The 57,671-nt window shown below is 43.2% G+C and carries 48 protein-coding genes, 3 pseudogenes and 1 other annotated feature (2 of these 52 only partly in view); of the genes and pseudogenes, 5 read left to right on the top strand and 46 right to left on the bottom strand.

Annotated features, from left to right (window positions below):
• From HMPREF9421_RS05390 to HMPREF9421_RS05360, 7 genes are all read right to left on the bottom strand, one after another.
• Positions 1–405 carry the 5' portion of a phosphoribosylanthranilate isomerase gene (locus HMPREF9421_RS05390; protein WP_006595991.1) on the bottom strand. Its footprint begins 177 nt before the window's first position, so 405 of the gene's 582 nt are visible here — the first part of the coding sequence; it begins with the start codon at positions 403–405; its stop codon lies off the left edge, out of view.
• Entirely contained in the window at positions 392–1,159 is a 768-nt protein-coding gene (gene trpC, locus HMPREF9421_RS05385; RefSeq protein ID WP_006595990.1) for an indole-3-glycerol phosphate synthase TrpC, read from the bottom strand. The genes HMPREF9421_RS05390 and trpC overlap by 14 nt, the downstream gene beginning before the upstream one ends.
• Positions 1,156–2,160: an anthranilate phosphoribosyltransferase gene (gene trpD, locus HMPREF9421_RS05380; RefSeq protein ID WP_006595989.1), complete on the bottom strand. Its 1,005-nt coding sequence runs from the start codon at positions 2,158–2,160 to the stop codon at positions 1,156–1,158. The genes trpC and trpD overlap by 4 nt, the downstream gene beginning before the upstream one ends.
• 64 nt (positions 2,161–2,224) lie before the next feature.
• Positions 2,225–2,791, bottom strand: coding sequence for an aminodeoxychorismate/anthranilate synthase component II (locus HMPREF9421_RS05375; RefSeq protein ID WP_006595988.1), 567 nt, complete (start codon positions 2,789–2,791; stop codon positions 2,225–2,227).
• The gene (gene trpE / locus HMPREF9421_RS05370) at positions 2,788–4,143 is read right to left on the bottom strand and encodes an anthranilate synthase component I (protein WP_006595987.1); all 1,356 of its coding nucleotides are present in this window, start codon (positions 4,141–4,143) and stop codon (positions 2,788–2,790) included. Before trpE ends, HMPREF9421_RS05375 begins: the two co-directional genes overlap by 4 nt.
• A 491-nt stretch (positions 4,144–4,634) precedes the next feature.
• Positions 4,635–5,672: a M42 family metallopeptidase gene (locus HMPREF9421_RS05365; RefSeq protein ID WP_006595986.1), complete on the bottom strand. Its 1,038-nt coding sequence runs from the start codon at positions 5,670–5,672 to the stop codon at positions 4,635–4,637.
• Between the two features lie 325 nt (positions 5,673–5,997).
• The gene (locus HMPREF9421_RS05360; RefSeq protein WP_006595985.1) at positions 5,998–6,603 is read right to left on the bottom strand and encodes a hypothetical protein; all 606 of its coding nucleotides are present in this window, start codon (positions 6,601–6,603) and stop codon (positions 5,998–6,000) included.
• A 235-nt stretch (positions 6,604–6,838) separates the two neighbouring features.
• On the opposite strand from HMPREF9421_RS05360, the gene HMPREF9421_RS05355 reads away from it, so the two are divergent.
• Positions 6,839–7,534, top strand: a complete 696-nt coding sequence (locus HMPREF9421_RS05355) for a VIT1/CCC1 transporter family protein (protein ID WP_006595984.1) — start codon at positions 6,839–6,841, stop codon at positions 7,532–7,534.
• A 29-nt stretch (positions 7,535–7,563) separates the two neighbouring features.
• Here the strand turns inward: HMPREF9421_RS05355 and HMPREF9421_RS05350 are convergent, their stop codons facing one another.
• The 27 genes and pseudogenes from HMPREF9421_RS05350 to trpX form a co-directional block, all read right to left on the bottom strand.
• Positions 7,564–8,103: an NADPH-dependent FMN reductase gene (locus HMPREF9421_RS05350; protein WP_006595983.1), complete on the bottom strand. Its 540-nt coding sequence runs from the start codon at positions 8,101–8,103 to the stop codon at positions 7,564–7,566.
• 147 nt (positions 8,104–8,250) lie between these two features.
• Positions 8,251–9,102 (bottom strand): VOC family protein, encoded by an 852-nt coding sequence (locus HMPREF9421_RS05345; RefSeq protein ID WP_006595982.1) that lies wholly within the window; start codon positions 9,100–9,102, stop codon positions 8,251–8,253.
• Between the two features lie 180 nt (positions 9,103–9,282).
• Positions 9,283–9,948: pseudogene (locus HMPREF9421_RS05340) on the bottom strand (ImmA/IrrE family metallo-endopeptidase); the annotation flags it as partial.
• A pseudogene (locus tag HMPREF9421_RS10965) lies at positions 9,948–10,026 on the bottom strand (YbgA family protein); the annotation flags it as partial. The pseudogenes HMPREF9421_RS10965 and HMPREF9421_RS05340, both read right to left, overlap by 1 nt.
• 138 nt (positions 10,027–10,164) lie before the next feature.
• Positions 10,165–11,070 (bottom strand): DUF4238 domain-containing protein, encoded by a 906-nt coding sequence (locus HMPREF9421_RS05335; protein WP_081453578.1) that lies wholly within the window; start codon positions 11,068–11,070, stop codon positions 10,165–10,167.
• Positions 11,071–11,092: 22 nt separating this feature from the next.
• Positions 11,093–12,349 carry a hypothetical protein gene (locus HMPREF9421_RS05330; protein ID WP_006595979.1) on the bottom strand — a complete coding sequence of 419 codons (1,257 nt, stop codon included), beginning with the start codon at positions 12,347–12,349 and terminating at the stop codon, positions 11,093–11,095.
• A 187-nt stretch (positions 12,350–12,536) separates the two neighbouring features.
• Positions 12,537–13,697 carry a restriction endonuclease subunit S gene (locus tag HMPREF9421_RS05325; protein ID WP_006595978.1) on the bottom strand — a complete coding sequence of 387 codons (1,161 nt, stop codon included), beginning with the start codon at positions 13,695–13,697 and terminating at the stop codon, positions 12,537–12,539.
• Positions 13,684–15,294: pseudogene (locus HMPREF9421_RS05320) on the bottom strand (HsdM family class I SAM-dependent methyltransferase). The gene HMPREF9421_RS05325 and the pseudogene HMPREF9421_RS05320 overlap by 14 nt, the downstream one beginning before the upstream one ends.
• The gene (locus HMPREF9421_RS05315; protein ID WP_006595976.1) at positions 15,294–18,356 is read right to left on the bottom strand and encodes a type I restriction endonuclease; all 3,063 of its coding nucleotides are present in this window, start codon (positions 18,354–18,356) and stop codon (positions 15,294–15,296) included. Before HMPREF9421_RS05315 ends, HMPREF9421_RS05320 begins: the two are co-directional and overlap by 1 nt.
• 197 nt (positions 18,357–18,553) lie before the next feature.
• A complete protein-coding gene (locus tag HMPREF9421_RS05310) occupies positions 18,554–18,919 on the bottom strand; it encodes a TIGR02328 family protein (protein WP_006595974.1) in 366 nt (121 codons plus the stop codon).
• Positions 18,920–19,297 (bottom strand): YbgA family protein, encoded by a 378-nt coding sequence (locus HMPREF9421_RS05305; protein ID WP_006595973.1) that lies wholly within the window; start codon positions 19,295–19,297, stop codon positions 18,920–18,922.
• Between the two features lie 505 nt (positions 19,298–19,802).
• On the bottom strand, positions 19,803–21,671 hold the full coding sequence (locus tag HMPREF9421_RS05300) for an ABC transporter ATP-binding protein (protein WP_006597364.1): 1,869 nt from the start codon (positions 21,669–21,671) through the stop codon (positions 19,803–19,805).
• The gene (locus tag HMPREF9421_RS05295) at positions 21,661–23,409 is read right to left on the bottom strand and encodes an ABC transporter ATP-binding protein (protein ID WP_006595971.1); all 1,749 of its coding nucleotides are present in this window, start codon (positions 23,407–23,409) and stop codon (positions 21,661–21,663) included. The genes HMPREF9421_RS05300 and HMPREF9421_RS05295 overlap by 11 nt, the downstream gene beginning before the upstream one ends.
• A gap of 283 nt (positions 23,410–23,692) precedes the next feature.
• Entirely contained in the window at positions 23,693–25,456 is a 1,764-nt protein-coding gene (locus HMPREF9421_RS05290) for a glycerophosphoryl diester phosphodiesterase membrane domain-containing protein (RefSeq protein ID WP_006595970.1), read from the bottom strand.
• A 106-nt stretch (positions 25,457–25,562) separates the two neighbouring features.
• Complete coding sequence (locus tag HMPREF9421_RS05285) at positions 25,563–26,708, bottom strand: FtsX-like permease family protein (RefSeq protein WP_006595969.1); 1,146 nt, start codon at positions 26,706–26,708, stop codon at positions 25,563–25,565.
• A gap of 3 nt (positions 26,709–26,711) precedes the next feature.
• A complete protein-coding gene (locus HMPREF9421_RS05280) occupies positions 26,712–27,392 on the bottom strand; it encodes an ABC transporter ATP-binding protein (RefSeq protein ID WP_006595968.1) in 681 nt (226 codons plus the stop codon).
• Complete coding sequence (locus HMPREF9421_RS05275) at positions 27,389–27,964, bottom strand: TetR/AcrR family transcriptional regulator (RefSeq protein WP_006597407.1); 576 nt, start codon at positions 27,962–27,964, stop codon at positions 27,389–27,391. The genes HMPREF9421_RS05280 and HMPREF9421_RS05275 overlap by 4 nt, the downstream gene beginning before the upstream one ends.
• 149 nt (positions 27,965–28,113) lie before the next feature.
• On the bottom strand, positions 28,114–29,037 hold the full coding sequence (locus tag HMPREF9421_RS05270) for an aldo/keto reductase (RefSeq protein WP_006595966.1): 924 nt from the start codon (positions 29,035–29,037) through the stop codon (positions 28,114–28,116).
• Positions 29,038–29,140: 103 nt separating this feature from the next.
• Positions 29,141–30,355, bottom strand: a complete 1,215-nt coding sequence (locus tag HMPREF9421_RS05265) for an ABC transporter permease (RefSeq protein WP_006595965.1) — start codon at positions 30,353–30,355, stop codon at positions 29,141–29,143.
• On the bottom strand, positions 30,352–31,245 hold the full coding sequence (locus HMPREF9421_RS05260; protein WP_006595964.1) for an ABC transporter ATP-binding protein: 894 nt from the start codon (positions 31,243–31,245) through the stop codon (positions 30,352–30,354). Before HMPREF9421_RS05260 ends, HMPREF9421_RS05265 begins: the two co-directional genes overlap by 4 nt.
• Positions 31,246–31,256: 11 nt before the next feature.
• On the bottom strand, positions 31,257–31,979 hold the full coding sequence (locus tag HMPREF9421_RS05255; RefSeq protein ID WP_006597367.1) for a DUF3169 family protein: 723 nt from the start codon (positions 31,977–31,979) through the stop codon (positions 31,257–31,259).
• A 53-nt stretch (positions 31,980–32,032) separates the two neighbouring features.
• The gene (locus HMPREF9421_RS05250; RefSeq protein WP_003002675.1) at positions 32,033–32,242 is read right to left on the bottom strand and encodes a helix-turn-helix transcriptional regulator; all 210 of its coding nucleotides are present in this window, start codon (positions 32,240–32,242) and stop codon (positions 32,033–32,035) included.
• A 13-nt stretch (positions 32,243–32,255) separates the two neighbouring features.
• Positions 32,256–32,564: a hypothetical protein gene (locus HMPREF9421_RS11130; RefSeq protein WP_006595962.1), complete on the bottom strand. Its 309-nt coding sequence runs from the start codon at positions 32,562–32,564 to the stop codon at positions 32,256–32,258.
• Between the two features lie 234 nt (positions 32,565–32,798).
• On the bottom strand, positions 32,799–35,204 hold the full coding sequence (gene pheT, locus HMPREF9421_RS05240; protein ID WP_006595960.1) for a phenylalanine--tRNA ligase subunit beta: 2,406 nt from the start codon (positions 35,202–35,204) through the stop codon (positions 32,799–32,801).
• Between the two features lie 157 nt (positions 35,205–35,361).
• Entirely contained in the window at positions 35,362–35,877 is a 516-nt protein-coding gene (locus HMPREF9421_RS05235) for a GNAT family N-acetyltransferase (RefSeq protein ID WP_006595959.1), read from the bottom strand.
• 2 nt (positions 35,878–35,879) lie between these two features.
• Positions 35,880–36,926 (bottom strand): phenylalanine--tRNA ligase subunit alpha, encoded by a 1,047-nt coding sequence (pheS, locus tag HMPREF9421_RS05230; RefSeq protein ID WP_006595958.1) that lies wholly within the window; start codon positions 36,924–36,926, stop codon positions 35,880–35,882.
• A 314-nt stretch (positions 36,927–37,240) separates the two neighbouring features.
• The gene (trpX, locus tag HMPREF9421_RS05225; protein ID WP_398578235.1) at positions 37,241–38,221 is read right to left on the bottom strand and encodes a tryptophan ABC transporter substrate-binding protein; all 981 of its coding nucleotides are present in this window, start codon (positions 38,219–38,221) and stop codon (positions 37,241–37,243) included.
• A 155-nt stretch (positions 38,222–38,376) separates the two neighbouring features.
• Positions 38,377–38,611, bottom strand: a binding site (T-box leader).
• 180 nt (positions 38,612–38,791) lie between these two features.
• On the opposite strand from trpX, the gene HMPREF9421_RS05220 reads away from it, so the two are divergent.
• A complete protein-coding gene (locus HMPREF9421_RS05220; RefSeq protein WP_006595956.1) occupies positions 38,792–40,453 on the top strand; it encodes an Rqc2 family fibronectin-binding protein in 1,662 nt (553 codons plus the stop codon).
• 40 nt (positions 40,454–40,493) lie between these two features.
• On the opposite strand, the gene budA is transcribed toward HMPREF9421_RS05220, so the two are convergent.
• The 3 genes from budA to HMPREF9421_RS05205 form a co-directional block, all read right to left on the bottom strand.
• Positions 40,494–41,210, bottom strand: coding sequence for an acetolactate decarboxylase (gene budA / locus HMPREF9421_RS05215; RefSeq protein ID WP_040803238.1), 717 nt, complete (start codon positions 41,208–41,210; stop codon positions 40,494–40,496).
• A 147-nt stretch (positions 41,211–41,357) separates the two neighbouring features.
• Positions 41,358–42,596 (bottom strand): tetratricopeptide repeat protein, encoded by a 1,239-nt coding sequence (locus tag HMPREF9421_RS05210; RefSeq protein WP_006595954.1) that lies wholly within the window; start codon positions 42,594–42,596, stop codon positions 41,358–41,360.
• Complete coding sequence (locus HMPREF9421_RS05205) at positions 42,586–43,755, bottom strand: AI-2E family transporter (RefSeq protein WP_006597368.1); 1,170 nt, start codon at positions 43,753–43,755, stop codon at positions 42,586–42,588. The genes HMPREF9421_RS05210 and HMPREF9421_RS05205 overlap by 11 nt, the downstream gene beginning before the upstream one ends.
• A 174-nt stretch (positions 43,756–43,929) precedes the next feature.
• On the opposite strand from HMPREF9421_RS05205, the gene HMPREF9421_RS05200 reads away from it, so the two are divergent.
• A complete protein-coding gene (locus HMPREF9421_RS05200) occupies positions 43,930–44,940 on the top strand; it encodes a lactonase family protein (RefSeq protein WP_040803235.1) in 1,011 nt (336 codons plus the stop codon).
• Between the two features lie 76 nt (positions 44,941–45,016).
• The gene (locus HMPREF9421_RS05195; protein ID WP_006595951.1) at positions 45,017–45,202 is read left to right on the top strand and encodes a hypothetical protein; all 186 of its coding nucleotides are present in this window, start codon (positions 45,017–45,019) and stop codon (positions 45,200–45,202) included.
• A gap of 102 nt (positions 45,203–45,304) precedes the next feature.
• Here HMPREF9421_RS05195 and eno read toward each other — a convergent pair whose 3' ends face one another.
• The gene (gene eno / locus HMPREF9421_RS05190) at positions 45,305–46,609 is read right to left on the bottom strand and encodes a surface-displayed alpha-enolase (RefSeq protein ID WP_006595950.1); all 1,305 of its coding nucleotides are present in this window, start codon (positions 46,607–46,609) and stop codon (positions 45,305–45,307) included.
• A gap of 186 nt (positions 46,610–46,795) precedes the next feature.
• Between eno and HMPREF9421_RS05185 the strand changes: the two genes are divergently transcribed.
• On the top strand, positions 46,796–47,239 hold the full coding sequence (locus tag HMPREF9421_RS05185; RefSeq protein WP_006595949.1) for a DUF1694 domain-containing protein: 444 nt from the start codon (positions 46,796–46,798) through the stop codon (positions 47,237–47,239).
• Between the two features lie 323 nt (positions 47,240–47,562).
• Here HMPREF9421_RS05185 and HMPREF9421_RS05180 read toward each other — a convergent pair whose 3' ends face one another.
• From HMPREF9421_RS05180 to HMPREF9421_RS05145, 8 genes are all read right to left on the bottom strand, one after another.
• Positions 47,563–48,681 carry a glycerate kinase gene (locus HMPREF9421_RS05180; RefSeq protein WP_006595948.1) on the bottom strand — a complete coding sequence of 373 codons (1,119 nt, stop codon included), beginning with the start codon at positions 48,679–48,681 and terminating at the stop codon, positions 47,563–47,565.
• Positions 48,682–48,773: 92 nt separating this feature from the next.
• Positions 48,774–50,498: a septation ring formation regulator EzrA gene (gene ezrA / locus HMPREF9421_RS05175; RefSeq protein ID WP_006595947.1), complete on the bottom strand. Its 1,725-nt coding sequence runs from the start codon at positions 50,496–50,498 to the stop codon at positions 48,774–48,776.
• An 86-nt stretch (positions 50,499–50,584) separates the two neighbouring features.
• The gene (gyrB, locus tag HMPREF9421_RS05170) at positions 50,585–52,534 is read right to left on the bottom strand and encodes a DNA topoisomerase (ATP-hydrolyzing) subunit B (protein WP_006595946.1); all 1,950 of its coding nucleotides are present in this window, start codon (positions 52,532–52,534) and stop codon (positions 50,585–50,587) included.
• A gap of 12 nt (positions 52,535–52,546) precedes the next feature.
• Positions 52,547–53,110 carry an HAD-IA family hydrolase gene (locus HMPREF9421_RS05165; RefSeq protein ID WP_006595945.1) on the bottom strand — a complete coding sequence of 188 codons (564 nt, stop codon included), beginning with the start codon at positions 53,108–53,110 and terminating at the stop codon, positions 52,547–52,549.
• A 179-nt stretch (positions 53,111–53,289) separates the two neighbouring features.
• Complete coding sequence (locus tag HMPREF9421_RS05160; protein WP_006595944.1) at positions 53,290–53,847, bottom strand: DJ-1 family glyoxalase III; 558 nt, start codon at positions 53,845–53,847, stop codon at positions 53,290–53,292.
• 1 nt (position 53,848) lies between these two features.
• Positions 53,849–55,093: an FtsW/RodA/SpoVE family cell cycle protein gene (locus HMPREF9421_RS05155; protein ID WP_006595943.1), complete on the bottom strand. Its 1,245-nt coding sequence runs from the start codon at positions 55,091–55,093 to the stop codon at positions 53,849–53,851.
• 16 nt (positions 55,094–55,109) lie between these two features.
• The gene (locus HMPREF9421_RS05150; protein WP_006595942.1) at positions 55,110–56,117 is read right to left on the bottom strand and encodes a YeiH family protein; all 1,008 of its coding nucleotides are present in this window, start codon (positions 56,115–56,117) and stop codon (positions 55,110–55,112) included.
• A 1-nt stretch (position 56,118) separates the two neighbouring features.
• A protein-coding gene (locus HMPREF9421_RS05145) for a bifunctional DnaQ family exonuclease/ATP-dependent helicase (protein WP_006595941.1) crosses the window boundary here: on the bottom strand, positions 56,119–57,671 show its 3' portion. It continues 907 nt past the right edge of the window; 1,553 of the gene's 2,460 nt are visible here — the last part of the coding sequence; its start codon lies off the right edge, out of view — the gene reads right to left on this strand; the stop codon is at positions 56,119–56,121.

Here is a 57,671-nt window from a genome sequence, read left to right as displayed (position 1 = left end):
CAGCAAGTCCCAATCAAAGGTTTGGCCACTCCCAGCTACTGGAGCATCAAAGAGCAGATAATCTGCCTGGCTTGACACTTGGGCTTCCTGATCTCTGAGCTGGATCGCACGAATGACGGGAACTGAAATCTTTGGTATCAGAGCTTCATCAAACATTCCATGAATCTGAACGATGTCTAAGGGAACCTGAGCAATGGCTTGCTCCAACTCCTCTAGACTGGGTGAGACAAAGACTCCGACAATTTTGGTCGGACCAGTCACCAGTCTCGCCAATTCATGGGCTTGCTCCAGACTGACTTGCCGCTTGCTCTTAGCGAATACAAAGCCGATATAGTCCGCTCCTGCTAGGACAGCCGTCTCCACGGCTTCCGCTGTAGACAGGCCGCATATTTTAACCTTTGTCAATTTGTAACTCCTTGACCTTTTCTGCTACATCACCTGCTGTCATGAGAGCAGTCCCTACCAAGATCCCATTAAAGTAGGGAGCGACTAAAGCCGCATCTGCCCCATCAAAAATAGCGGACTCCGATATATAAACCGGCTGGTCTTTGAAATATGTGGACAATTCAAGACTAGTATTCAGATCCGTTTCAAAGGTGACCAGGTTCCGGTTATTGACCCCGATAATCTCTGCCCCGATTCGATGGGCGATTTCGAGCTCAGCTAAGTTATGGGTCTCTACAAGCACTTCCAAACCAAGCCCTGTCGCAAAGTCATAGAGTTCTTTGAGTCGGGCTTCGGGTAGTGCTGCGACAATCAAGAGAATAACCGTCGCTCCGGCATTGCGAGAGCGGACAATTTGCTTCTCATCAATGATAAAATCCTTGGCAAAGGTTGGAATCGTTACCTGGGAAGAAATCTCACGAAGGTAGTCTAGATCCCCCTTGAAGAAGACTTGGTCCGTCAGGACTGAGATCATGGCTGCCCCATTTTCTTCATAGGTCTTGGCTTGGGTGACAATATCCACATCCAAGTTAATATCCCCCATACTAGGGCTGGCTTTCTTCACCTCAGCGATGATCTGCAAGTGCTCTTGATGGCTCTTGAGAAAATCATAGAGACGGTAGGTCTGACGAAGAGGCTGGAGGTCTTCCATGACCATTTGCGCCACTTCTTTTTCTTTTTGTTCTAGGATTGTCGGTAGAAAGGCTTTACTCATACTTGAACCTCTTGTAAGTGTTGCAATTTAGCAAGGGCAGAACCATCCGCAATCAAGTGACGCGCAAGCTCCACACCTTCTTTGATACTTGCCACTTTTCCATTGGCATAGAAACCTAGACCTGCGTTGAGAACTGTTGTTTCCAGATATGGGCTGGCTTCATTCTTCAAGACACTGAGGAGAATTTCTGCATTTTCCTTGGCATCGCCACCAGTTATTTCAGACAGCTCTACCTTATCCATCCCTAGATCTTCATAGGTAAAGGTATGCTGGCTGATCTTGCCGTCTTCTAGGAGAGTATAGGTATTGGTTCCATAAAGAGCTGCTTCGTCCATATTGTCAGGACCAGTGATGACGACGGCACGTTTGCGTCCCAGTTGCTGGATGGCACGCGCGACAAGCTCTTGCAACTCGACACGATAAAGCCCCATGAGTTGGGTTTCTAGATCTAATGGATTGGCAAGAGGACCGACCAGGTTCATAATGGTTGGAATCCCCATAGCTTGACGAGCAGGGCCAATGAAGCGCATAGCCGGATGCATGGTTTGCGCAAAGATAAAGGCCAAGCCAACCTCGTCCAAGGCTTTAGAGAGGGTCTCTGGTGAGGCAGCCACGTTGATACCCAGCGCTTCTAGGACATCTGCAGAGCCTGACTTAGAAGAAACAGAGCGATTGCCGGCCTTAGCCATGCGGATCCCTCCAGCAGCCAAAACGAAGCAAACGGTCGTCGAAATGTTAAAGCTATAGGATTGGTCACCACCAGTCCCACAGTTACACATGGCATCTGAGAAGGTCTCTGGCAATACCGTCGCATGGGCCTTTAAGGCGCGTACAATTCCAGTAATTTCGTCTGCTGTTTCTCCCTTGGTTTTGAGTCCCATCAAAAAGGCAGCGATTTGACTTTCTGATAGTTGGTTTTGCAAGATTTGATCAAAGACTTCTTGGACCTGCTCTTGCGTCAAGTCTTGGCGATTAGAGATTTGTAAGAATAGTTCTTTCATAAGGGTTTCCTCTTGTCTTTTCTACAAGTTTCAATAGAAATTTTAGCTGCTTGGAACTGCTGGTCTAGTCTAGGACCAGCTTCACAAAATTTTCAATCATTTTTAGACCATCTGGACTGCCGATACTCTCAGGATGATATTGAAGCCCGTAGATTGGCAGGCTCTTGTGTTGGATGGCCATGATTTCTTGGTCGTCCGTGGTAATGGCTGTTACCTCAAATTCTTCTGGCATTTGGTCAACGACGATAGAATGGTAACGCATGATGGGCACATCATTCTCAATATCCTTGAAAATGGGAGATGGTGTTTCAAAGGTAATCTGGCTTTGTTTGCCATGCATGACATTCTTAGCCAGTCGCAACTTGCCGCCAAAGGTCTCAGCTAGGGCTTGATGCCCCAGGCAAATCCCCAACATTGGTTTCTTACCTGCAAAGTCCTTGATCATGGCTTCCATTTTCCCAGCATCTGCTGGCCAGCCTGGACCTGGGGAGAAGACGAGAGCATCTGCCTCTTCCGCCTGCTCATACAAGCGCTCATCATCATTTCGCAAAACCTCAACCTCTGTAAAAGTTCCCAAGTATTGGGCCAAATTATAGGTGAAGGAATCGTAATTATCCACTAATAAAATCATTGAACATCTCCTATTCTTGTCATTGATTTTGCTTTGTTAATCGTCTCGTAAAATTCATTCTCTGGAACACTGTCGTAGACAATCCCTGCCCCTGCTTGGACGTAGGCCTTTTGATTCTTGAGGATCATGGTCCGAATGGCAATGGCGAAGTCCGTATCCCCTGTCGCTGATAGGTAGCCGATAGCCCCTGCATAGACGCCACGTTTTTCCTGTTCCAATTCATAGATCCGACGCATGGCCCGAATCTTAGGAGCTCCAGAGACTGTCCCAGCTGGTAGTGTCGCTTTCAGGGCATCGAGAGCTGTTAGGTGTGGCAGGAGTTGCCCCTTGACCACACTGGTCAGGTGCATGACATAGCGGAAATACTCCACTTCCATATACTTGGTCACTTCGACCGTCCCGTTTTGAGCGATTTTCCCGATATCATTGCGGCCCAGATCCACTAGCATGCGGTGCTCGGCTGTTTCCTTGATATCGTGAAGGAGTTCATGAGCCAGAGCTTGGTCCTCTTCTTCCGTCGCTCCACGAGGTCGGGTTCCAGCGATTGGATTGGTGGTCACCTCTCCCTTCTTCACCGATACCAGGCTTTCCGGACTGGCCCCAATGATCTGGTAGTCTCCAAAGTCATAGAAATAGAGATAGTTGGATGGGTTGGTCACGCGCAAATTCCGGTAATAATCCAAGGGATCACCTTCAAAATCTGCTGAGAAGCGTTGACTGAGGACACATTGGAACATATCACCTTCACGGATCAGTTTCTTGGCCTTCTCCACCATTTCCATAAAGACTTCCTTCTCGATATGGTTGGTGAAGTGCAGGGCCTGCAAGGCCTGAGGAGTGAACTCGTTGGGCGCTTGGGTTTGCAGATCGGTCACTACTTGCCCCAGTGATTGGCGGACCGCGTCATTGCTCCGCCCAGAGTAGATATTGTCCTCCACCACATAGACTTTTTCCTTCTTGTGGTCAAAAATCAAATAAGACTCGTAGATGAAGAAATGCATATCTGGTGTCCCGATGGTATCCTGAGGAATGAATCCAATCTCCTCATAGACTCCAATCATATCATAACCCGCAAAACCGATGGCCCCACCAGCGAAAGGAAGATCAGACGTCAGCCCCTTTACCGTTACCTGGTGGAGGTAGTCAAAAGGATCTTTCTCCAGCACCTTGCCATTCTCATACAGGATGCCATCCTGATAGGTCACCTCAAATACTGGATTGTAGGCCACGATTGAAAAGCGGGCATTCTCCTTCTCACGCGGGATCGACTCAAGGATGACCTTATGGTCACCTTGGACACGCATGTAGGCTAGAATGGGGGTTAAGGTATCAGCTGGTAAAATTTTTTTCATAGGAATTCCTTTCTTTTCCTAGGGACGAAGCGATGCAAGTCCTGATCCAAGCACATCCAATACTCTTCGAAGTTAGCAAGCAGACCAACTTCAACAGAATACAAAAAAACCTCACAGAGTAACACTCTGTGAGGGCATTAAATCGGGTTTAACACGGTACCACCTCAGTTAATGGTCAAAAGGGTAGAAAGCAACCATTATCTCTATCTCCTCTAACAAGGAGCTGCACGATAAGGGGTGCCTACCGAGAAGAATATGTGTTATCTTCTCCTACTCTAAACAATCAGCCCAATGTTCACTAACTCCGACTACCTGCTCACAATACCCGCAGGCTCCCTGAAAATCTTAGACTAGCTACTTTCTGATTTACTACATATTCTACTACATTTTTTGGGGTTGTCAAGAATTTTTTGACAGTTTATCCTAAAAAATCTACCCAGTCAACTCGACCAGGCAGATTCAATCCTATGTTTTAACCTTGAAAACGAAGCTTATTTGACCAAGTCGCTCTTGAGGTAGGCGTCGACCATGCGCTCTGTCGCCACCACAGAATCCACGTGGGTCCGCTCATAAGAGTGGCTAGACTCGATCCCTGCTCCGAGAAGACCATGCTTGACTTCTGCTCCTGCACTCATGGCTGCAGAGGCATCCGAGCCATAGAAAGGATAGATGTCCAGTTTGTAAGGGATGTTTTGCTCCTTGGCCAAGGCCACCAAGTGCTGGCGGAAACCATAGTGATAAGGTCCAGAAGCATCTTTGACACAGATAGAAACCGTGTACTCGTCTGTCTGCTGGTCATCTCCCATAGCCCCCATGTCTACTGCCAAATATTCAACCGCTTGAGCTGGGATGCTAGAGTTAGCCCCATGTCCCACTTCTTCAAAGACAGAAAAGGCAAAGTGAGTCGTCACTGGTAGGGTCACGCCTTCTTCCTTGTAGACGCGAAGGAGATTAAGCAAGATGGCAGCACTGACCTTGTCATCCAGGTGACGAGACTTGATAAAGCCCGTATCTGTGACGATTGTCCGAGCATCAAAGCTGATAAAGTCTCCCACTTCAATCCCTAAGTCACGGGTTTCTTTTTCAGAGGTCACTTTTTCATCCAAGCGCACTTCCATATTATCCTGGGTCCGCTCCACTGTTCCTGCATCCTTGTAGACGTGGCAAGAAGTTTGGTGGACAAGGATAGTACCGGAGTGGGTCTTACCGGTATTGGCTACATGGACGGTACAGTTCTCCCCTTCGATCATGTTCCAAGGGAAGCCTCCGATACGATCCAGTTTGAGACGGCCATCTGGTTTCACAGCACGGACAATTGCTCCCAAAGTATCCACATGGGCCGTGATGTAGCGGTGTTGCACGTCATTCTCACCCTTGAGGACAACGGTTACGCCTCCCTTAGCTGTCCGAACAGGGCTGTAGCCCATGTCTGTCAAGGTCTTGACCAAGTAAGCTGCTACTTCTTCCGTAAAGCCTGTCGGTGATGCGATGGCTGTTAGTTCTTTTAGATATTCAACTGTTTGATTCATGAATTTCTCCTTCAATAATCTGCTAGTACGATTATAGCACGACTGCCCCTAAAAGACTAGCTCCGACAGAAAGCAAAAAGAGGCTGGGACAAAAGTCCTAGCCTCTCAATTGTCTTTGGATTGTCGAGCAAGACGCAGTGGTTGAGTGGGCTCTACTACGCTGATTTCATCAGCTTTTACAGCCCTACTCAACTGTGCGGAGGTGGGACGACGAAATCGAATTCTAACGAATTACCGATTTCTGTCCCACTCTCTCTTTCTTTATTTCTTTTCAGATCCAATCTGTAGCTGTAGAAACTGAGTCCCCACAGAGAAGACAGAGACCTTAGCTACTCAAACCTCCAACAAACTTATAAGCAGTTACCAAAGCATTTGTCATGGTATCACGGGTTGCTTTGAAGGCCTCGATAAAGGCAGCACGGTGCTCTTCTGGGAATAGCGTTGTATCATCTCCAAATTGAGCAAGTGTTTCATTCACAGAAGCCAACTCTTCATCCATCTTCTTGATACCAGGTTCTATGGTCTTGAAGTAAGATTCTTGTTCAGATTTTGGCAACTTTTCACCCAATTCATTGGCATGCTTCTTATAATTTTCAGCTAGTTTTGCATAAAGTCCCTTGATATCCCCGATTGTTTTCGCATTTTCAATTTCCTGATCTGTTACCAAAACAACTTCTGGAGTTGTTGCTTGAGCGCCAGAGCCTGAAGTAGACTGACTAGAAGAGCTACTTGTATCATCTGTCAATTCAAATTTCTTTGAAGAAAATGATTTCTTCTTAGATGAGGATGTTTTCTTAGAGGAAGAAGATTTCTCCACCTTGCTTGAAGACTTCTCTGAAGAAGCCTTTGGTTTTGCAGTTTGATTTCCCGAACATGCGACCAAGGTCAAAACCGAGAGAAGGGTAATACCGCTTGCGACTAATTTTTTCATGATTGACTCCTATTCATAATTCATTTATAGAATTATATCTAAAATTATTTCGAATGTCAAAGCATTATAATATCTTAGCTCCTTCTGCTGACGCTATATTTTCAAGATGAGATAGGCCTTCTACCTTCTATAGTCCTTTCTTAAATTGTCGGACTTTTATCATTTAGGACAAAGGACTTGCAATATTACTTAACTTTAATTATAATCATTCTAAATAAGAAATCAGGAGACAAGTATGACTGAAACTAAACATGGCGTTGATGCTTCATTTAACGACCGCTTAAATATCTTACGAGCTGGAGTGCTCGGTGCCAATGATGGCATTATCTCAATCGCTGGAGTCGTTATCGGGGTTGCCAGCGCGACCAGCAATCTTTGGATTATCTTCCTATCTGGCCTTTCTGCCATTCTGGCCGGTGCCTTCTCTATGGCGGGTGGTGAATACGTCTCTGTATCCACCCAAAAGGATACAGAAGAAGCCGCTGTCAGCCGAGAGCAAGCCCTTCTGGACCGGGATCCAATAGCTGCACGCGACTCCCTTTATGCAGCCTATCTCCAAAATGGGGAATGCGAAACGGCTGCTCAAATCATGACCGAGCGGGCCTTTCTCAAACACCCTCTCAAGGCCTTAGTGGAAGAAAAGTATGGCCTGGAGTTTGAAGAGTTTACCAATCCTTGGCATGCGGCCATCTCTAGTTTTGTAGCTTTTGTCCTCGGCTCTCTTCCACCAATGCTGTCGATCATCCTCTTGCCAAAAGAAATCCGGATCCCAGCAACGGTGATCATCGTGGCCCTTTCCCTTCTCTTTACCGGCTACACCAGTGCCAAGCTAGGAAAAGCACCTACCAAGCAAGCCATGATCCGTAACTTGGTTATCGGACTACTGACTATGGGTGTTACCTATCTCTTTGGACAATTGTTTAGTATCTAAAAAAGCTGAGACAGAAGTCTCAGCTTTTTTTACGCTTCCAATAGGGCTTGGGCTTGTTTTTCCAATCCTGCGATGGCTTCGTCAGTCAAGATCAATTCACCTGTTGCCCAGGCTTCTGGGTTAACGGTTATTCCTGTGAAGTCTCCTACTACTTGGGTACGAACGAATGGTAAGAGCGCTTGGTAGGCCGCAAACATTGGCTCGTGTCCTGCATTAGCCACTGAAGAAACTGTTACGATCTTGTCTTGGAGGGCAGATGGACCACGAGTTTCTGATAGGTCAAGGGCACGGCTGAGCCAGTCGATCAAGTTTTTCACCACACCTGGAATGGCAAAGTTATAAACTGGTGAGAAGATCCAGATGGCATCCGCCGCAAGGACTGCATCACGCACTGCTTGCACTGCTGGTAAGGTTGGCGTTTCCAAATCTTGGTTCATCATCGGGATGTCCTTGTAGTCCAAGTAAGTCACTGTTGCTTTTCCTTCAAGAAGGCTTTCTGCTTTCTTGGCCATTTGGTGGTTGAAAGATCCTTGACGAAGAGATCCGACGATAAATAAAATGTTTTTCATAGATGTTTCCTCTTTCTGTTGTAAGTTTATTTATTACAAGTACTATTGTACACGACTCAGATGTAATGTCAAGAATTACATCTCGAAATATCACTAATTTTTACTATTTTTGCTTTTCCTCTCAAAAATCCAATTTTATAAAGCTATCTAACCCTTTCTGACACGGGTCACAATCCCATCTGGGTCTGTGAACTCGAGCTCACTAGAGGTCAACCAGGTGACAGGTGCCTCCTGCTCTTTTGCTCGCTCTGCGATGGCAACCAAGTCTTCTTTCTTTTCTACTTGGATGACGTAATAGGCAAGACCAGGAAGCTGGGCTTCCCGTTTGGCCAAGTGCTTGCCGGCCCATTCATTGACTGCTAAGTGATGGTGGTAGTCCCCAGAAGCAATCCAGCTGGCTGATGGAAGAGTGAACTTATCGGAGAATCCCAGCACCTTTTGGTAGAAGGCGGACGCTGCTTGGCTATCCGTTACAGAGAGGTGGATATGTCCCATGCGGGTATCGGACGCTATCTGGAAAGGCTCCACCTTGCGCCCCATTTCATAGATTTCTTGGGCAGAAAGTTCCTCTGTCACCCCGATGATGCGACCATCCTCACGGATATCCCACTCCGCCACTGGCTTATCCCGGTAGAGCTCAATGCCATTGCCCTCTGGATCCTCAAGATAGAGGGCTTCACTATAGCCATGGTCTGCGCCCCCGACAAAGGGAACGTTCAGCTCAGCCATATGCTTGAAGACATCCGCCAAGTCCTCCCGACTAGGTAGGAGAATGGCCATGTGATAAAGACCATAGCTAGCTTTAACGGCTTCGGTCCGGTCCGTTTGGATGAGATGGACCAAGGCCTTGCCTCCGACCCCAAGAAGGACTTCCTCCTCCGACTGAGACAAAATCTCCAACCCCAAAATTTGGGTGTAAAAAGCGGTCTGGCGCGCCAAATCCTTCACATTGAGTACCGCTTCTGCCAGGTAAATCTTACTATTGTAAGCGTAGGTCACAGGTGTCTCCTTTTCGGTTTTTTTGTTGTAACGTTTTATATTACATCATTATACACTCTTTTTTCAAAGAAGCAAGGAAAACAACTCGACAGAAAACCCTCCTTAGAAAACTAAGGAGGGTGAGGGTTTGATAATCTTTGACTAAATAGTTTACAGTCACATCAAGACACAATCCCCTATTCAGTCACCATGTACTTGAACAAAGTAATAGTTCACTTTCAACTCTCTAAACTGTTCATATCCAAGGTACTGATCCTTCTGCAAGCGACCTAAAACAATACTAGGATGAATATCAATCTCCTCAGCAAAGCGTAGAATATCCGATTTATCAAAGTTTCCTTTTTTTACAAAAGCTTCATAGTCTTTGGGGTTAATCAAAAGATCTTTTGCAAACCGATCTGCCTCTTCCTCAGAACGTCGGTAAGACTCACTATTTCCATCATCAGATGAAAAATCATTCTCTAGAATATGTCCTATTTCATGAAAAAGTGAGAACCAGAAAATATCGGATGCTTTGTTTCGATCCGTCAGTAAAAGCAAGGCACTACCATTTCCAATTTTTTTTGTAGCACCATTTAGATTGGCATTTGGTAAAGCAGGGAGACCGACTAGGACAACACCACAGTCTAACAAGATATCAGACAAGCGCTGAGGGAAGACTTCAGGGTCTTGTCTTGTCAACTTTCTCAAATCAGGCAAGCTTCTTTCTAGCTTTCTACGATTAAGCTTGGTAGTTGTTGTATCACGTGCTTTTTTAGACGCCAACTCCAGCATGATATTGGAGTTAACTATACTTTTAGTCGTGAACTCACGCGTATTCCGATAGCTGACTAGATGGTTAAAAGATATAGAATGGCTCAAAACAAGGTATTTGTTTTCCGCCCAGAGTTGCTGACAAAGGGCACGTTGGTTGTTATTTCCCATATTTCTCCTTAACTTCTACTAGTTCCCAGAAAATACGGAAACAAAATTTTATCTTAATTTTTTAAGGAAATGAATTTTCTTTCTATTTTATCAATTTTTTGTAAAAAACGAAAAAATGAAAATATCAAGTTGCTTTGGTTATGTATTAGTAATAGTCTTTAAGGAATCCATTAAATCCGGATGAACAAATATCTGTCTTTCAGAGTGCCTAACTTGAAGATTATTAACTGAATTTATAAAAGAAGTATCATGATTCGAAAGAACTGCTAGTGTATTATTCGAACTTTCCACTTTTACTCCCAAAAAATTCCTTGGTACTATTTTAATAAGAATTTTACTGGACAATGGATAGTAGATAAATGTATCATCTCTTCCTACACCGTTGTCAGCGTAAGAAACTGAATTTCTAATAAAATTATACATCACAACTGGAGAGTCACTTGTAATAAAAGGAACACTAGAATTATTGAAATAAATTAACCAAATTTTATCAACTAATACCTTTGAAAATTTTTCCAGTCTATCCACCTCTGCAATTAATGGAATAGTCTTATCTCTTATAAAGTCATCTTTATTATTTACAGAATCATCTAATATGAGTTTTATTGTTTCAGGATGTAATTCAAACTGTTCAGATGTTTCGTTAATTGTCTCATCAAACATAATTTTCCCATTCTCAAACCTACGTTCTAAAAATCCTGGTACTCTTAACACTTGAAAAGTGATCATTTTAGATAACGAGTGAATTTGAGAAACTGTTAAAACATCATTCTTTTTTTGAGATAACGTTATTGAAGCAATTATGTTTGTCATCTCTGGTCCATATAAAGGTTCAATTTCGCTGGAGAAAAATTTCTCCCAATGTTTAGAATCTTTTTTATCACTAACGTCATAAAAGTTTTTCCTAAACGCCACATTATCAACTGAATCTATAAAAATTTTATTAGATTTTAATTGTTTAACTGCTATATTATAGCCTTTATTATTCAGATTTTTCTTACCGAATCGTTTTAAATAACTTTTAGGAACAACGTGCTGTTTAATATTTGATTTAATCGTATTCCTCCTATCTATCTAATTCACACAAGCCGACTTCTTGGAAACGAGATAGTATATCTTCTGAACTTAATTTTCCTGTTTTAAACTGTTCAAACATTTTTAAGAAAATAAGACTATCTATTATCAACACATTATTAGCCGCATTCCTGGCTACTTCAATAACATTACTGCTAACAGGTAGCCGTTCCTCAGGTTTTATATCCTTAAATCGATTTACTATGATTATCTTTTTAATTACGTCTGGAACAACTTCTTTTGTTTCTTCATAAATATGTCCGTGAGTCACTAATTGTGAAACATTTGATTTTTTTACATCTTTTGTTAGACCTTTAAATTCAAAAATGTAATGAATCCCATCTTTCTCGAAAGAATAATCTTCATTTTTTCTATCTTCAAATTCACTTTGAACATCACACATTATTTCTAACATTTCACTCAAAATTGCTTCTAATTCTGATCCTGATTTAAATAAAATTGATTCAAAACGTTTATTTTCACGAATTATTTCTTTTGAAATTTTTATTTTATCTTTAGACTCTTCAATCTTTTTATTTTCTATTTGTATAGCTTCATCTTGCTTAATATCATCAAAAAAATGTAGTTCTTGAAACCAGTCAGGCCCCTCTTCTTCGGTTTCATCCATCAAAACATTTTGTACTAAGACTGAAAATTCATCATTATTTTTAGCTTGTAGGGTCGTTAATGAATACTTACCATGTGATACAAATACTAATTTTTCGCTTCCGTTTGAATAGACCATATCCTCTGGTGGATTATAACCGTCATAAAAATCCTCCCCCATTTCTGAGTTCAAATAGAAATCAGCTGATAGTCTGATACCTGACAAATTTGTATGAGTTTTTTCGTAATACAAATCAATATCTAATGGTATAACTTTTTTTAAATTATAAACCAAAGACCTAATAATATCTTTAAGTTGTTCCCTAGCTAAAAAATCTTTACCTCTTCCTCTAATTGGTGTAGTATATTTCGTTTTAAAGATAATATTTGGAGGTAAAATATATAAGAATTTTGTCTTAGATGAGTGAAGAACACTAGTTAATAGCGTTTGAAAGTCATTATCGCAGTTTAGCGTTTCAAAATCCGTAATAGAAGAATGGTTTAACCAAATTGACGAACTAGTCAAATCAATAATGTTTAAATCATAAGAATCTAATGAATGGGCCTGCCCGAATGAATTACACTCCTTTACACTATAATCATTTTCATTACGTCCATTATAATTTATTAACTGTATCTGCATTCTTTTCCTTTCTATCTTACATCGAATCTATTTTCTCTTGTTTATTTTTCTACCAAAATTATACCACGAATCTACCAAAAAACGCCTTTAGATAATAATATATCTAAAGACGTTTAGTTTTATCCAGCTACTTGTGTAGTGGCTTCTGTTTTCACTTTCTTATCCTTATAATGTAACGAAACTCTCCCTACTCCACCTTCACCTGTCCATTCATCAGCATGGGCAAGATCCAGTCGCGAAGCTGGGTGAGTTGTTCATTTTCTTGTTGTTTTTTAGTTATTTCTTTAATGATATTATTAGAAAAATCATAAAATCTATCTAAAATATCATTTGAAGGGATAACTACTTTTATATTTTTAATCATATCCTGTGAGAGATTATCTCTTGCAGAACCTGTACTCAACTTAACAAGATACTGATATAAGTCCTCAATTACATTTTTGAGATAATAACGCATCCTAATATCTTTTAACATAATCGCACATATTGCCTGGTTTGTTGATGCTTCAAAAGTTAAGAAGCTAACTTTTCCTGCTGTTGCTCCATACATTGCAACTAGAATTGTCCCACTAGGGAATAACTTCGCACTAGAATTATTTAACCCTTCTTCTGTAATAAAATTAGAAGTACTTGTAATAACTGTTTGCTCTAACTCTCCACTATTTATCCATGGTATTTCACCATTTGAATAGTATGAAACATTTGTGGATTTTGGTGTCCCACCAGAACCAGTTTTAGCTATATCTTCTATTTTATCCACTCCCCACCCTTCTGGGATTTCGAGTTTGAGTTCTGGGTGATAGACCATCTTGCCGCCTGATGATTTGTAGGGTTTGCCATTCTGGTCTGGGAAATCAAACTGCACAAACCAGTAGTCATAGAGGGTCTTGGCCATGGCTTCCAACTCTTGGTTGATTTGGTTGTTGATTTGGATTTTTTGGTCAATTATTGAAATTGAATTTGCAATTCTTTTTTGTTTTTCAATATTGATTTCAATATCAACAACCATGTCTCTTAACATACTTTGAGTAATAAGTGGTTGACTAGAACCAATTTGTTTACTATTTAGATTTAAAGACTTCAATACATAATACAAATACGTTAAATCTTGTCCTTCTTTCGGAACACCTGCGATTGCATTATCTGAAACCCAACATGAATTTTCTTCGACATATATACTTCCACAATATGCACCCACTCTTCCGACAACTATAGTATGACTAAAATTAGATTTATCGGTATAACCTAATATTCCATTTCCACCGTATATAGGTATAACTCCATCACTTTTTTTTACAGATTTTCCATTTTTAAAATCAATTATATCACCTAATTTAATCTTTACCATACTTCAACCCCTTCATCTGCTTCTCGATCTCCTGCTCCAAGGCATGCGATTGCTGGAAGAGATCTGAGAGTTTGTCTTGAAAGGCGGTCATCTTAGCATCAAACTCTTCTGCTGTGATATCTACATAGTCGATCTTGATGTCAAAGTACTGACCTGCGCTGAGAGAGTAGTTTTTCTCCTTGATTTCCTCATAAGAGACTGTGACAGAAAAGTCCTCGACGGCTTACTTCTTGATAAAGGTCTCAACGATTTTTTGCTCTTCCTCAGGAGAGAGGACAGTCTTTTGGTTCTTGCCTTCCTTGACCTTGGTTCCGAGGTTTGAGGCATCGATGAGGACGACATCACCCTTATTTTTCTTATCGATAAAGAGGATGGAGACATTGGTTCCTGTCGTCGCAAAGATATTGGACGGCATGGAAACGACACCTGCCAGCATTTGATTGTCCACCAAGTGTTGGCGGATAGTCTTATCAATCCCTGACTGGGCCGTGATAAAGCCAGTCGGCAAGACAACGGCTGCTTGACCGTCTGGTTTCAAGGAATAGATGATATGTTGGACAAAGAGCTCATAAATCGCCATCTTGTCCTTGGACTTGGCTGGAACCTTTGGCACTCCTGCAAAGAAACGCTCACTGGCTTCTGGCAAGGTCTCCACTTGGTCACGCCACTCTGAAAAGTCCAGCTTGAAAGGAGGGTTAGACACGATATAGTCCATCTTTTCAGGATGACGGTTGGCGGTGATGGTATTTCCTTGTACGATATTATGGATAGAGTGTTGCAGTCCATTCAAAATCAGATTGAGACGGAGAAGATTCGATGACTTTTGCGAGATATCTTGACTATAGACAGTGGTCTTGTCTACACCGATACGACTAGCCAAGTTCATAAGCAAGGTTCCAGAACCAGCTGATGGGTCATAGATCCGAACGTTTTGAGGTTTATCATCTCCCACCAAGATATCTGCGATAATCTTAGCCACAGAGTGAGGCGTATAGTACTCAGCATATTTACCCCCACCGTCTTTGTTGTAGTCCTTGATCATATACTCAAAGAGGGTAGAGAAAAAGTCAAAACCTTGTGAAAAGATGGTCTCATCAAACTTGATGCGTGTAAGGAGATTGATGATGGATTTCGCTACTTCGTTACGCTTACTGCTATCTGATATGGTATCCGTAATCAGACGCTCGTCAAAGAGACGAATAGCTGTGTCGCCGTCTGTATGCACAGAAAAGATATCGTTATTGTCAATGGCGATCTGATTGAGAGTATTTTCAAAAGTTTCGTAAAAAGTCGTCTCATTTTGCTGACGGTGGAGAGTTTCGATCAACTGGTCTGGCTTGAGCCAGGCTGTGCTAGTACCGATATCCTCCAAAAGCCAGTCATAGTCTTCCTCGCTCATAGCCAGCAGATTTTCATAGGTATTAGATTCATCTAGGACCTTGGCTTGATACAAAAACTTGTCATTTAAAAATTTGTAGAGGAAGGACTGGGTGAGGAGTTTGTATTCACCTGCTTCTCCTCCTAGTCCCGCGTGAGTAAAGACAGCCTTCAAAGCATCTACCAAGCCTTGGACTTGGACTTTGTATGTTTCATTCATTAGTGTTGGTATTCCTCTTCATATCCTTCAAATAGTGACTCGACGATATAATTAAAATCCTCTCTTGTCAAACTACTTGCAGATTGGTTGGTTTTCATTTCAATCCGAGCTTCTTCTCGAATCATTTTCTTAAGAAAGTCCTCGTTATCAAGTACTCCTTGATTTTGACCGATTTTACGGTCCAGTCTAACTTTAGAACCCTTGATGACATGGTAAATAGCAGGATAATCACTAACCATAGTCGAGTTAGTCACGTGTTTGTAGGAACGAGCTGCCATCTCATCTCCATTAAAGTTCATGGTTAGGCGTCTCATACGAGTATGATAATCCTCCACGGACTTAAATAGCTCTTCATAGTCTTTTTGGGTTTCTTTGATATTCTCCATGGTGAAGCCTTCTTGCCCATGGATCAGGTGTTTTTTCATGATGCGCTGAAATTCTTCGTAGAGAGAGACCCACTCAGGATCCTTTTCATCACGTTGTTTTTTAATGCCGCTTGCCACTCTTCGTTTCAAATCTTCCAGGTCATTGGCTGCTAGACGAAGTTCTTCTTCTGCAATCTTAATAAAACTAAAGCTAGTCTCAGACATGGCAAGATTTAAGAGCGTCCGACTGGAGAAGTCATCTGGTTTATCTATCAGAGACAGTGTCAGCATCCGTCTAGAGAGGACATTGAGCAGGGTTGCAATCTGGGCGATGTCAATCTGCTGGAGCAGGTAGTCGTAGCCGAGGAGACGGGCGATATTGTAGTACTGCTTGATAGACTCCAAGGCCTTGCGAAGTTCGATTAACTGCTTCTTATCCTTGATATCATTGATGGCTTGGGAGAAGTACTCTAGATTGTCCGTTGGATAGTCGATGAGGATATGCTCAGTCTTGCTCAACTCTTGAGAAATCTCATCTGCTGACACAAAGAGTGAGCCAAAAACATCCTCGCCATTTTCCCCAGTCAGAGTCGTATCATACTCTTGGTTGAGTTCTTCCAGATAGGCACGATTGGTCTTGTCAAACTCCTTGGAAATATCCGCAAAGTCAATGACATAGCCAAAGAGGTAGTCCTTGTAAGGACGATTGACACGGGTTAGTGTTTGCAAAAGATTGTGAGCCTTGATCTTACGCCCTAGGTAGAGGCGTTTGAGACGAGGTGCATCAAAACCTGTCAGGAGCATAGAGTATACGATGATAAGGTCAATCTTGCCTTCCTTGTAGGCATCTACCTTGTCCTTCTTCTCTTCCTTGTCTCCCTCATCATGGAGGATGAGAACGGAAGTCAAGGTGGTTGAGCCTGCTTGACGTCGTTCTTCTAATTGCTTTTCAAGCTCACGCGCTTGCTTGGACGAGTCACAGACAATCATGCCACCGATGGTCTGGTCATCAAAGACCAAATTACGAGCACGATTGAAGTCCTCGATGATAAAGTCTAGCATAGGCTCCACATAGCGGGGATGGGCAAAGATATCTTCCTTGGAAAGGTCACCTCGTTGGATTTCTTCGTTGATGGATCTGAGATTGTCCTTATAGGAAGTCTCGATATCCTCTCGCATCAGGCGTAGGGTAAAGCCGTCATCGATAGACTGGTTGTAATAATATTTGTGGATGTAATCCCCAAAGATATCACGCGTGGTCGCATGACTTTCCTTAGTCTTGTCATCTTTCTTGTAGGTAATGAGGGGCGTTCCTGTCAAGGCAATCTTGATAGCCTTGGTATCTGCCTGATAGAGATTTGGCAGGTAGGAACCTCGTTCATTGTAAGAACGGTGGGCTTCATCGATAAAGTAGACATTTTGACGATTGAGGTCATAGCCAGAGCGGTCTGTCAGATCCGAATCATCCTTGAACTTCTGGATATTGACCACAGCGACATCATACCCGTCTTGTTTTTGATTGAGTTCTTGTGGATTGTTGATGCGTTTAACCTTGAGACCTCGTTTGGTGAATTCCTTAAAGGCTTGGTCTGCCAAGTCCAGACGATCGACGACAAAGTAAAATTGAGGAACGATTCCCTCTTTTGAGAAATAGTTAGTCAGATAGCGGATATTAAAGAAGGCCAAGGCAGTCTTACCTGACCCTTGTGTATGCCAGATGACGCCCTTCTTGACACCTTTTGCGATCGTTTCTTCGATAGCACGTGTCGCAAAATACTGAGGATAGCGCATGACGTGCTTTTGCAGTTGCATCTGCCCATCCTTGCTTTGTTCTTCGACATAGACCAGACCAAAGCGAAGCATAAAGAGCAAGCGTTCCTTCTGGTACAAAGAAGACAGGAAGGCATTGCAAGGTGTATCAGGGTTTAGGTTTGTTGTGAACTCTGGCTGGGACTTGAGGGCAAAGCGCTTCATGTCTTCTAGGATAAAGTCGATTTGGTTATCGGTTAGAGGGGTAAGAGAATGAAGGAAATCTTCTTCTCTTTCTTCCTTGAAAGCATTAAATTTGGTTTTTGAATAGGCGTTTGAACCGTAATAAGAACCCTGTTTTTGCTTACCTTGTCCACTGATGTATGGCAAGTTATCAGAGAGGGCTATCAACTGGGTGATATTGTTAAAACGACGGAACTTACGGTTTTCAAAACGGTATCTGGTTCTGTCCTGCTCTGACTGAATTCCAGTCTTACCATCACGAATTGCATTGGGCTGTTTCACTTCGATATAAGAAAGAGGCAGTCCATTGACAAAAATAACGATATCCGGACGAAATTCATCCTGACCATTTTGGCAAGTAACTTCAAGTGCCAGATGGAAGGTATTGGCTTCAGGATGCTCCCAGTCAATATAAAGGGCATCTTCTTGACCTTGCAGACGTTTAAAGAAAGAACGCCCCAAGTCGTTTTGATCTAGTTCCAACTTGATATTGGCCAGTTCTCTTTCAAAGTCATCCTCTGTCAAGTAGTTGTTAAATTTTAAAAATTGCTCCTTAAAAACTGATACGAGGATATTGGTATCTGGATCTCTTTCTGCAATCTCCTTCCTATTGCGAGGAAGATAAGTGTAGCCCATACGCATGAGATGAAGAGCTGCTGGGATTTGTACCCTGGTTAGTTCAGAAAAATCTTTTTGTCTTTTCATATCATCATCCTATTTAAGCAGTGCTACTCCGATCTTTCAATCTCAAGTTCTGGAGTTGCTACTGCCTTCATCTCTCTATCCTTTTCCTGTGCATAATCTCCTATTATTATAGCATGTTTGGAAAAGAAATTAACGCTTTCAAAGCATTTTGTTGGTTTTTCGCGCAAAAAAACGAACCTGGTCTGGTTCGTTCTTTCTTAGTCTAGTTGGATCCCTTTTTCTGCTAGATTCTCCAGGCATTCTTGTGCGTAAGTAGCCTGGTGCTCGGGATAGATAGGGGTGCTCAAAACTTCCTCTTCCAGCTCTGAATAAGCTGGACAGGTCTTGCCTCGGTAGGTCGACTCCCACCACTCTGGGCTGACCTTATAGCCACGAGCCGTCATCTCCTCCATGATCAGGCGGTGATAGGCATAGAGGCGATAGGGCGAGTAGTCAAAGACATAGTTGACCGTCGCGTGCTTCTTGCCCCAGCCATTGCCTCGAAGGGCGCAGCATTCCCGGTGTTGGCCTAGGAGCTGGGGACGAGGGAGTTTGGGAATCAAGTCTTGGTGCCAGAGTCTCATCTATTGGCCTCCTAGTAGCGTCGAGTCTTGTAAGTAGCGATTCGGGTAGCGCTTAAGGAGCGCTTGAACCCACTTGATGAGATACTCTTGGCTAGCTTGACCATGCTGGTATTTCTCAAGTAGCAACATAAAGTCCGCCTTTTCCTCTGCTGTTGCCTGCTTTTTGAAATAGCCCCAGATATGCTGGAAGGCATTAGAGACCTGGCCACGATTTTCCGGCAGGGCTATCGCTTGCTGGATCAAGCCTTCGACGTGGCTGACCTCGACCTGGTCTTGTTTGAGGTATTCCCGGATTTCCTTGTAGATATTACTCGAACGACTCAGCACCAAGTATTTATTTTTCGCCCATAGGACTTGACAGTGATGTTTTTGATCCACTCTTGTCTCCTTTTGATCTTCTCGGTTAATAGTCCTCCCATTATACCATGGAAATGAGTTATGTCATAAAAAAAGCGGACCTACAAGGCCCGTTTTTCTCTCCGCTTTATTTATCAAAGGGAGGCTTTTAACTGTTCCAGCCTGAGATTAGAAAATAAAGAGAAAGGGGCTCAAAACGAATTGAACACGGGCTGCGGATTGTGTAAAAAGCGCAAAATACATTATTACTATATCCAAGACAGAGTAGCTGATTGAATCCTTCTCTCGCCTTTTAGCTCGGAAGAATCCTAATCAGCCTTGTGGGGGCAGGACAACGAAGCAATCCCATACAACAGTGCTTCTGTCCTGCTCCCTATTTTGACTTTATCCGCAGGCGCCCTTTGTATCTTGATTTAGTCACGGAACTTCTTCGAAGTTCGCTGACGTCCGATCTCACCTAAGGAAAGTTTCAAAGATAAGATTACCATACTCAAAAAGCCTGAGACAACGCTCAGACTTTTTTGTATTAATCAATTTCAAGGCCACCGGTGTAGAGGCGGTAATAAGTCCCGCGTTCTGCCATCAAGGAAGCGTGGTTGCCTCGCTCGATGATGCGTCCCTTGTCCATGACCATGATCACATCCGAGTTGACGATGGTTGAGAGACGGTGGGCGATGACAAATACGGTCCGTCCAGCCATCAGGCGATCCATCCCTTCTTGGACCATCTTCTCTGTCCGTGAATCGATTGAGGAGGTCGCTTCATCAAGGATCAAGACCGGTGCATTGGCCAAGGCAGCACGCGCAATGGCAATCAGCTGACGTTGACCGTTTGAGAGACCGGCTCCATCATCGTTCAAGACGGTATCGTAGCCTTGGTCCAAATGTTTGACGAAGGAATCCACATTGGCAATGCGGGCTGCTTCCAGGATTTCCTCCCGGGTCGCATCTGATCGACCATAGGCGATATTTTCTGCGATGGTTCCAGTGAAGAGGTGGGTATCCTGCAAGACGATCCCTAGCGAGCGACGGAGCGAAGCCTTCTCGATCAGCTTCACATCGATCCCATCATAGGTGATAGATCCTGATTGGATATCGTAGAAACGGTTGATCAAGTTGGTAATGGTGGTCTTTCCTGCTCCTGTCGCACCGACAAAGGCCACTTTTTGCCCCTTATCTGCGTAAAGGTTGATATCGTAGAGGATTTGGTTCTTCTCATTGTAAGAGAAGTCTACATTGGTAAAGACGACATTTCCGACCAGTTTGACCAGTTCGTAGTCGCCATTTTCCCGAGGGTGTTTCCAAGCCCAGAGGTTGGTCTTCTTATCAGTGATGACCATGCGGCCATCGACTTCTTCATAGTTGACCAAGGTGACTTTCCCTTCATCCACTTCAACTTCTTCATCCAAGAGATCAAAGATCCGATCTCCCCCAGCCAGAGCCATGAGTACAAAGTTCAACTGTTGCGATACTTGAGTGATAGGCCCGTTAAAGGAACGGTTGAGCTGGAGGAAGGCCATGAGGCCACCAATGGTGAGGCCACTAATGCCATTCAAGGCGAAGATCCCTCCGACCAATGAAGTCAAGACGAAGGAGACATTTCCCAGGTTCCCCAAGACAGGCATCAAGACATTGGCATAGCGGTTGGCTTGATAAGATGATTCAAAGAGTTGGTCATTAATTCGCTCAAAGGCTTCGATGCTTTCCTCTTCGTGGACAAAGGCTTTGACTACCTTTTGACCTGACATCATCTCTTCGATAAAGCCATTTTCAATCCCTAAGTTCTTTTGCTGATCAGCGAAATAACGACCAGACTTGCCAGAGATATCCTTGATGACGTAGGCCATGACACCAACAATGGCGAGAACCAGAAGAAAGAGAAGAGGGCTGATCATGATCATGCTGATGGCTACACCGATGATGGTGATGGCTGACTGCAAGAGTTGTGGGATAGACTGCTCGATTGCTTGGCGAAGAGCGTCAATATCATTGGTATAGATAGACATGATATCCCCGTGCTGGTGGGTATCAAAGTACTTGACAGGAAGCTTCTGCATACGGGCAAAGAGCTGGTTCCGTAGAGAGCGCAGGACATCCTGAGACACTGTCGCCATAATGAGGGAGAAGCCATAGTTGGCCAAAACACCCAAGATACCTACTACTGCCAGCGTCATCAAGAAGCTGAGGAGTGGACCAAAGTCCCTGCTTCCACTATCCAACATGGGTTGGATGTATTGGTCCACCAAGGCCCGGATAGAGGAGGTAATATAGACCGTAGAGAGAGAGGCTGTCACGATGAGGGCAGCTGCTAAGAGAAGGACGAACTTATACTGTTTCCACATATAGTCTAGCAAGCGTACGAGAGAGCCCCAGCTAGCTTTTTTCTTATTCTTCATCTGCTTGTCCTCCTTTCCCTTGGTTTTGCATGTCATAGACTTCACGGTAGATGGCATTGCTCTCGATCAAGTCTTGGTGACTACCGATCGCATCGATCTTCCCATCATTCATGACCACGATCCGATCTGCATCTTGGATAGAAGAGATCCGTTGGCCAATGATGATCTTGGTCGTGTCCTTGAGACTAGTCGCTAGACCTTGACGGATCAGACTATCACTTTTGGTATCGACAGCTGAGGTCGAATCATCCAAGATCAAGATCTTCGGATTCATCAAGAGAGCGCGGGCGATACAGAGACGTTGGCGCTGACCACCTGAAACATTGGCACCACCACGTTCGATCATGGTATCATAGCCATCCTTAAAGTTCTGGATAAATTCATCCGCTTGAGCGATCTTACAAGCTTCTATGATATCTTCATCCGTCGCGTCCTTATTTCCCCAGCGCATATTTTCCTTGATGGTACCAGAGAAGAGGACATTGGTCTGAAGTACCATGGCAACTTGCTTGCGCAAATGGTCTAGATCATAGTTTCGCACATCCTGACCAGCTACCTTGACACTACCAGACTCTACATCATAGAGACGAGGGATGAGCTGGACTAGACTAGATTTACCAGAACCAGTCCCTCCAAGGATGCCGATCACTTCACCCGAGCGAATGCTGAGGTTGATATCGGACAAGACGTGGGCCTTGTCGCCATTTTCGTCCGTGTAGGCGAAGTCCACATGGTCGAAGGTAATCGATCCATCTGCTACTTCTGTCAGACCATTCTCCGGGGAGACGATGGTTGACTCTGTCCCAAGGACTTCATTGATCCGCTCTACAGATGCCATAGAGATCGAGAGCATGACGAAGATCATCATAAACATCATGAGGGACATAAGGATGGTCATGACATAGGCAAACATAGACGTCAGCTCACCAGTCGTGAAGCTTCCACCCACGATGAGTTGTGCCCCGATCCAAGAGATCAAGATAAAGGAAGTATACAAGGAGAGCATCATGGCTGGACTACTCAAAATCACGATACGAATAGCCTTCATGAACATGTTGTAGATCAAGCGAGAAGCCTTCTTAAACTTAACCGTCTCTTCTTCTTCCTTGACATAGGACTTGACCACGCGCATGTTGGTGATGTTTTCCTGGATGCTATTGTTCAAGTTATCATAGGCATCAAAGACCTTGGTAAAGAGTGGATAGACGATCTTCGTGATCACACCCAAGACCAACCCCAAGAAGAGGGTAATCCCTACAAAGATCATGGCCATCTGCGGATTGATCAAGTAGCTAGCAACAATGGCAAAGATCAGATTGAGCGGAGCACGGACACAGATCCGGATGACCATCTGATAGGAGTTCTGCACATTGGTCACATCCGTCATCATCCGGGTTACCAGACCACCGGAGGAGAAGCTATCGATGTTCTCAAAGGAGAAGGTTTGGATCTTTTTGAAGATCGCCTTCCGTAGATTCTTAGCAAAACCGGCTGATGCAAAAGCCCCGTAGCGAGCCGACTGCATCCCGCAGAAAAGAGAGAGAAAGGCGAAAACCAACATGAGGAGACCATAGGTCAGAACCGTGGTCATATCCCCCTTCTGAACCCCCTTGTCCAGAAGCGTCGCCATGATAAAGGGAATAGAAATCTCAAACATGACCTCAAACACCATATAGAGTGAGGCTAGAACTGAGGGTTTCTTGTATTCCTTGATTTCAGCAATCAATGACTGAAGCATAAATACCTCCTAAAATACTAGTTAGTAAAGTTTTCTTTAGCAAGATGTCCATTCCCAAAATAAAAGAAAATCATTTGATGAAATCGGCCATCTCTGCATTCGAAAGCTATAGAAACAGAAAGCGCCCTGACAGCGTTACTGTAGGGACGACTTTAGTTATTCATACTATTTAGTATAGAGCAATATGGGAGAAAAATCAAACATTTAGTCATCCTCTCCACTGAATATTCTGATTTAGCAACCTTGAAGGCCAGTTAACTAAAGTTCTATTTAAACCGTATTTCTATTCACTGGTACTGAGAGATACCAAGCTTAAGAAGCGGTCAAAGTAGGTCTTGTTCTTCTTCAAGTTTTTCTTCAGGCTTTGCGCCTCTGCTACTTCATCCGTGATGATCCCATCGACCGGCCGTTGAAGATAGGCCGTTAACTTTTCTTCATCATTGATGGTCCAAACATAGAGCTCTTTTTTCATCTCATGGGCCTGGGTTACCAAATCCTCCTGATAAGAAAAGTCTTCGATCGCAAAGAAGTCGACTGAGGTGTTTTCAAATTGTCCAAACTGAATCGGAATGACATAGCCAGTCTTAATCTCCGGAGCTTTCTTCTCCACCTTTTCCATCACCGACAGATCCAAGGACATGGTTGGATAGTCCTTTTCAACTCCCAACTCCTTCATTTTTTGGACGAAGAGATCCACGTAATTTTCTGGTTCTGCACCATGAGGCTTGAGCTCGACCAAGAGGGGCATCTTCAGCTCCTTGGCCCGGGTGACAAACTCCTCAAAGGAGGGGATGTGACTGGTATGACCATCCTGTTGGATCTTCAATCCCTGCACCTCAGCCAGGGTCATATCTTTGACATCCTTGTCCACTCCAGCCAAGCGTTTGAGATTGTAGTCATGCTTGACGACGAATTGATGGTCCTTGGTCAAGAGAATATCCATCTCGACATAGGAAGCCTTCTCCTTGGCAGCTGCCTCGAGTGCTTCGAGGGAATTTTCTACACCCTTAGCCACATAGCCACGATGGGCTACGATTTTTACCTGGTCATTGACCTCTAAGGTCGCTAAGTCATATGAGGCCATCCCTGACTGAGCCAAGAGGAAAAGAAAGGTCAGGACAAAGAGCCCCTTCATCTTGCGAGAGCCTCGAGTCTTGATGACCGAGCGACTTGGAGTCTCCCAGCCATTGTCCAGGATGATTCCCAAGGTTCCCAGTTTTGACATGACAGAAAAGAGGAAAATGTAGAGGCGAATTAAGACCAGAAAGATGGTCTGCACCCAGATATGCTGGCCTGTTTTGTCCAGCTGACTAGATGCAAAGACCAGGCCAAGGATCAAGAGAATAGCTGTAAGAGAGAGGATAAACTCAAAGGAGAAGATCCGCAGGACAAGGCGAATCCCACCTTTTCTAGTCATCTCCCAACTCTTGCGCATGGCAGTGCCAAAAGGCAACTCTTCAATCACGATATTGGGCACCGTATAGATGAGACGCAGATTGAGATAGATCAGCAGTACTTGGACTAGGAAGAGGCCGATAGACCCAGCTATCGTCTTGGAAAACTCCCCTGTGATAAAATTCGGAATATAAAGACCATCCGTCAGAGTAGAGCCAATCAAGAGACCTGCTACAGGTAAGGTCAGTAGCATATAAAAGAGAAAATGAAGCAGGTTCCAACCACTAAAATCCTTTAAGCGACCAAAAGACTGGCGAAAGACCTTTTTAAAGGAAAGGTGTTGATCCGTACGAGACAGATAAATCAGGGCAATCATGGTCCGCATCTCCAGCATAAAGAGAAAGGCAAAGACAATAGCAAAGAGGACCAAAGCTACCAGACTCAAAGGGTTGGTCAAGGTAGATAGGATATTGTTCTTGTCAATGTTGGACTCACCCGATAAGAGGAGGGCGAGTTGAAAGACCCAGCTCAAGGCCGCGGCCCCAATGCCAACCACAAACTGCAAGAGGATCCCTACAGAGATAAAGGACCATTTATTGCGCCAGATTAAGTAAAAGGCCCCTTTCAGGTCCTGCCAGTAACTCCGTTTCATCTCAATCCCTTTCCTTTTCTTTCATTCCCCTAGAATAGCGGAAAAGCCTCTCTCTGTCAATCATTTATCACAAGCAAAAAAGGCTGGGAGAGCCAACCTTTTCTGATCATTCTGCTAAAAGCACTTCTTTGATGGTTTGTTTTTGGAGTTTTCTGTTGGATAGATAAAAGAGGCTTTCATAAACCACCGCAAAACTAAGCAAGGTCCAAAAGCACACATTCCAGTCAAAGTTGTGCTCAATCTTTTCAGGTACCGTATCTTTGATCACACCAATCAAGATTTCCATGATGCCATATTGATAAGCCGTCCCAAGGGCAAATCCTAGATAAGCCCAGAAACGATAGGGAGCGAGAATATGACTTTGGCATTCACGATCGGTGTAGCCAAATGCCTTCATCAAGGCCAAGGTTTCGCGATTTTCTGAGACCACAATTCCCAATGACAAAAAGAGGATCGAGAAAGAAAGGATCAAACCAATCATAATCATCATCGTTTGAATGATGTCATCTGTGTAGTCCCTTAGGCCAAAAGACAATTGAACCATGGCCGCGAAACACATGGAGCCAAAGACCACAAAAAACAGGATCGATTTTCTCCCCCAAATCAGCGACGAAGACAGCTCTTTTAGGAAGGATTTCTCTTTTTTAGGAGCCCTTTTTCTCCTTTTGACCTTAATCGGTGTTGGAGATTTTTTCAATAAGCGAAGGGCCGGCGTTTGTAGTTGTCTTCTAGCATAACCAATCGCAAGAACCATAAAGAAGGTCGTTGGCAACACCACCAAAGCAAGCAAGAGCTGCCAATGAAAATGAATGGTAATTTCTGGCAGAATCCCCTTCTCATTGCGAAAGTCATAAAAATGACCCATCATAAGAAAAGAAGCGAAATAGCCAAGAAGTGCTCCAACTCCAAAACTGAGTCCAAAAGCCCAAAATCGTTTCGCCAACTGGCCATTGCTATAGCCTAAAGCCTTTAAAATCCCTAATTGTTCCTTGTGGTCATCGACAAATTGTTTGATATAAAAACACATGAGAAGGATCGACGTCAAGGACAAGACGACCCCACTGACCATGGCCACCATCCAGGAAAGCGAAACCTGGGCATCATAGTAGGTCTGAATCATGGGATTGGTTTTGGAAATCTCCAACTGCTCGATATCCAGGTAAAAATTCAAGAAGAGATTGGCCACAAAGACTGCACAAGCTCCAATGATACTGACGACAACTAATTTTCGAATATCTTTTACTGAAAACATGGTTTACCATCCAATCTCATAGGCAGTCTGAGGCTGATCGTTGGTCACAACTTGGGTAATCTTGCCACTATTGACGCGAATGATGGTTCTGGCCATATCCGCAATATTTTGGTTGTGCGTCACCATAATGAGGGTAAAGCCTAGCTTTTCCTTCAACTTCCAGATATAGTCGAGAATCTTGCGCCCCGTTTCTTCATCCAGGGCCCCCGTCGGCTCATCTAAAAAAAGAATCTCTGGCTTTTTGGCTAAGGCACGAGCAATGGAGACTCTCTGCTGTTCCCCACCAGATAATTCACTTGGATACTTATCCAGCTTATCACCAAGCCCCAAATCCTCGATGATCTGCAAAAAATCTTGATTGTTTGCTAGGTCTGCCCCCATCTTTACATTTTGTCTAACCGTTAGATTCGGCAATAGATAATACTGCTGGAAAATAAAGGCAATCTTCTCACGTCTAAAAGTTGTCAATTGAGCATCCGTGAGTTGCGATAAATCTTGTCCTTGAATGAGGATATGCCCTTCGTCTACCTTTTCTAAGCCTGATAACACATTTAAGAGAGTTGACTTTCCCGATCCAGAAGGACCAAGGATAACCACATCATCCTGGTCTTGAATCTGCAAGTCAATCCCTTTTAAAACCTTGGTTTGGCCGTAACTTTTGTGCACATTTTCTAGTTGAATCATTTCTTTCCTACCATTTCTTTAATGAGAGATTGACAAACCTCTGTCAGTAATCCAATCACTTCTTCCATGCTGAACTGATAAATACCAGAAGCAACCATTGAGGCCATCCCGTGTGAGTAGATAAATAGATGCTGGTACAAGCGACTAGCCTCTTCTACAGTCAAAGGATAGTCTGCAACAATCGAATCCAGAACCAATTGGTAACTATGATCCTTCATGGGAAGAAAATCTTGAAAGCGACGAATCGGATCTTTGCTAGGATTTTGGAAAAGCAATTGAAAGAGTTGGGGCTCTTTTGAGGCGAAAAGGATATAAGCAACCCCGACAGATCGAAAAGGCTTTTCATCTTCTAAGGCCTTGCGAATATACTCCACCACGACCATCTCCGCCGCAGCAATAACCTCTGCTTGTAACTCAGCCATATTAGCAAATTGCCCAAAAATGACTCTCGGTGTGGCTCCCAGTTTCTCTGCTAATGCTCGAGCTGTCAAACTAGCCATTCCCTCTTCTCTCACCAATTGTAAAGCTGTCCCAATGATAGCCTCTTTACTAAATTTAACCTTTGGTGGCATAAGACTCCTTTCGCGCAACATTCGTTGCGCAACACTTGTTGCCTAAAGAATACCATAAAAAAGAAAGACTTGTCAAGAAAAATCTGAAAACCACAAAACAAAAAACCAGTCCACCGATAAGAGTGGAATCTGGTTTGATAACCATTATTCTAAGGCAAATCATTTCCCGCAGCCAGGTAGATTTGGTACCATTCCTTGCGCGTCAAAGTGACTGTTGTTGCTTTTCCTGCTTCAAGGACATGCTGGGGCTTGGTCGTTCCAATGACGGACTGCATCTTACCTGGATAGCGAAGGACCCAAGCGAGGGCAATGGCTGTCGGTGTGACTTGGTATTTTTTCGCCAAGTCATTGAGGACATGATTGAGGGCCGCAAACTCTTCCTTGCCGACAAAATTCCCCTTGAAATAGCCATGCTGGAGGACAGACCAGGCTTGAATCACCGTATCAGTTAAGCGACAATACTCAAAGACACTACCATCACGAACGGCTGCTTTCGGCCCTTCCATGTTGACATGAAAACCAGCTTCAAAGCTCGGTGTAAAGGCAGCACTCAACTGCAACTGGTTGACCTTGAGAGGTTGTTTGACAGCCGTCTTAAGCAATTCCATCATCATTGGATTTTGATTGGACACCCCAAAATGACGGACCTTGCCCGCTTGCTCCAACTGATCAAAAGCTTCCGCTACTTCTTCAGGCTCCATGAGGGCATCCGGTCGGTGAAGGAGGAGACTATCTAAGCGCTCGATCTGCAGACGCTCGAGGATGCCGTCGACAGAGTCCAAAATATAGTCCTTCGAAAAATCAAAATAGGTAAAGCCGTCTTTGCGAATGCCACACTTGGACTGGATCCACATCTGGTCCCGAAGATCCGGACGGCGCTTGAGAACCTTCCCAAGCAGGACCTCACACTGGCCATCGCCATAGATATCCGCCAGATCAAAAGTGTTAATTCCAATCGACAAGGCTGCTTCCACCAAGGCCTCCACCTCATCTTCACTCATCTGACTGATCCGCATCATCCCAAGGACAATCGTAGACAGATGCTCATTTTCAGCAAACTCAATATAGTTCATGTCCGCCTCCTTTTTATTCTTCTTTCATTATAAAGGAAAGAAGGCCAAACAGCAATGATTTCACAAAGCAAAACACCTCCAGTATCCACTGAAGGTGTCTCTTTTAGCGATAACTCAAAGCTTTTTTGACTGTTTTGACCAAGCCTAGGTCATCCGTTTGTAAGATGAGGCTAGAATAGATTTTTCCAATGATCATGGTGCCGAGGAGCGTGAAGGCCAAGGCAATTCCGAATGATCCCCATGATTCAAGTCCACTTGCATAGCCATTGATGGTACGGAATGGCATGAAGAAGGTTGAAATGAATGGAATGTATGATCCAATCTTCAACAGAAGGACATCTCCTGCACTACCCAAGGTGGTTACTCCAAAGAAGCTAAAGAACACTAACATCATCAGTGGCGAAATCGCTTTTCCTGTATCTTCTGGACGAGCAACTGTTGAACCTAGGAAAGCTGAAAGAACCACGTACATGAAGATTCCAAGAATGATCAAGAATAAGGTATTCAAGGAAATGGATTGTCCAATATGTTGGGTGATAGGAGAGTCTGGAGATAAGATATCTTTCACAAGAGGAATGGAGTCTCTAAAAATCCAAACGCCTCCCAATCCGACTGCATAGATACCAATATGAGTACAAATGACTCCGAAAAGACCAATCATGCGAGCATAGAAATAGTGAGTTGCGCGAATGCTTGAGAAGACCACTTCCATAATCTTGGTCCCTTTTTCACTGGCTACCTCTTGAGCAGTGATACCTGAATAAAACATCAGAATCATGTAGATAAGAAAACCGATTCCTCCAGCTACCACGGTCTGCACCATTTTCAGCCCTTCTTTCTTCTCATCAATTTTTTCAATCAATGAGACCTGTTGCGAAAGGGCTGCTAACTGCTCTTGGCTTAAATCCGCTTTAGAAACATTGAGCATTTGTTGGACCTGACTCAATTTAGCCATAAGGATTGCTTTGAAACCTGGCTTCATGGCATCCTCACTCTGGTAGCGAGCCTCTAGCTGGCCATCCTTTTCTACAACTGTGAGGATTCCCTTGATTTCTTCCTCTTTCATGCCCTTCTTAGCTGCTGCTTCATCCTTATAGTCAAAGGACAAGCCATCGGTCCCTTTCAAGACTTCCTTGACAGGAGCTTGATCTGTAATCAAGGCGATGTTGCTTTTCGCAGATGTAGAAGATCCGACGAAATAGTTCACTCCAATCGTCAATCCGAAGAAGAGAAAGGGAGTAAGCACCATCAGTAAAAAGCTCCATGATTTCACTTGGCGTAAATAAGTTTCTTTGATAACAATCAGCATCTGTTTCATACTTCTACTCCTGATTCTAGTTTAAAGATTTCATCAATGGTTGGGGCTTGTTGGTCAAAGGTTGCTAGATAGCGACCCTTGGTCAACTGATCAAAGAGGTCCGGACCTGCTGTTTCATCATCCAATACCAACTTCCACAGGCCTTGCTTGGTCATGGTCACCTTGGTCACGTGAGGCAGCACTTCCAACTCCTCTTTACTGAAGTCATTGGATACGAAGAGACGAGTCTTCCCGAAGCTATTGCGAACTTCTTGTACGGGACCTGAAAGAATCACAGATCCATCACGAATCATAACCAACTCATCACAGAGTTCTTCCACATTGGTCATGACGTGGTCTGAGAAGATAATAGTTGCACCGCGTTCTTTTTCTTCAAAGATGACCTGCTTGAGGACTTCTGTATTGACAGGATCAAGTCCACTAAAAGGCTCATCTAGGATGATCAATTTTGGTTCATGGATCATGGTAATAATCAATTGCACCTTTTGCTGATTCCCTTTTGAGAGGCTCTTGATCTTATCGGTTAATTTTCCTTTTACTTGGAGTTTTTCCATCCAGATCGGAAGTTTCTCCTTGACCTCAGCTGTTGACATGCCTTTGAGATTGGCAAGGTAACGAACTTGCTCATAGATGGTCAACTTAGGCATAAGGCTCCGCTCTTCTGGCAGGTATCCAATTTCCTTATAGGTTTCTTGACTGATTGCTTTGCCATCCAATTGGATATCGCCACTGTATTCTAGGAAGCGGAGGATACTATGGAAGATTGTCGTCTTCCCTGCTCCGTTCTTCCCGATCAAACCTAAGATGGATCCTTTTTTTGCAGTCAAGTCAATGCCGAACAAGACCTGCTTTTTGCCAAAGCTCTTTTCTAAATTTCTAATTTCTAACATAGAAAACTCCTCTACTCTTTATAGTAACGTTTGGTAATCTTGTACTGAGAGACCAAGATATAGACATAAATCAGTGATACAACTACTAATGCTAACAAGATATCTGCCTGGAAAGCAATGCCAAATAAGAATATCACCATCAAGGAAATCGGTAAGACATAATTGCTTAACTTGAAGACAATATCGTAATTCTCCTCATAGCAAATTTGTTTCTCTGCCTCATCTATCATGCTCATTATTAGTTCACGGACTTCTGCCCCACTAGCATTGCGTGGGATTGCTTTTCCAGAAATCTGTTTGAAGGTTTTTCGAAACTGATGTTCCAGTCCAAAAGTAAGAAGGAGCAAAGCAAGGAAAATAAGCGGGATGGTGTATTTCCCAAAAGCACCTGTTAGTTTTTCTTCATAGACTAGTTTTTGGCAAGAGAAGAAAATCACTAATAGATAGGGAACAATCATGACGCCTTTGAACATCGTAGCCAAGTCATAGATTCTTCTCGTTTGGCTTTCATAACGGTAGGCTTCGTCTTCATCTTCTGCCTCCTCCATCATCCGATAAGACTGGCGGGACGACAAGAGATAAGTAGACGCAATTCCGAAGATCACCAGATATAAAATAATTGACCCTATATAGAGCATATCTCGATCAAAAAGCTTTTGGAATTCAATAGGATGGTCTGAACCAAAATAACCTGTCAAAAAACCAACGATAACACCTGAAAGGATCATGGCCATGTTTCTCCAAAAACGAAAACGGGCTGACCTTTCTTTTAACTTCTTTTTCACTTTTATTCTTCTCCCTCTACTAGACTAAAGACATTCTCCACCGGTTCCTTGAAAATCTGGGCGATGGTGATGGCAATAATAACCGAGGGGGTGTATTCCCCCCGCTCCAAGAGACTGATGGACTGGCGCGAGACCCCTGCTAGCTTGGCTAGCTCGGATTGATTGAGCCCATCACGCGCCCTCAGCTCTTTCAGTCTATTTTTTAAGATCATGGCTTTCGCCCCCTTATAGTTGAATACCTTGAATATCTTCGATGCGAACTAATTTTGTCTCTCTTTGTTGTTTATTATTCACACGAGTCAGTTTGACCCAATCTTCGTCGATATCCAAAATTTCATACTCGAATCCAACACCACTCACTGTAACAGTGGCCGTTTGGCCTTTCAATTCTTCTAAAATTCTAGACATGTCTTGATTTCCTTTCACTTGTTTTTCTAATCGTCTAATGCGTTTGTTCAACCTTTTTATCTTCTTTTCTGAGCTTGCATAAATGATAATCAGAAAAGGGATAAAAAGAATCCATATGGCTCCCATAAGAAACCTCCCCTTCTTTCAACTAAAATCATTGTAACACTTCTTTTTCTTTTTGACAAGTATATTTGTCAAGAAAATAAAAATATTTGTCAAAAATAGAAGGATGGTTGACATGGATATTTTGAGTACTTAAAGGAATTTCTTTATTTTTATAGGGTTTTAAGCCAGATAACTTGCAAATTCTGTAAGAAAAAAACAGTTGAGAAATTCTCAACTGTTTCATTTTTTTACGATTTAACGCACTTCTGCATTGACTTTTTCTTCAAGTGAAGCTTGGATTTTTTCCATGTAGCGTGCGACTTCTTCGTCTGTCAAGCTATCTTCTGGATTTTGGAAAGTCAAGCTATAGGCCATGGACTTCATTCCAACTCCTAGTTTTTCACCTGAGAAGACGTCAAAGAGTTTGATGTCTGTCAAACGTTTCACGCCTGCAGCTTGGATGGCATCAACCACCTCTTGGTGAGTCACTTCTGCCTTTAGGAGAAGGGCGATATCACGGCTGACTGCTGGGAATTTAGTAATTTCCACAAATGGAGCCGCTGGTTGAAGGGCTGCTTCAATAGCTGAAAGGTTAAGCTCTGCCACATAAGTTTCTGGAATATCGTAAGCCTTAGCCGTAACAGGGTGCACTTGACCGAGGAAACCGACTACTTGATCACCAAGTGAGATCAAGGCTGTACGTCCTGGATGGAGGCTAGCGATTTCAGAGGTTGCTGTATAAGTCACTTCAAGACCCAAGCGAGCAAAGAGGGCTTCCAAGATTCCCTTAGCATAGAAGAAATCAACTGGAACAGCTGGAGTCTGGAAGTCTTTTTCAGCAACTAAGCCCGTCAAAGCAAAGGCAAAGCTGTTGATTTCATTTGGCAAGTCTTCTTTTGGATTACCTGTTTGCTCGAAGACTTTTCCAATCTCATAAAGAGCCAAGTCTTTGTTCTTACGCGCTACGTTGTAGGCAACTGTATCAAGGATACCAGAAACCATATTTTGACGGAGGACTGAACGGTCCACGGTCATTGGCCACATGAGCTCAGTTAGGTTGCTTGGCGCAGTCGTAAATTCAACGGCTTTTTCAGGAGTTGTAAGAGCATAAGTGATGATTTCTGTCAATCCTGCTCCTTCAGCAATCGTCCGAACTTGACGACGCAGTTTTTGTGTCGCAGTCAACTCACCTGCTGTCCCATCGTCTTTTGGGAGACTGGTTGGCAAGCGGTCATAACCATAGATACGTGCGATTTCTTCAAAAAGGTCCGCTTCGATAGTGATGTCCCAACGGCGACGAGGAACGCTGACAGTAAAGGCTTCAGCGTTTCCAGAAAGACCAAATCCAAGACGACGGAAGACATCTTCGACATCTGCGTAGGAAAGCTCTGTACCGAGGACACGGTTAACGTCTGCAAGTGTAGAAGAAACTTCCACATCAGAAGTGTCAAGCTGGCCTGCTGAAACGATGCCCTTACGCACGGTTGCACCTGCAAGCTCAGCAATCATGCTCGCTGCCGCATCAAGGGCTTCATTGACGGTTGCCACATTGATTCCTTTTTCAAAGCGAGAAGATGATTCAGAGCGAAGGTTGAGGCGACCGCTAGTCTTACGGATCGATTTGCCATTGAAGACAGCTGCTTCAAGGACAACACGACTAGAGCTTTCAGAGATTTCTGTAGCCTGACCACCCATGACACCTGCAAGGGCTACTGGTTTGTCAGCAACCGTAATCACGAGGTCACTTGTTTCCAACTCACGTTCTTCCCCATCCAAGGTCACCAATTTCTCACCTGCACGCGCTTCACGGACACGGATGTCAGTCCCTTCAAAGGTATCCAAATCAAAGGCATGCATCGGTTGACCAAAGTAAAGCAAGATATAGTTTGTTACGTCAACTATATTGTTAATCGGACGGATACCTTCATTCATGAGAAGGTTATGCAACCATTGTGGACTTGGTGCGATGGTCACATTGTCCAAGATACGAGCAGCATAGTAAGGCGCCTTGTCTGTGTCAATGCTGACAGAAAGAGCATCCGCTGCGGATTGGTCTGTTTCAGTCAAAGCAAAGTCTTTGAAATTGACTGCCTTGTCATAAATCGCTGCTACTTCGTGTGCTACCCCACGCATAGAAAGAGCGTCTGCACGGTTTGGAGTGATGGAAAGTTCGATAATTTCATCATCCAAGTCTAGGTAAGAGAAGACTTCCTCACCTGGAATAGCATCTTGAGGCAAGATTTGAATCCCATCTGCAAATTCTTTTGGTACAACTGAGTCAGAAATGCCTAACTCACCAAGTGAACAGATCATTCCGAGAGATTCCAAACCACGGATTTTCCCTTTTTTGATCTTGTAGTTGTCCGCGATGCGAGCACCTGGAAGAGCTACCATGACCTTGATGCCTGCGCGCACATTTGGTGCTCCACAGACGATTTGACGGGCTTCTCCTTCACCTACATTGACTTGGCAGACATGCAAGTGTGTTTCTGGTACATCTTCACAAGACAAGACTTCTCCGACGACAATTTTTGAGAGACCAGCAGCAGGTGATTCCACACCTTCTACCTCGATCCCTGTGGTTGACATTTTTTCAGCCAACTCTAGTGATGGAACATCAATGTCCACCAATTCTTTTAACCATTTATAACTAACTAACATATGTAAGATACCAAGGGTCAAGCAGAAATCTAGTTATCTTTCCTAGATCTCCATCCACCCTCGTTTTGATCCTTTCATTTTGTGTTTTCCAGCTCGAGGCTAGCTTAGGAAGGTCTAATAATCTCCCCTTCTCTAGAATAGAAGTTTCTTGTTCCTTCTAGGTCAATTTCTTTCTCAACAACCAGTCTGTATCCACGGTATCTCCGGTAACATACTGGTGTTCACTAAATCGTTCAAAACCAAAGCGATAGTAAAAATCTTGCGCCTTAAAGTTGCGTTCCCAGACACCTAGCCAGGCCCACTCAAAGCCCCGGCTCTTGGCTTGATCCAGCGCAAAGATAAACATTTCCTTGCCAAAACCAGCCCCATGCCATTCCTTTTTGACATAGATCCGTTGAATCTCAAAGGCCTTGTCCATCTCTACTGGCTCGGTCTGTGCTTGGCCCCAGTTGATCTTGAGAAAACCACAGATTTCTTGTTCTTCATTGAGGACAAAATAGGTTTCGGACTCCGGATTTTGCAGATCCTTCTCGATTTGCTCCAAAGAAAGCACGGTGGAGAAGTAGTCTTCCAAATCTTTCTCAACAATATAGGGACCGAAGGTATCCCGATAGGTTTCCACCTCTAGGTCACGTAAGGTCTGTACCTGGTCGATTTTTACTCTAACTAACATGATTATTTAAACTGTTCTGAGAAACGAACATCTCCTTGATAGAAGCCACGGATATCATTGATTCCATAACGAAGCATGGCTACACGCTCCTGACCAAGTCCGAAGGCGAATCCTGAATAGACTGTTGAATCAATGCCACTCATCTCAAGCACGCGTGGGTGAACCATACCGGCCCCCATGATTTCGATCCAACCGGTCTTCTTACATACATTACATCCCGCTCCACCACATTTGAAGCAAGAGACATCGACCTCAACAGAAGGCTCAGTAAATGGGAAGTAAGAAGGACGCAGACGGATTTGGCGTTCTGCACCAAACATCTTTTGCACGATCAACTGAAGCGTTCCTTGAAGGTCTGCCATAGAAATGTTCTTCCCAACAACCAAACCTTCGATCTGATGGAACTGGTGGCTGTGGGTCGCATCGTCAGTATCACGACGGAATACACGCCCTGGAGAGATCATCTTCAAAGGCCCCTTGCTAAAGTCATGCGCATCCATCGCCCGCGCCTGAACTGGTGATGTGTGGGTCCGAAGCAAGATTTCTTCTGTGATGTAGAAGGTGTCCTGCATATCCCGCGCTGGGTGATCTTTTGGAAGGTTCATGCGTTCAAAGTTATAGTAGTCTTTTTCGACTTCAAACCCATCGACGACTTGGTAGCCCATCCCGATAAAGATATCTTCGATTTCTTCACTAGTTTGGGTCAAGACATGACGATGACCGCTAGCGACTGGACGTCCAGGAAGGGTCACGTCGATACTTTCACTAGCCAATTTGGCTTGGACTTTCTTTTCTTCCAAAAGCTTGGCTGTTTCTTCAAAGGCAGCCGTCAAGACATCACGCGCTTTATTGACGTATTTCCCGATAACCGGACGCATTTCAGCAGAGACATCTTTCATCCCTTTAAGGATCTCAGTCAGAGATCCTTTTTTCCCAAGGACAGAGACGCGTAACTCTTGCATCTCTTTTTCGTTTTCAGCAGAGATCTGCTTCAAAGCTGCCAGCGTTTCTTCCCGAAGCGCTTTTAATTGTTCTTCAATCGTTGACATATTTCCTCCATCATGGTCTTCACTCAGACATAGAAAAAACCACGCGCCACACCCATATTCGGAGCGTTGACACGCGGTACCATCCGTTTTTTATCTGAAACTCAGACCTTAATTTCTAAATCCTTGCGCAAGTGAATTCACTCAGCTTTCATGCAAAGAGCTTTCAGTCACGGCTCTTCTCCCTGTTGCACTTCCCTTGAGGTACTAGTCTTGCAGATTTCTATTCAATTACATTCTAGTTTATCAGATTTTATAAAAAATGACAAGTGAATCCTGTTTTCCTTCACTTGCCATTCTTGTTATTCAATTTGTTTTTATTCGATGACTTGTCCAGCTTCTTTCAAGACAGATTCTGGAATGGTAATACCTAATTCTTCTGCCACTTTTTTGTTGATGACAGATTTACCATCTGTAAAGATTTCGACTGGTGTATCCGCTGGTTTTTGACCTTTCAAGATTTTCGCAGCCATTTTACCAGTTGCCACTCCAAGATCGTGTTGGTCGACAACGACTGAACCTAAACCACCAGCTTCGACCATGGCTGTCGCACTTGGGAAGATTGGTTTTTTAGCTGTTTTGTTTGCTTCGACTACCGTTGAGAAGGCTGAAGCGATGGTGTTGTCGATTGGAACCCAGATGGCATCTACTTTACCAGTCATGACAGAAACCGTTGAAGCAATTTCATTTGTAGAAGGGACTGAATAAGGGACCACCTTGTAGCCTGCTTTTTCAGCCAATTTTGTAAATTCTTCTACTTGAGATTTTGAATTGTCTTCACTAGTTGAGTAAAGAACCCCGATTGTTTTCACGTTTGGAGTCAACTCTTTGATTAACTTCAACTGTTGTTCCGTTGGGTTGTGGTCAGATACTCCTGTGATATTGCCACCTGGTTTTTTCAAATCTTTGACCAAGTTAGCGCCAACTGGGTCTGTGATAGCACCCATGACGATTGGTTTGTCCTTAGTCGCACTAGCCAAACCTTGAGCAGATGGGGTTGCGATTCCGATCAAGACGTCGTTGTTGTTTTGGACCAATTGCTTGCTCATGGTTGCAACCTTGTTTTGGTCTCCTTCCGCATTGAGGAATTCGATCTCAATCTTGTCCTTATCGTAGCCTTCTTCAGCCAAGCCATCTTGAATCCCCTTGTAGATTTCGTCTAGCGATGGGTGGCTGACCAACTGTAAGACACCGACTTTTACCTTTTTAGTTCCATCTGCTTTATTGGCATCATTTTTATTGTTTAACATTGGATAAACAACAGCTACTAAAATAATAGCTAGCAAAGCACCGATCATTCCCAATACACGTTTGTTTTTCATTATATTTACCTCAATTATTTATTTTTTCGTTTTCTAGCATCTTTGTTAAAGACTGAGTCGCCATCGTTTCTTCATCTTCTTTTCTCCCTTCTTTTTGAAACAAAAAACACGCCCACACATAGCTATAGCTATGTGAGGACGTGTCATCGCGGTGCCACCTCACTTATGGGAAAATGGATATACTCCCCCCATATCTCTGTCTTGTCTAGCAACAAGTTGCACGATAAGGTGTGCCGACCGAATTTTTATTGTTTCAAATTCATCTCATCATTAGTCCAATTTCATAAATGTCCACTACCCACTTCCACCAACCGTGAGCTCTCTATTAAATTTTCATTTATTACTTTTCTAATTGAATCCATTGTAAATGTTTCCGTAAGCCTTGTCAATACTTTTTTATGTTTTTTTTGAAAACGTTCGTCATTTCCTGAAAATTCATTTTCTAACGGATGCTTTTACAAGGATTGAAAACCGCCTTCTTACTGGGTTTTCAGGCACTTTTTTGATATAATTTACTAGAACTAGTCTAGAATGTTGAGGAACCCCATGTCTTTTGATGGATTTTTTTTACACCATATGGTGAATGAATTACAAAGCGAACTCCTATATGGTCGCATCCAAAAAATTAACCAACCCTTTGAACAAGAGTTGGTTTTACAAATTCGTAGCAACCGCAAGAATCAAAAACTCTTGCTGTCTTCCCATTCTGTTTTTGGTCGGATTCAACGGACCCAGACCAATTTTGAGAATCCTGCCTTCCCTAATACCTTTATCATGGTCATGCGCAAGTATCTCCAAGGGGCAGTCATTGAGCAGATCCAGCAACTGGAGAATGACCGTATTTTAGAAATTGCCGTCTCTAATAAAAATGAGATTGGAGATGATATATCTGTGACCCTGATCATCGAAATCATGGGTAAGCACAGCAATATCATTCTTCTGGACAAGGCGACTGGAAAAATCATCGAAGCGATCAAGCATGTGGGCTTCTCACAAAACAGCTACCGGACCATCTTGCCAGGTTCTACCTATGTAGCTCCTCCAAAAACCGAAGCGGTCAACCCCTTTACCATTAAAGACGAAGCCTTATTTGCCTTTCTTCACCGAGAAGAGTTGACACCAAAAAACCTTCAAACCCATTTCCAGGGTCTTGGTCGAGATACTGCTCAAGAATTGGCCAGTCGATTAGAAACGGGAGAAAAATTAAAAACCTTCCGAGCTTTCTTTAAAGCTCCAACAGATCCCCGTCTAACAAAAAAATCTTTTGCTGCTCTCGCTTTTGCTGATAGCCATGAGGAGACCTTCGAGACCTTATCGGATCTACTCGACCACTACTACTTGGACAAGGCTGAGCGCGACCGGGTCCAGCAACAAGCTGGGGAACTGATCCGCAAGGTGGACAATGACCTAGAAAAGAACCGGAAAAAATTGGCCAAACAGGAAGCTGAACTAGCAGCGACAGAAAATGCCGAAGAATTCCGTCAAAAAGGCGAACTGCTCACCACCTTCCTCCATCAAGTCCCAAATGATCAAGACCAAGTCACCTTAGACAACTACTATACCAACCAGCCTATTACCATTGCCTTGGATAAGGCCTTGACCCCCAGTCAAAATGCGCAACGCTACTTCAAGCGTTACCAAAAGCTAAAAGAGGCCGTCAAACATTTGACCTCTCTCATCCAGGAAACCAAGGAAACCATCTCCTACCTAGAGACGGTCGAGACCGCTCTGGCCCAAGCCAGCCTTTCTGAAGTAGCCGAGATTCGCGAAGAGCTGATCCAAACAGGCTTTATCAAACGACGTAATCGAGAAAAAATCCATAAACGGAAAAAACCAGAGAAGTACTTAGCATCAGACGGCAAAACCATTATCCTGGTCGGCCGGAATAATCTTCAAAACGAAGAATTGACCTTCAAAATGGCTAAAAAGGACGAACTCTGGTTCCACGCTAAGGATATTCCAGGTAGTCACGTGGTCATTACAGGTAACCTCAATCCTTCAGATGAGGTCAAAACCGATGCAGCTGAGCTGGCAGCCTATTTCTCTAAGGGACGCCTGTCCAATCTGGTCCAAGTCGACATGATTGAAACCAAAAAACTTAACAAACCAACCGGAGGAAAACCTGGCTTTGTAACCTATACCGGTCAAAAAACCCTACGGGTCACACCTGAAGAAGAAAAGATCAAATCTATGCGCATCAGCGAGTAGACAACGTAAAAGGACTGAGAATCATCTCAGCCCTTTTGTTTTATTCTGATTTGGTGATATCCTCTTTGACCTGGTCAACATTGAACTTGGCAAAGAGATACTGGCGGTCCTGGACGGGGAAGCGTTGGTCCAATTGATCAATGGCTCCAACTTCGACGATGCCCTCTTTGATGACAAAATCCATGACATGCCCCCCGAAGGTATGGTCATCTGAGATAAAGTGAAGGTGATAGCCTGCTACACTGACCCCATGAAACATCTCTGGCGTCCAAAAACCAACAATGGTTCCTGTAACATTTTCTCGTGTAAATTCTGGCTGATGGGTCGCCACATCTGCAAATTTGGTTTCCGAGGTCGATTTGGGAATCATGCGCACATGCATTTTTGCAAAATCACCATGAATCTTAATCGAACGAAACAGATTTTCGCCATCATAATAAGATTCAATGCGAGCCTCTAATTCCTCATCTGTCATTTCAAAGCGTTGCCGAAAAATCACTTCGGCCTGATGGGGAACAATGGCCGCATAAGGGACGGTCGCATCTGGAGATACTTCCACAATCTCTGGTTCCTCTCCTGAACCCTTAGCTTGATAAGCCTTACCATCTAAGACGATCAATTCGCCATCGATTGAGTCCAAGGTCCCAATTCCTAAATCTCCGTGCTCTAGTAATTCTTTAATGGTAAAGGATCCCCCATAGAGACCTGCCATCAAAGCCCCCAAGGTATTGTATTGAAACAATTTCACCGGTTCCATTTTTTCTCCCTCATTCATCTTGTCTTCTTTTTAGCCCTTCCAGTATACCATATTCTCAAGGACAATAACAGAAAGACTGATTAAAAAAGAGCGGGCCAGAACAATGATACACACTTGTTCGGATCCCGCTCCACCTGGGTCATTTAATTATTCTTCTAGCAACCTCTCATAGAAAGCTTGCATTTGCCCATCATCTGGCACTAGCTGCAAATAGCCTTCTGCCACTTCCCGGGCTTTTGCAATATCCCCCAACTCTCTTAAGAGGAAACTATAGCTTTCTAAGAACTCTGGATTTTCTTTCAAATCTGGGTAGAGCTCTTCATAGATTGGTTCTGCTTTTTCAACCTCTTCGAGTGCTACCAAGGCACGAGCGATATTCCAGCGGGTGACGACATTCTCCACTTCCACTTCTTGCCATTCAAGGACGTCTTCATAGCGTTCCTGTTCCAAATAAAGGGTTGTTAGGCGAAGGGCGATGTCTTCAAGGTCCTCAGCTACTTCTTTGGCTTCTAACAGATAGTTTTCTGCCTTTTCTGGCTGGTGCAACTCGTAGGCCAACTGGGAAGCTAGAAGGAGGAGGTAGGCGTCGAAAGGATTCTTTTGGATCCCCTGCTCTGCTATCGCTAGCGCTGTTTTTCGGTCATTCTCAGCTTGTAGAGCCAAGGCATAGCCGTATTCATACCCTTCAAAATCTGGTGACAGTGTGTCAATCTGCTTGAAGTAGATCAGCGCCCGTTGATACTCTTCTCGGTCATAGAGAAGGGTTGCCAATTCAAAGGCAATCTGGTCATCAAACTCGATTTCCAAGGCCTTTCCTAAAAACTCAATGGCAGCCTCAAACCGACCTAGATTCGCATAGGCATAGCCGATCCGCTGATAGGTAGAAATGCCTGTTTCTTCTAAAATGAGGCGGTTGTCTAACTGAGCATACTCTTGAATGGCTTCTTGGTAATTTTCGAGTTCCAGATCAATCTCTGCCAAGCCAAGCTGAATGATCGGATCATCTGAAAGAGTCGCTGCTTCCATCAGCTTTTCCCGAGCCACATCTGCAAGCCCCTCACTTTGGTAGAGGTCCGCCTTGACTAGGAGACTGGCTAAATACCATTCCGAACTTTCAGGGATTTCTTCCAAATAAGTAAAGGCTTCTTCCATTAGACCATCCTCGGCTACAATGGTCGCTAGACTCAGATAAACCTCTGGATAATCATCTCTTAGATGCAAGTAGGTTTGCTTGGCTTCAGGATAAAAACCGATACTTTCAAAATACTGGCCCAATTCTAACAAGGTTGCTGGATCGTCTTCTAGCAAAGCCTTTTCCAAATAAGCCGGCAAGCGATCTAACTCTTGTTTCTCAATTGCTTTTAGAATTTTTTGACTATTCTTCACGTTGAATTTCCTCAATTTCGTCCTTTTCGTACAAGCCACTGACATCTTTGTACCACTCAAATAGAGCACTGATAACTACTTTAGCTGAAGCGTAAACTGGGATTCCTAAGAAGACTCCCCAGATTCCAAACATAGAGCCAGAAGTAATCAATACAAACAGAATCGTGATCGGGTGGATATTGAGCTGACTACCCAAGACAAGTGGGGAAACGAAACGTCCCTCGATGGTTTGCTCAACAATAAAGACAATAACGACTTTGACAAACATCTCTGGTCCTGCCACCAAGCCCAAGACTAAGGCTGGGAGCATAGCCAAGAAACTACCCAAGTATGGAATCAAGTTCAGAAAACCAGCGGTTACACCAAGTGTCACTCCGTAACGAAGTCCAATGATCTTAAACAATAGAATGAACATCAAAGCTACGATGATGGCAACAGTGATCTGACCTCTGACATAATTGGCCAATTGTGTATTGACATCAGACAGCACCTTGCCTGCTGATTCGCGAATCTTGGTTGGTAAGAAGCGGATGATCTGCCCTTTCAGGTTCTTTCCATCTCTCAAGAGGTAGAAGACGATGAAAGGCATAATAATCAGAGCAATAATGACCTGAGAGGCGACCGCAATCAGATTGCTGACCCAGTTGACTGCACGGGCAGAAAAGGAACTCGCCCAGCTAGTAATATTCTCTGACAACTGGCTGGTCCATTCATCCAGTTGAGGCTTGATTTCTGGCGACACTTTGTTGTCTAAGAAATCATCAATGGTCATATTGGCCTTTTCCAAGTAATCTGGCAGATTCTTCATAAAACTGAGCACCTGACGCTGAATGGCTGGAATAGCGACGGCCAAGCCCCATAAAATGAGAAGGGCAATCAAGATGAAGACGATGGAAATCGCAATAATCCGCTTAACTCGGTGCCTTTCCAAAAAATCAACAATTGGATTTAACAAATAATAGAGGAGGCCTGAAATAATGACGGGTAGCATGACCGCTGCTCCAAACTCTAACAGCGGTGTAAAAATAAAACTAATCTTGCTCAGAACTAAAATATTTAATCCCATTAGCAAGGCTACTAAGAAAACAGTAATGGCCTTATTATCAACAAACCATTTAAAAAACCAGGATAAACTAAAATCTTTTTCTTTATGTTCCACAGGAATCTCCTTCGTTTTCAATCTGTTTTTATTTTAGCATTTTTAGTTCATAATTTCACGGTATAGCCAAAGGTGAGGTACATTTTGTTCCTGAACTCCTCAATCCTTCACCTAATCGTTTTCCATCCCCTTCTTTTCTGTTATAATGGAGCTATCAACAAAGTCGAGGTGCATGTGATGCAAGATATTTATTTCGGAACCTATACCAAACGAGACTCCAAAGGAATTTACAAAGCTTCCTTCGATGAAAGAACTGGTCAGCTTAGCGACTTGCAACTAGTTGCTCAAGAGCCAAATCCAACCTATCTCGCTTTTTCAAAAGCTGGTTTCTTATACAGTGTAGGAGCCGAAGAGGGTCTTGGCGGCATTGCGAGCTTTAACCCTGATCACCAGTTGATTAATCACGTCGTCGATGAAGGAGCCCCCCTCTGTTATGTCTCTGTTGATGAAGCGCGTGGGTTGGTCTATGGAGCTAACTATCACAAGGGACAAGTCCTCTCTTATCGCATCCATGAGGATGGGCATTTGACCTTGGTCGATCAAGCCACTCATCAGGGTTCTGGACCTCACGAAAACCAAGCCAGTCCCCATGTTCACTATGCAGATCTCACTCCTGATAAACTGCTTATTACTTGTGATTTGGGGACTGATCAAGTCGTGGTCTACCAAGTCGATGATCTTGGAAAACTGACAGAAGCTCAAACCTACCAAACTGCTCCAGGTGCTGGTCCGCGACACATCATTTTTCATTCTCATTACAAGACGGCTTACCTGATTAATGAATTAAACGCCACCATCGATGTCCTTTTCTATGATGGACTTGGCTACTTTGAACATTTCCAAACCATCTCAACTCTACCAGAAGATTATGAAGGTCAAAAATGGGCTGCTGCTATTCGCCTCTCCGAGGATGGGAAATTCCTCTATGCCTCTAATCGGGCCCATAACTCCATTGCAGTCTATGAAATCTTGGCAGATGGTAGCCTAGTGCTTCTTGAAATCGTTCCAACCAATGGACTCAATCCACGCGATTTCATTCTTAGTCCAGACCAAGAATACCTCATTGCAGTTCATCAAGATTCAGACAATGCTACTGTTTTTAAACGCGACAATACGAGTGGTAGATTGACTGAATTGAGACATGATTTCTACGTACCAGAGGCGGTTTGCGTCCTCTTCAACTAAGAATCAAAACGCTTGCTAGTTTGGTTGAAAAATGATTAAATAGTGATATTAATAAATAGTTTATAGGAGAAGCCTCATGAACCCAATGGATTTGTTTAACCAAGTCAAAGAAATGATTGAAAAGAAAGATTTCGATGATGCTAAAAAATTTATCGATGACAACAAGGATAACCTTGGTGACTACCTAGAACAAGCCAAAGCTCTTGTTGCTGGAAACGATCTCGTCAGCGGTGCTGTTGATAAAATCAAAGGCTTGTTCTAATAAAACGATTCCTCAACTATCTAGTTGAGGATTTTTTGTAGGCCCAATACAAAAAAAGATCCTTGAGAAAACTCAAGGATCTTTTGTATCTAATTAACTAGATTATTTCTTAAGGTTGTAGAATGATTTCAATCCACGGTATTCAGCTACTTCACCAAGTTGGTCTTCGATACGAAGCAATTGGTTGTATTTAGCGATACGGTCAGTACGTGAAAGTGAACCAGTCTTGATTTGTCCTGCGTTTGTTGCAACTGCGATGTCAGCGATTGTTGAATCTTCAGTTTCACCTGAACGGTGTGATACAACGGCAGTGTAACCAGCTTCTTTAGCCATTTCGATAGCTTCGAAAGTTTCAGTAAGAGTACCGATTTGGTTAACTTTGATAAGGATTGAGTTAGCAGCACCTTCTTGGATACCACGTGCAAGGTAGTCAGTGTTAGTTACGAAGAAGTCGTCACCAACCAATTGAACTTTCTTACCAAGACGTTCAGTAAGAGCTTTCCAACCTTCCCAGTCGTTTTCATCCATACCATCTTCGATAGTGATGATTGGGTATTTGTTAACCAATTCTTCAAGGTAGTCGATTTGTTCTGCAGATGTACGAACAGCAGCGCCTTCACCTTCGAATTTAGTGTAGTCGTAGACTTTACGTTCTTTATCGTAGAATTCTGATGATGCACAGTCAAATCCGATGAATACGTCTTTACCTGGTACATATCCAGCAGCTTCGATCGCAGCAAGGATAGTTTCAACACCATCTTCAGTTCCTTCGAAACGAGGAGCGAATCCACCTTCGTCACCTACGGCAGTTTCCAAACCACGTGATTTAAGGATTTTCTTAAGAGCGTGGAAGATTTCAGCACCGTAACGAAGAGCTTCTTTAAATGTAGGTGCACCAACTGGCAAGATCATAAACTCTTGGAAAGCGATTGGAGCATCTGAGTGAGAACCACCGTTGATGATGTTCATCATTGGAGTTGGAAGAACTTTAGTGTTGAATCCACCAAGGTAGCTGTAAAGTGGGATTTCAAGGTAGTCAGCAGCAGCACGAGCTACAGCGATAGACACACCAAGGATTGCGTTCGCACCCAATTTACCTTTGTTAGGAGTACCGTCAAGAGCGATCATTGCACGGTCAATAGCTTGTTGATCACGAACATCGTAACCGATGATTGCTTCAGCAATGATGTTGTTTACATTGTCAACAGCTTTTTGAGTTCTAAGACCACCGTAACGAGATTTGTCACCATCGCGAAGTTCAACTGCTTCGTGTTCACCAGTAGAAGCTCCAGATGGAACCATACCACGTCCGAAAGCACCTGATTCAGTATAAACTTCTACTTCAAGTGTTGGGTTACCGCGTGAGTCTAGGACTTCGCGAGCGTAAACATCAGTAATAATTGACATTTCTTACTCTCCTTTGAGTTTAAATTTTTTACACCTCTATGATACCTTAAAAATACGCGTTTTTCAAGAAAAAACGTTATCTTTGTGCAGATTTTCCTTAACTTTATCAAGAAATCGCTTTCTTTTTGTTTGGATCAGCCTTTATTCGTTTGGCATTTTCAACCTAAAGTATGATATACTATTCTTATGACTGATCTATCTAAAGAAATTATGGAAAAGGCTAACGGTGGCCTAAAATTAAATCCTGATGAACAGCGTCGCTTTCTAGGTACGTTTGAAGAGCGCGTTCTAGGATATGCCGATTTAAAAACAAGCAATAGTCCTCAGCTTCAGAAGGGCTTTTTGAAGGTGCTGAAAAGATTGAATGAACAAGCTAGCCCTCTCTTTGTAAAGATTTCTCCAAATGTTGATTCTAGCGTCCAGTTGAGCTATCTAAAACAAGCAAAAGAATTTGGTTGCCAGGCGACTATTGTTTCGGAGGAACACGACTCCTCTCCTTTTGGGCTCGTGATTCATACAGATGCACCAGTTACCACTACTGACAAGGACCTCCGATCTGCTTTTGCAGATCTCTGGGAGGAAGAAAAGAAACCGACCAAACCTTCTCTTTGGAAGAAATGGTTTGGTTGATCAGAGCTGTCCCTTAGACATTTTATTAGTATTTAACATTAGATAGAAAAAAGCGGTTTAACCGCTTGAGTATGTAGACAAGCTATTGTTTTACATAAAACAGTTAGATGATTATCAAAAATGACTTTTAATTTTTAGTTATTTACGAAGATCAAAAACTTTCCGCTGTGAGAAAAATGCCTGAAACATAATTGTTCCAGGCATTCGGAATTATTGAGACCTTAGGCTCAATAATTAGTCATGGAACTTTGAAAAAGTTCGCTGACGTCCGTACTCACCTAAGGAAAGTTTTTCTGAAGACTTTATCTTCAATTTGAAGCGGTTTAACCGCTTTTTTCTATGCTTAATAGATTTCCGATATTTCTAGCTGTAAAGAGAAGATTTTCCCTCACATCCTTCAGAAGTTGCTCTAAACTATCGGGATGTTTCGTAATAGAAAAGGCACCAACTATATTTTCAAATGGGAGACTTGGTAAATCATCTGCAAGACTACCACAAATGGCTATTACTGGGATTCCTTTTGGGGTTCGTCTCGCAACCCCTATCGGAGCTTTCCCGGATAGACTCTGATGGTCCAGTCGTCCTTCACCGACAATGACCAAGTCTGCATTGACTACTTTGGAGTTAAAGTCGATCAGATCTAAACAGCTATCAATCCCTGATACTAGCCTCGCTTGCGCGAAGTCACAAAGACCCGCAGCAAGACCTCCACCAGCACCCATCCCTGCTTGAGTCAAAATACTTGGACAATGCTTTTCGTAAAAGCTGTTAATAGCTTGATCCACTTGTTCAAACATATTGGGACTGAGCCCCTTTTGTTTTCCAAAAATAAAGGTCGCACCATCTAGTCCACATAAGGGATTGGATACATCTGCTAAGATCTGTATCTGGACATCATCTGGGATCTTGAACGCTTCCTCTTTACGGATGGAATCCCAATCTAAAAGACTTTGTCCACAGGCCTTTAATTCTCTTCCTTCTCGATCATAGAATTGGTAGCCTAGTCCTACTGCAAGTCCCAGGCCCCCATCATTGGTCGCTGTTCCTCCAACCCCGATATAAATCTCCTTTTTTCCCTGTTTGATTAAAAAACAAATCAGTTCACCAATTCCTCGGGTCTCTAGGTCAAGTGGACGGCGTTGATCAACTGGAATTTTTCCTAAACCGATCAAGTCTGCTACTTCAAAGAGAGCCAAAGAATCCTTCTCCATATACCGCATTTCTACTGGCTCTCCAAATGGACCTGTGACAAGGGTAAAAGTTTCCTTCAATTCCAATGAGTAGCTGATGGCATCCACTGTCCCTTCCCCACCATCTCCAACAGGACAGGTGACTGGTTCTACATCAAGGAGTGACTGACGCAAGCCTTCTGCAATAATTTCCGCTACATCTTTCGCAGGTAAGCTTTCTTTGAATGAATCTGGAGCAATTAAAACTTTCATGGACTCATCTCCTTTTTTCTATCCTTCCCTTTCCCACCACAGCTTCATCTCCATAAAAAAACATCCAGGAATATTCTCCTGGATGTTTTTGATTAGAATCGGATGGATTCTCTTGTTTTTTCAAATGAGGTAACAAATCTCTCTGTTACTCCTGGTTCAACTGTTTCCAATGCTTCTGAAATGACTTTGAATGAAGCAGGATAGTCATACTCTTTTTCAAAGATGTACAAGGCTTCATCAAACGCTGCTTGGACATGATCGTCGAATGAACGATAGCGATTTGAGTATTGAAGCAACTGCTCTGTTAGAGTAGCATATTGTACTAATTTGTAGGTTTCTTCCTCTAACTCTGTCATATCGTTAGTCAAAATATCCAGGAGACGGTTGGCGTTTTCAATATTGACACGACGACCTTCTAACTCAGCCAAGAGAGCTTCTGTGTTATCACTTGCAGTGAAGAAGATAGTAAGGAAGGATTGAGGAATTCCAGGTAAGTTCCGCTTATCCATGTAACGCTTAATGGCATGTAAACGGTTGGCGTAGATATTTACCTTTTGACGAGCATTTGTGTCGTCTTTCTCAATCTTAGACAAGGTTTCGCTCAAAGCAATTTGATCATCTTCAATCTCTTTCAGACGTTCTTCAATCGCTTCTAACTCTTCTTGAAGGATAGAGTAGGCTTTTTGAGTTTCAGATGTATCCTTCAAGGCATCTTCTACAACGAGCTCTTGAGCTGTTAATTCAGCTTCTAACTCCTTCAAATGATTTTCCTTAAGTTCTTTGCTTTCAAATGTTTTGCTGAGACGTTCAACTTCTTCTGCTAAACGCTTGTTATTTTCCTTCGCATGGGCAAGGTAACCTGGTAAGGCTTTGACCAATTTTTCAACAACTTTGTGTGATTCAATTTCACGAGTGAAAATATCATACAAGGCGTTGATTTCTTCTTGAATCTGCTCATTTTCATAGAGCGCATTATCTAATTCAAGAGCAGCAACATTTTGCAGGTTGGCTTTCAAAGCTGCATGCAATTGTTGGAAACGTGCTTCCAAATCAGTCTCTGTAAAATGATAACCAGATTCCAAAAGTTTACGATGACCAGCTTCTAAATCTTCCAATTGATCAGGAAGAGTTGTTTGGACATCCTTCACAATTGCAGGAACTTTTTCAACAATATGCGTCAAGGCTACAATGTGGTTTTCAGCCGTATCCAAAATTTCTGCAGCTTCAACAGGGTCACCTGATGAATTCAAGGTTACAAATTTTGAAAACTCAACTTGAATATTTTCAGCTTGCTTCTCGATTTCGGGAAGTGCTGGGCCGTATGCGTCTGGATCAGAAGCTACTTGTCTTTGCAAGTTTTCAAACATATCCAAGGCATGAACAACCCGACCGCTATTCTTTTCTTCTTTTTCTTTTAATTCAGATAAAGCTTGACGGATGGCCTTGATATCTTCATCAATCAATTGAACCTGACTCTCAATATTTCCAATTGCTTGCTTGGCTTTTAAAAAGCGGAAAGAATTGTTGTAGCCTTCTGCTTCAAAGAGGTTGTTCTCGATATCAGCAAAAGAATTGAGGGATAGGTCCACCCATTTTTGATTCCATTCACGAAATGCAACTTGACTTTGACCAATCAAATGCATATTCTTCACTTCTTCTACTTCATCATTTACCGGAAGGTTATACAACTGTTCTTTTCGTTCTTCCAGAGATGCCAGTAAGGCTTCGTTACGCTTTCTCAATAAGACTGCCACTACATATCCTAAAACCAAGAGGACCCCAATGACAATAATGAGAATAATTAGTCCACTAGACATATAAAAACTCCTTCATTAAATTACTTGAAAGTAATCGTAGTTATTATATCATAAATATTCGAATAATTGGCAAATATCGCAGAATTTTATACATCAAGTGTACTATATTCGGCATTTTCTTCGATAAATTCACGACGAGGTTCTACTCGATCCCCCATGAGCATATCAAAGATTTTATCTGCTTCTGCTGCATCATCAACTGTCACACGCGCCATGAGGCGATGTTCTGGGTTCATCGTTGTTTCCCAGAGCTGATGATCATCCATCTCACCCAAACCTTTGTATCGTTGAATCGTTGGTTTGGAACGACCTTCAGAATAGCGCTCCAAGGCTTCAGCCAATTCTGCTTCTTGGTTGGCTCCTGGTTGGATGTATTCTTTGATTTCACTACCGACTTTTACACCATAGATTGGTGGTTGGGCGATGTAAACATAGCCTGCCTCCAAAACTGGTTTCATATAGCGATAGATCAAGGTTAAGAGGAGGGTTCGAATATGAGCTCCATCGACATCGGCATCTGTCATGATGACTAATTTTTGATAACGGGCTTTCGATACGTCAAATTCTGCACCAAAACCAGTTCCCATAGCTGTGAAAAGGCTACGAATTTCTTCGTTGGCTAAAATCTTATCCATGCTGGCTTTTTCCACGTTGAGGATTTTCCCTCGAATAGGGAGAATCGCCTGGAACTCGCGGTTTCGACCTGATTTAGCAGATCCTCCGGCAGAGTCTCCTTCGACGATGAAGAGTTCTGTCTCAGCTGGATTGTTAGATGAACAGTCTGCTAATTTACCAGGAAGGTTTGAGATTTCTAAACCAGATTTCTTACGGGTGACTTCACGGGCGCGCTTAGCAGCAACACGCGCTTTGGCAGCCAAAATTCCCTTTTCGACAATTTTCTTAGCAATCTGCGGATTTTCCAACAAGAAATCAGAGAAGGCATCGCTGAACAAGCGGTTGGTAATCTTCACCACTTCAGAGTTTCCAAGTTTGGTCTTGGTTTGTCCTTCAAACTGTGGATTTGGGTGTTTGACAGAAATCACTGCCGTCAACCCTTCCCGGACATCTTCCCCTGTTAGATTTTCTTCATTGTCCTTGAGAAGTTTATTCTTACGCGCATAGTCGTTGATAACACGGGTCAAAGCTGTACGGAAACCTTGTTCATGAGTTCCCCCTTCATGAGTATGGATGTTATTGGCAAAACTCATGACGGTTTCGTGATAACCAGTCGTATACTGCATGGCTACTTCAACCGTAATATCATCCAATTCTCCATCGGTATAAATCGGAGTTTCAAATATGACATCCTTGTTTTCGTTGATGTATTCTACATAACTAGCAATCCCACCCTCATAGTGGTAATCTTTCGTTTGCTCCTGCCCTTCACGCTTGTCCGTGATCGAGATCCGTAAGCCACGGTTCAAGAAGGCTAATTCTTGAATCCGTTTGTTCAACTTGTCAAAATCAAAGACGGTTGTTTCTGTGAAAATCTCTGGGTCTGGAGTAAAGTGAACAGTTGTACCAGTTCGATCTGTTTCACCGATTACTTCAAGATCTGCAACGACTTGACCGCGTTTGTATTCTTGGTAATGAATTTGACCATTCTTATGGACGTGCACATCCAACTGAGTCGACAAGGCATTTACGACGGATGATCCAACTCCATGGAGTCCACCAGAAACCTTGTAACCACCACCGCCAAATTTTCCTCCCGCATGGAGAACGGTAAAGACAGTCTCAACCGCTGGACGGCCCGTTTTTTCTTGAATATCAACCGGAATACCCCGTCCATCATCGACGACTGTAATCGAATTGTCCGCTTCGATAAAGACTTCGATATGGCTAGCAAAGCCTGCAAGGGCCTCATCGATTGAGTTATCGACGATTTCCCAGACCAAATGGTGAAGACCTTCTTTAGAAGTGGATCCGATATACATCCCCGGACGCATCCGAACTGCTTCTAAACCTTCTAAAACCTGAATCTGACTGGCATCATATTCTTGACCAGTCGTTTCTTGCTTCAATTCTTCTGTCATTCTTTCCCTTTTCTAATTAAAAATATAGGCACTTAATTGATCCATTGAGTCGAACAAATAGGTCGCCATGCCAGCTCTCTGACCAGCTTCGATATCAATCGGGCGATCTCCAATCACCAAGCCAGACTCAATCGCATACTTGTCTTTTAGATACAACATGGACGTAGGATCTGGTTTACGTGGAAAACCATCATCAGCAGTCACAACTTCTGTAAAGTAATGACGAATCCCTGTTTTTTCTAAGATGGTCTCTACATGATGGTCACGGTGAGAAACCAAAAAATGACGGGCTCCTACAGCTGTTAGACGATGCAATAACTCCTCAGTCCCCTCGAATAAGCAGGGGATTTCAAGAGCTTCTTTCTCTCGCTGTTTATACTCTCCCAAAAAGTCTGGAAGGTCTGAGGCAAACTGCTGAACAGCATAATCCGTGGAAACCTTTAAAGCTGCATAAACGGAATCATGATCAGCCTCCCTTTGGAAATACTGTAAGGTCGCTACAAAAGCTTTTGTAGAGGTCTCATAATTGTCCAATAAAGTCCCACCAAGATCCCATATAAAATCATGATAATCCATAGCTTCAATTATACCATAATTTTCAAAAAATTGCTTGTAAAGTCAATGTTTTCACGGTTTTTTTACAGTCATCTCCCACCTGTTTTACTTTCATTCAAAAAGCATTTATATTTTGACAAAACTAGCCTATAAAAAAATGAAGACAGGAATTTTCCTACCTTCATTTTTCTTCTCAACAACTAAGGGGCCGATGTTCCAAAAACATCTTGATAGAGCATCCCTTCTCTCAATGCTGTGGCATCTCCACCAAAATGGTTGACCAGGGCATAGGAAAAAGCAAGTGCTGTCGCAGGACCCCGACTGGTCAAGATGTGACCATCCTGAACCACTGCTTCCTTCACATAATGCTCTCTTCCAATTTCTTTTTCGAAGCCATCATAGCAGGTATAGCGTTTTTCATCAAGTAGTCCAGCTCGATCCAACACAATCGGAGCTGCACAAATAGCTGCTAGACTTTTTCCTTGTTCATGGGCTTCTTTTAAAGACTGAATCAAGCCCTCATGGTCGCGTAGATTTGCTGCTCCCGGCATCCCTCCTGGAAGGACAATGCCATCAAAATGATCCAACGAACCGGACCAGACCTCATCAACCTTCACTGTGATCCCATGGGAACCTGTCACTTCTGGATCAAATCCAACCATCAAACACTCGATTGCTGCTCTTCGCAAAACATCGACAACGGTCAAGGCTTCGATTTCCTCGAAACCATTTGCTAACATCACTGCTACTTTTGTCATATCAAATTATTCCTTTCTCGTGTAGTCGACTCAATTGTTTCTGTCTCAATAGTCGACTTTCTTTTTTCCGTTCTTCACTCACCCTATTTTGATGGCTCATGGATAATAATAAACCAATCCCAATAAGGTTACTCACAATAGCGGATCCTCCTTGTGAGATAAATGGCAAGGGAATTCCAGTGAGAGGCAAGATCCCCGTTACAGCCCCAATATTCTCAAATATGTGGAAGACCAGCATCATGATGAAACCAGTTGAGATATAGGTGTAAAATTGATTATTAGATTTCAGGGTAATGCGCAACATCTTATAAACTAGAAACATGTATAAGAGAAGGAGGCACAGTCCTCCTACAAATCCAAAATCTTCCGCGATGACCGTAAAAATCATATCACTCTCCCTGACCGGGATCAACAGATTAGATACATTAAAACCTTGCCCCAATAGACCACCGCTGGCAATGGCCAGCTGTCCCTGAGCCTGTTGGAAGGTCATGGTTTGTGCATAATCAAAAGGATTCAACCAGGCTAAAATGCGGTTCATCTGATAGGTGGGCATCCCCAGAGTTTGATGGAGAAAGGCCCGCCCACCGTCGGATAGAAAGACGGCCAAAAAGAGAGCAATTCCACCTGCGAGGGTCAAAAAGACTGGTAAAATGATTTTCCAAGAGACCCCTGAAATAAGGACTACTCCTGAGAAGATAGCCATAAATACCAAGGAGGTTCCAAAATCATGTTGAAAGGCTAGAAGCCCTAGGACCGGTATGGTATAGGCAGCAATTTGGAGAATGAGAAAAAAGTCTTTTTTTAGCGTCCGATCTTCTTCCCTATTGTTTCGTAAAAAATGAACAATCGCACGAGAGACCATCAAGATATAAGAAATTTTCATAAACTCTGATGGCTGAAAAAGGCTGATCCCCTTGTAAGCCACCCAGTTTTTAGAACCGGTCGAAGCAACCAGGTTTGGGTTGTAAAAATAAAGGGGCAAGACCATTAAGACCAAGCCAAAGACATACAAATAGGGCGTTACTTTCCATAAAAATTCTGTATTAAAGAGCATAACGACAAAACTAATCATACATCCTAAAACAATCCAGGCAACCTGTTGGCCTAAAATAGACCAAACCAAGTCAGGATAATCATTCGAAACTGCAATGTAGACTGACACCACACCAAATGCTAATAATAACAAAACAGTGGTGATCAAGGAGAAATCTCCTCTAAGTTTGAAAGACTGACGTCTCTTCATTTCATCTCCCTTTCATTTAGATTCTTAAAACGTGTTGAAGTAGCAAACTAGAAATGGATACAGCTAGCCAGGCCACAAGTCCGATGAGGAGAGGAGCAACCCCCTGCTTACGGAAGGCCTGAATAGACACTTGACTTCCAATGCCAACCAAGGCCATAGCCATCAAATATTGGGACAGCCATTTACAGAAGGGAATCCAAGAACTCGGAAACCACCCAAAGGACGTCACTAAAGAGGCCAAAAGGAAGTAAAAAATAAACCAAGGAACAATTTTACTCAATGCCACTTGCTTGCCTTCTCGATCCTGTTTCGACCGTCCTAGAAGTTTTAGTCCCAACATCCCAAAACAGATAGGAATTATCATCAGAGCTCGGGTCAACTTTACAACCGTAGCCACTTCACCCGCTGCTTTACTATAGGAAAATGCGGCCGCTACAACAGATGAGGTATCATTAATGGCCGTTCCTGCCCAAAAACCAAATTGCCGGTCCGTCATAGCAAGGAGGTGACCAAAGAAAGGAAAGAGGAAAACCGCTAGGATATTAAAGAAAAAGATGGTCGACATGGACAGAGCGATGTCATTTTCATCAGCTTCTAGAACGGGAGAGGCTGCCGCGATTGCAGAGCCTCCACAAATAGCTGTCCCCATTCCAACCAAGGCTGTTAAGATCTTTGGAGCTTTTAAGAGGTAGCCCATTGCAAAAGCAGAGAGAAAGGCAATACTGATGGTCGGTAAACTAATGACCAAAGAAGACAGGCCCAATTGGGTCACCTTTTGAAAGGACAAAGTAAAGCCCATTAAAATAATGGAATATTGCAAGAGTTTTTTCCCTGAATAGGCTAGTCCCGGCCTGCTATTTTGAGGCAAGAGTTGACTAGCATTCAAGAGGATCCCACATAGGATAGCAAAGAGACTAGAGCCAAGGATAGGTACTGCTTTTCCTAACACCATAGATAATCCTGCTGTGAGAGCGGCTAGCAAGAGACCGGGAACATACTGAGTTCCATTGGGTTTTTGATTCATGTTAACTCCTAAATTGTTCAACAACTTCTTTTACTTCTCCTGTCTTAGCAATGACAAGAGGAGCTATTTTCTCTAAACTAGCTTGAATCTGCGAACCATATTGACGATTTAATAAGCGTTGATCTAATAAAATGACCAGAGATTCTTGCTCGCTCGAACGACTCGAGCGTCCAAGAGCCTGCTTCAAGCGTAAGATAGCTAGTGGCAAACTATAATCATAGAAAGGATTTTTCCCTTCTAGGCGCAAGGTTTCATGCAGCTTTTGTACAAAGAAATCACTTGGATTATCAAAAGGAATGCGAGGAATGACTTGAATGATTTTTGCTTGCTGGGCAAAATCGACCCCTTCCCAAAAACTACCGGATCCTAAAAGGACGGAAGCTTCCCCTCTATCAAATCGGCGTTTAATAGTTGCTGCTTCACCATTCTTATACTGAGCCAGATGCCCCACTGTCATCAGCTGAGAAGTTGCTAAAAGCAAGTCCTTGGAAGTGAACAAGGCAAAGAGAGGCAAGCCAGTAGCTGCTAGATCATCCAAATAACTTGCTAAAGAGCCAGCTAATTCCTCTTGCGTCAAATTGGTCAAATCAGGAAATTCTCGATCGATGAAGATGGTTTGCCCTTGATGATAGGACAGTTCTTTCCCAATGAATTGGTAATTCTCAATTCCTAAAATCGAGGCTAGATTGACCTTTTTACTAATGGATAAGGTAGCTGAGACCAAGAGAAGTCTGGTAGTTGTTGGAATAAAGTCTTGAAGGGAAACCAAGCCCTCTCTTCCAGACTGCAAGCGAATTATCGGATGCTGATTCTCTTGTGTACGATCAATCCAAAAAATTTGAAAACGAGGATCAAAGACCGTTTTTAATGCAGCCAAGACCGGACTATCTAGTTCAGATAAATCCTGGCGAATTTTTTTCACCTGTTCCGGTGTTAGTTCGACCTTTCTGCTACCCGATTCAAGATGTTTGAGTAGAGCATTCAATTCAAATTGGAGACTCTCAAGGATCCGTCGTTTCAGCAAGGATTTTTCTATTTCTATCTCCCGTTGCAGATCTAGCATGAAATCTGATAATGATAAGGAAGCCCTTGAAAACTGCTCTAATGAAAAATAAAGTTTTTGTGCTTCATCCACCACTAGAGTCCGATTTTCTACTAGAGAAGGATCATCCTCTAATCGAGTCAATAAATAGGCATGATTGGTGAGCAAGACTCGACTCATTTTGGCTTTTTCTTGACCGAGACGCCAAAAATCTTCTGTGTAAAATAAAGATTTTTTTGATAGCTTCCCATCATGACGGATTCGTTGAACAAAATTCCCGTAACGATGAAGCTGTCCCACTTCGTTTAGATCACCCGTCCTTGTTTGGGTCAACCAGACTAGCAATTGCATTTTGAACCGATTCCATAGACGATTTTCCTCTGGTTCATGCAAGATTCGAAAGAACTCATCTAGTTTTAAATAATTTTGAGGACTCTTTAGGCTATGAAAAGATGTCTGAAAAACGTCCTCAATCATCTTAGCCTCCTGCTGCATAATCTGGTCTTGTAAGA

Origin of the sequence: Streptococcus australis ATCC 700641 (assembly GCF_000186465.1) — a bacterium.
Classification (GTDB): domain Bacteria; phylum Bacillota; class Bacilli; order Lactobacillales; family Streptococcaceae; genus Streptococcus; species Streptococcus australis.
Note: the sequence above shows the minus strand (reverse complement) of the source record. Positions and strands in the feature narration are given on the sequence as shown.

What these genes read in the sequence shown, in the direction of transcription:
- HMPREF9421_RS05360 (WP_006595985.1), bottom strand. Translation starts at nt 6,603, where the DNA reads ATGAAAAAATTAGTCGCAAGCGGTATTACCCTTCTCTCGGTTTTGACC.
- gyrB (WP_006595946.1), bottom strand. Translation starts at nt 52,534, where the DNA reads ATGACAGAAGAATTGAAGCAAGAAACGACTGGTCAAGAATATGATGCC.
- HMPREF9421_RS11130 (WP_006595962.1), bottom strand. Translation starts at nt 32,564, where the DNA reads ATGGGAGCCATATGGATTCTTTTTATCCCTTTTCTGATTATCATTTAT.
- eno (WP_006595950.1), bottom strand. Translation starts at nt 46,609, where the DNA reads ATGTCAATTATTACTGATGTTTACGCTCGCGAAGTCCTAGACTCACGC.
- HMPREF9421_RS05220 (WP_006595956.1), top strand. Translation starts at nt 38,792, where the DNA reads ATGTCTTTTGATGGATTTTTTTTACACCATATGGTGAATGAATTACAA.
- HMPREF9421_RS05150 (WP_006595942.1), bottom strand. Translation starts at nt 56,117, where the DNA reads ATGAATCAAAAACCCAATGGAACTCAGTATGTTCCCGGTCTCTTGCTA.
- trpX (WP_398578235.1), bottom strand. Translation starts at nt 38,221, where the DNA reads ATGATCGGTGCTTTGCTAGCTATTATTTTAGTAGCTGTTGTTTATCCA.
- HMPREF9421_RS05250 (WP_003002675.1), bottom strand. Translation starts at nt 32,242, where the DNA reads ATGATCTTAAAAAATAGACTGAAAGAGCTGAGGGCGCGTGATGGGCTC.
- HMPREF9421_RS05185 (WP_006595949.1), top strand. Translation starts at nt 46,796, where the DNA reads ATGACTGATCTATCTAAAGAAATTATGGAAAAGGCTAACGGTGGCCTA.
- HMPREF9421_RS05350 (WP_006595983.1), bottom strand. Translation starts at nt 8,103, where the DNA reads ATGAAAAACATTTTATTTATCGTCGGATCTCTTCGTCAAGGATCTTTC.
- HMPREF9421_RS05365 (WP_006595986.1), bottom strand. Translation starts at nt 5,672, where the DNA reads ATGAATCAAACAGTTGAATATCTAAAAGAACTAACAGCCATCGCATCA.
- HMPREF9421_RS05255 (WP_006597367.1), bottom strand. Translation starts at nt 31,979, where the DNA reads ATGGCCATGATCCTTTCAGGTGTTATCGTTGGTTTTTTGACAGGTTAT.
- HMPREF9421_RS05165 (WP_006595945.1), bottom strand. Translation starts at nt 53,110, where the DNA reads ATGGATTATCATGATTTTATATGGGATCTTGGTGGGACTTTATTGGAC.
- HMPREF9421_RS05290 (WP_006595970.1), bottom strand. Translation starts at nt 25,456, where the DNA reads ATGAAACGGAGTTACTGGCAGGACCTGAAAGGGGCCTTTTACTTAATC.
- HMPREF9421_RS05330 (WP_006595979.1), bottom strand. Translation starts at nt 12,349, where the DNA reads ATGCAGATACAGTTAATAAATTATAATGGACGTAATGAAAATGATTAT.
- HMPREF9421_RS05325 (WP_006595978.1), bottom strand. Translation starts at nt 13,697, where the DNA reads ATGGTAAAGATTAAATTAGGTGATATAATTGATTTTAAAAATGGAAAA.
- HMPREF9421_RS05285 (WP_006595969.1), bottom strand. Translation starts at nt 26,708, where the DNA reads ATGTTTTCAGTAAAAGATATTCGAAAATTAGTTGTCGTCAGTATCATT.
- ezrA (WP_006595947.1), bottom strand. Translation starts at nt 50,498, where the DNA reads ATGTCTAGTGGACTAATTATTCTCATTATTGTCATTGGGGTCCTCTTG.
- pheS (WP_006595958.1), bottom strand. Translation starts at nt 36,926, where the DNA reads ATGTCAACGATTGAAGAACAATTAAAAGCGCTTCGGGAAGAAACGCTG.
- HMPREF9421_RS05300 (WP_006597364.1), bottom strand. Translation starts at nt 21,671, where the DNA reads ATGAAGAATAAGAAAAAAGCTAGCTGGGGCTCTCTCGTACGCTTGCTA.
- HMPREF9421_RS05235 (WP_006595959.1), bottom strand. Translation starts at nt 35,877, where the DNA reads ATGTTAGTTAGAGTAAAAATCGACCAGGTACAGACCTTACGTGACCTA.
- HMPREF9421_RS05295 (WP_006595971.1), bottom strand. Translation starts at nt 23,409, where the DNA reads ATGCTTCAGTCATTGATTGCTGAAATCAAGGAATACAAGAAACCCTCA.
- HMPREF9421_RS05315 (WP_006595976.1), bottom strand. Translation starts at nt 18,356, where the DNA reads ATGAAAAGACAAAAAGATTTTTCTGAACTAACCAGGGTACAAATCCCA.
- HMPREF9421_RS05265 (WP_006595965.1), bottom strand. Translation starts at nt 30,355, where the DNA reads ATGAAACAGATGCTGATTGTTATCAAAGAAACTTATTTACGCCAAGTG.
- HMPREF9421_RS05275 (WP_006597407.1), bottom strand. Translation starts at nt 27,964, where the DNA reads ATGCCACCAAAGGTTAAATTTAGTAAAGAGGCTATCATTGGGACAGCT.
- trpE (WP_006595987.1), bottom strand. Translation starts at nt 4,143, where the DNA reads ATGAAAAAAATTTTACCAGCTGATACCTTAACCCCCATTCTAGCCTAC.
- HMPREF9421_RS05160 (WP_006595944.1), bottom strand. Translation starts at nt 53,847, where the DNA reads ATGACAAAAGTAGCAGTGATGTTAGCAAATGGTTTCGAGGAAATCGAA.
- HMPREF9421_RS05260 (WP_006595964.1), bottom strand. Translation starts at nt 31,245, where the DNA reads ATGTTAGAAATTAGAAATTTAGAAAAGAGCTTTGGCAAAAAGCAGGTC.
- trpD (WP_006595989.1), bottom strand. Translation starts at nt 2,160, where the DNA reads ATGAAAGAACTATTCTTACAAATCTCTAATCGCCAAGACTTGACGCAA.
- HMPREF9421_RS05195 (WP_006595951.1), top strand. Translation starts at nt 45,017, where the DNA reads ATGAACCCAATGGATTTGTTTAACCAAGTCAAAGAAATGATTGAAAAG.
- budA (WP_040803238.1), bottom strand. Translation starts at nt 41,210, where the DNA reads ATGGAACCGGTGAAATTGTTTCAATACAATACCTTGGGGGCTTTGATG.
- HMPREF9421_RS05280 (WP_006595968.1), bottom strand. Translation starts at nt 27,392, where the DNA reads ATGATTCAACTAGAAAATGTGCACAAAAGTTACGGCCAAACCAAGGTT.
- HMPREF9421_RS05375 (WP_006595988.1), bottom strand. Translation starts at nt 2,791, where the DNA reads ATGATTTTATTAGTGGATAATTACGATTCCTTCACCTATAATTTGGCC.
- HMPREF9421_RS05180 (WP_006595948.1), bottom strand. Translation starts at nt 48,681, where the DNA reads ATGAAAGTTTTAATTGCTCCAGATTCATTCAAAGAAAGCTTACCTGCG.
- HMPREF9421_RS05355 (WP_006595984.1), top strand. Translation starts at nt 6,839, where the DNA reads ATGACTGAAACTAAACATGGCGTTGATGCTTCATTTAACGACCGCTTA.
- HMPREF9421_RS05270 (WP_006595966.1), bottom strand. Translation starts at nt 29,037, where the DNA reads ATGAACTATATTGAGTTTGCTGAAAATGAGCATCTGTCTACGATTGTC.
- HMPREF9421_RS05310 (WP_006595974.1), bottom strand. Translation starts at nt 18,919, where the DNA reads ATGAGACTCTGGCACCAAGACTTGATTCCCAAACTCCCTCGTCCCCAG.
- pheT (WP_006595960.1), bottom strand. Translation starts at nt 35,204, where the DNA reads ATGTTAGTTAGTTATAAATGGTTAAAAGAATTGGTGGACATTGATGTT.
- HMPREF9421_RS05155 (WP_006595943.1), bottom strand. Translation starts at nt 55,093, where the DNA reads ATGAAGAGACGTCAGTCTTTCAAACTTAGAGGAGATTTCTCCTTGATC.
- trpC (WP_006595990.1), bottom strand. Translation starts at nt 1,159, where the DNA reads ATGAGTAAAGCCTTTCTACCGACAATCCTAGAACAAAAAGAAAAAGAA.